The sequence below is a fragment of the Rhizobium sp. NFACC06-2 genome (assembly GCF_900101425.1).
In the GTDB taxonomy this organism is placed as follows: domain Bacteria; phylum Pseudomonadota; class Alphaproteobacteria; order Rhizobiales; family Rhizobiaceae; genus Agrobacterium; species Agrobacterium leguminum.
Genome location: NZ_FMVA01000013.1, coordinates 57111 through 114781 on the forward strand (window position 1 = coordinate 57111; position 57671 = coordinate 114781).

Annotated in this window: 46 protein-coding genes and 2 pseudogenes (2 of these 48 cut by a window edge); 19 read left to right on the top strand and 29 right to left on the bottom strand. The window is 57.1% G+C overall.

Translation table 11 applies throughout. The features are described from left to right. The 5 genes from F3H58_RS20250 to F3H58_RS20270 all read left to right on the top strand — a co-directional run. Positions 1 to 177, top strand: the end of a protein-coding gene (locus F3H58_RS20250; RefSeq protein ID WP_286169845.1) for a MarR family winged helix-turn-helix transcriptional regulator. It extends 195 nt beyond the left edge of the window; only the last 177 of its 372 coding nucleotides appear in the window; its start codon lies off the left edge, out of view; it ends in the stop codon at positions 175 to 177. A gap of 4 nt (positions 178 to 181) precedes the next feature. After that, positions 182 to 991, top strand: coding sequence for an NAD-dependent epimerase/dehydratase family protein (locus tag F3H58_RS20255; RefSeq protein WP_149743506.1), 810 nt, complete (start codon positions 182 to 184; stop codon positions 989 to 991). A 595-nt stretch (positions 992 to 1586) separates the two neighbouring features. Then, positions 1587 to 2237: a 2Fe-2S iron-sulfur cluster-binding protein gene (locus F3H58_RS20260; RefSeq protein WP_149743507.1), complete on the top strand. Its 651-nt coding sequence runs from the start codon at positions 1587 to 1589 to the stop codon at positions 2235 to 2237. Beyond that, positions 2234 to 3214: an FAD binding domain-containing protein gene (locus tag F3H58_RS20265; protein ID WP_149743508.1), complete on the top strand. Its 981-nt coding sequence runs from the start codon at positions 2234 to 2236 to the stop codon at positions 3212 to 3214. The genes F3H58_RS20260 and F3H58_RS20265 overlap by 4 nt, the downstream gene beginning before the upstream one ends. Next, the gene (locus F3H58_RS20270; protein ID WP_210246923.1) at positions 3211 to 5388 is read left to right on the top strand and encodes a xanthine dehydrogenase family protein molybdopterin-binding subunit; all 2178 of its coding nucleotides are present in this window, start codon (positions 3211 to 3213) and stop codon (positions 5386 to 5388) included. The genes F3H58_RS20265 and F3H58_RS20270 overlap by 4 nt, the downstream gene beginning before the upstream one ends. Positions 5389 to 5616: 228 nt before the next feature. Here the strand turns inward: F3H58_RS20270 and F3H58_RS20275 are convergent, their stop codons facing one another. After that, positions 5617 to 7131 carry an ATP-binding protein gene (locus F3H58_RS20275; protein WP_149743509.1) on the bottom strand — a complete coding sequence of 505 codons (1515 nt, stop codon included), beginning with the start codon at positions 7129 to 7131 and terminating at the stop codon, positions 5617 to 5619. Then, positions 7128 to 7847, bottom strand: coding sequence for a response regulator (locus F3H58_RS20280; protein WP_149743510.1), 720 nt, complete (start codon positions 7845 to 7847; stop codon positions 7128 to 7130). Before F3H58_RS20280 ends, F3H58_RS20275 begins: the two co-directional genes overlap by 4 nt. Before the next feature lie 733 nt (positions 7848 to 8580). Between F3H58_RS20280 and F3H58_RS20285 the strand changes: the two genes are divergently transcribed. From F3H58_RS20285 to F3H58_RS20310, 6 genes and pseudogenes are all read left to right on the top strand, one after another. Continuing rightward, positions 8581 to 9996 (top strand): APC family permease, encoded by a 1416-nt coding sequence (locus F3H58_RS20285; protein ID WP_149743511.1) that lies wholly within the window; start codon positions 8581 to 8583, stop codon positions 9994 to 9996. Then, complete coding sequence (locus F3H58_RS20290; protein ID WP_149743512.1) at positions 9980 to 10798, top strand: class I SAM-dependent methyltransferase; 819 nt, start codon at positions 9980 to 9982, stop codon at positions 10796 to 10798. The genes F3H58_RS20285 and F3H58_RS20290 overlap by 17 nt, the downstream gene beginning before the upstream one ends. A gap of 521 nt (positions 10799 to 11319) precedes the next feature. Next, a complete protein-coding gene (locus F3H58_RS20295; protein ID WP_149743513.1) occupies positions 11320 to 11808 on the top strand; it encodes a peptidase associated/transthyretin-like domain-containing protein in 489 nt (162 codons plus the stop codon). 9 nt (positions 11809 to 11817) lie between these two features. Continuing rightward, on the top strand, positions 11818 to 12426 hold the full coding sequence (locus tag F3H58_RS20300) for a ferric reductase-like transmembrane domain-containing protein (RefSeq protein WP_149743514.1): 609 nt from the start codon (positions 11818 to 11820) through the stop codon (positions 12424 to 12426). Positions 12427 to 12459: 33 nt separating this feature from the next. Then, positions 12460 to 12738 (top strand): annotated as a pseudogene (locus F3H58_RS27740) (LysR substrate-binding domain-containing protein); the annotation flags it as partial. Between the two features lie 312 nt (positions 12739 to 13050). Continuing rightward, the gene (locus F3H58_RS20310) at positions 13051 to 14100 is read left to right on the top strand and encodes an AraC family transcriptional regulator (protein WP_149743515.1); all 1050 of its coding nucleotides are present in this window, start codon (positions 13051 to 13053) and stop codon (positions 14098 to 14100) included. Positions 14101 to 14482: 382 nt separating this feature from the next. Here the strand turns inward: F3H58_RS20310 and F3H58_RS20315 are convergent, their stop codons facing one another. Together F3H58_RS20315 and F3H58_RS20320 are read right to left on the bottom strand one after the other, a co-directional pair. Then, on the bottom strand, positions 14483 to 15226 hold the full coding sequence (locus F3H58_RS20315) for a class II aldolase/adducin family protein (protein ID WP_149743516.1): 744 nt from the start codon (positions 15224 to 15226) through the stop codon (positions 14483 to 14485). Between the two features lie 122 nt (positions 15227 to 15348). Next, positions 15349 to 16818: an aldehyde dehydrogenase family protein gene (locus F3H58_RS20320; protein WP_353619446.1), complete on the bottom strand. Its 1470-nt coding sequence runs from the start codon at positions 16816 to 16818 to the stop codon at positions 15349 to 15351. Between the two features lie 281 nt (positions 16819 to 17099). Here F3H58_RS20320 and F3H58_RS20325 point away from each other — a divergent pair, with 281 nt between their 5' ends. Continuing rightward, positions 17100 to 18371, top strand: a complete 1272-nt coding sequence (locus tag F3H58_RS20325) for a LysR family transcriptional regulator (RefSeq protein ID WP_188128997.1) — start codon at positions 17100 to 17102, stop codon at positions 18369 to 18371. 64 nt (positions 18372 to 18435) lie between these two features. On the opposite strand, the gene F3H58_RS20330 is transcribed toward F3H58_RS20325, so the two are convergent. The 16 genes and pseudogenes from F3H58_RS20330 to F3H58_RS27565 all read right to left on the bottom strand — a co-directional run. Beyond that, on the bottom strand, positions 18436 to 19938 hold the full coding sequence (locus F3H58_RS20330; RefSeq protein ID WP_149743519.1) for a tripartite tricarboxylate transporter permease: 1503 nt from the start codon (positions 19936 to 19938) through the stop codon (positions 18436 to 18438). A gap of 9 nt (positions 19939 to 19947) precedes the next feature. After that, on the bottom strand, positions 19948 to 20400 hold the full coding sequence (locus tag F3H58_RS20335) for a tripartite tricarboxylate transporter TctB family protein (RefSeq protein WP_188128998.1): 453 nt from the start codon (positions 20398 to 20400) through the stop codon (positions 19948 to 19950). 121 nt (positions 20401 to 20521) lie between these two features. After that, entirely contained in the window at positions 20522 to 21496 is a 975-nt protein-coding gene (locus F3H58_RS20340; protein WP_149743521.1) for a Bug family tripartite tricarboxylate transporter substrate binding protein, read from the bottom strand. A gap of 182 nt (positions 21497 to 21678) precedes the next feature. Further along, on the bottom strand, positions 21679 to 22587 hold the full coding sequence (locus tag F3H58_RS20345; protein WP_149743522.1) for an NAD(P)-dependent oxidoreductase: 909 nt from the start codon (positions 22585 to 22587) through the stop codon (positions 21679 to 21681). Beyond that, on the bottom strand, positions 22580 to 23194 hold the full coding sequence (locus F3H58_RS20350) for a malonic semialdehyde reductase (RefSeq protein WP_502706420.1): 615 nt from the start codon (positions 23192 to 23194) through the stop codon (positions 22580 to 22582). Before F3H58_RS20350 ends, F3H58_RS20345 begins: the two co-directional genes overlap by 8 nt. 45 nt (positions 23195 to 23239) lie before the next feature. Continuing rightward, positions 23240 to 24310 (bottom strand): 4-oxalomesaconate tautomerase, encoded by a 1071-nt coding sequence (locus F3H58_RS20355; protein ID WP_210246924.1) that lies wholly within the window; start codon positions 24308 to 24310, stop codon positions 23240 to 23242. Beyond that, positions 24303 to 24974: a 4-carboxy-4-hydroxy-2-oxoadipate aldolase/oxaloacetate decarboxylase gene (locus F3H58_RS20360; RefSeq protein WP_149743524.1), complete on the bottom strand. Its 672-nt coding sequence runs from the start codon at positions 24972 to 24974 to the stop codon at positions 24303 to 24305. Before F3H58_RS20360 ends, F3H58_RS20355 begins: the two co-directional genes overlap by 8 nt. Continuing rightward, positions 24974 to 25705: a PIG-L deacetylase family protein gene (locus F3H58_RS20365; protein WP_149743525.1), complete on the bottom strand. Its 732-nt coding sequence runs from the start codon at positions 25703 to 25705 to the stop codon at positions 24974 to 24976. The genes F3H58_RS20360 and F3H58_RS20365 overlap by 1 nt, the downstream gene beginning before the upstream one ends. A gap of 1 nt (position 25706) precedes the next feature. Beyond that, positions 25707 to 26681 carry a VOC family protein gene (locus F3H58_RS20370; RefSeq protein WP_149743526.1) on the bottom strand — a complete coding sequence of 325 codons (975 nt, stop codon included), beginning with the start codon at positions 26679 to 26681 and terminating at the stop codon, positions 25707 to 25709. A 523-nt stretch (positions 26682 to 27204) separates the two neighbouring features. After that, complete coding sequence (locus F3H58_RS20375; RefSeq protein WP_149743527.1) at positions 27205 to 28839, bottom strand: NTP transferase domain-containing protein; 1635 nt, start codon at positions 28837 to 28839, stop codon at positions 27205 to 27207. After that, the gene (locus tag F3H58_RS20380) at positions 28836 to 29543 is read right to left on the bottom strand and encodes an XdhC family protein (protein ID WP_149743528.1); all 708 of its coding nucleotides are present in this window, start codon (positions 29541 to 29543) and stop codon (positions 28836 to 28838) included. The genes F3H58_RS20375 and F3H58_RS20380 overlap by 4 nt, the downstream gene beginning before the upstream one ends. Next, positions 29543 to 29872, bottom strand: a complete 330-nt coding sequence (locus F3H58_RS20385; protein WP_149743529.1) for an XdhC family protein — start codon at positions 29870 to 29872, stop codon at positions 29543 to 29545. The genes F3H58_RS20380 and F3H58_RS20385 overlap by 1 nt, the downstream gene beginning before the upstream one ends. A gap of 212 nt (positions 29873 to 30084) precedes the next feature. Then, positions 30085 to 33231, bottom strand: a complete 3147-nt coding sequence (locus F3H58_RS20390) for an efflux RND transporter permease subunit (RefSeq protein ID WP_149743530.1) — start codon at positions 33229 to 33231, stop codon at positions 30085 to 30087. A gap of 10 nt (positions 33232 to 33241) precedes the next feature. Beyond that, positions 33242 to 34495, bottom strand: a complete 1254-nt coding sequence (locus F3H58_RS20395) for an efflux RND transporter periplasmic adaptor subunit (protein WP_149743531.1) — start codon at positions 34493 to 34495, stop codon at positions 33242 to 33244. 167 nt (positions 34496 to 34662) lie between these two features. After that, complete coding sequence (locus F3H58_RS20400) at positions 34663 to 34869, bottom strand: hypothetical protein (protein WP_149743532.1); 207 nt, start codon at positions 34867 to 34869, stop codon at positions 34663 to 34665. A 1086-nt stretch (positions 34870 to 35955) separates the two neighbouring features. Then, positions 35956 to 36420: pseudogene (locus tag F3H58_RS27565) on the bottom strand (IS5 family transposase); the annotation flags it as partial. 187 nt (positions 36421 to 36607) lie between these two features. Between F3H58_RS27565 and F3H58_RS20410 the strand changes: the two are divergent. Both F3H58_RS20410 and F3H58_RS20415 read left to right on the top strand, forming a co-directional pair. Further along, a complete protein-coding gene (locus tag F3H58_RS20410; RefSeq protein WP_149743534.1) occupies positions 36608 to 38767 on the top strand; it encodes a TonB-dependent receptor in 2160 nt (719 codons plus the stop codon). A gap of 78 nt (positions 38768 to 38845) precedes the next feature. After that, positions 38846 to 39661, top strand: coding sequence for an AraC family transcriptional regulator (locus F3H58_RS20415; protein ID WP_149743535.1), 816 nt, complete (start codon positions 38846 to 38848; stop codon positions 39659 to 39661). Between the two features lie 112 nt (positions 39662 to 39773). On the opposite strand, the gene F3H58_RS20420 is transcribed toward F3H58_RS20415, so the two are convergent. The 8 genes from F3H58_RS20420 to ilvD form a co-directional block, all read right to left on the bottom strand. Next, positions 39774 to 40547, bottom strand: coding sequence for an iron ABC transporter ATP-binding protein (locus F3H58_RS20420; RefSeq protein ID WP_149743536.1), 774 nt, complete (start codon positions 40545 to 40547; stop codon positions 39774 to 39776). Then, positions 40544 to 41509, bottom strand: a complete 966-nt coding sequence (locus F3H58_RS20425; RefSeq protein WP_149743537.1) for an iron chelate uptake ABC transporter family permease subunit — start codon at positions 41507 to 41509, stop codon at positions 40544 to 40546. The genes F3H58_RS20420 and F3H58_RS20425 overlap by 4 nt, the downstream gene beginning before the upstream one ends. Continuing rightward, entirely contained in the window at positions 41502 to 42461 is a 960-nt protein-coding gene (locus F3H58_RS20430) for an ABC transporter permease (RefSeq protein ID WP_149743538.1), read from the bottom strand. The genes F3H58_RS20425 and F3H58_RS20430 overlap by 8 nt, the downstream gene beginning before the upstream one ends. 26 nt (positions 42462 to 42487) lie before the next feature. Continuing rightward, entirely contained in the window at positions 42488 to 43408 is a 921-nt protein-coding gene (locus F3H58_RS20435; protein ID WP_149743539.1) for a siderophore ABC transporter substrate-binding protein, read from the bottom strand. Positions 43409 to 43617: 209 nt separating this feature from the next. Beyond that, a complete protein-coding gene (locus F3H58_RS20440; protein ID WP_149743540.1) occupies positions 43618 to 44022 on the bottom strand; it encodes a hypothetical protein in 405 nt (134 codons plus the stop codon). Between the two features lie 79 nt (positions 44023 to 44101). Then, positions 44102 to 47266 carry an efflux RND transporter permease subunit gene (locus tag F3H58_RS20445; RefSeq protein WP_149743541.1) on the bottom strand — a complete coding sequence of 1055 codons (3165 nt, stop codon included), beginning with the start codon at positions 47264 to 47266 and terminating at the stop codon, positions 44102 to 44104. 152 nt (positions 47267 to 47418) lie between these two features. Then, entirely contained in the window at positions 47419 to 48582 is a 1164-nt protein-coding gene (locus F3H58_RS20450) for an efflux RND transporter periplasmic adaptor subunit (protein WP_149743542.1), read from the bottom strand. A gap of 489 nt (positions 48583 to 49071) precedes the next feature. Beyond that, positions 49072 to 50745 (bottom strand): dihydroxy-acid dehydratase, encoded by a 1674-nt coding sequence (gene ilvD / locus F3H58_RS20455; protein WP_149743543.1) that lies wholly within the window; start codon positions 50743 to 50745, stop codon positions 49072 to 49074. Between the two features lie 111 nt (positions 50746 to 50856). On the opposite strand from ilvD, the gene F3H58_RS20460 reads away from it, so the two are divergent. Beyond that, a complete protein-coding gene (locus F3H58_RS20460; protein ID WP_149743544.1) occupies positions 50857 to 51789 on the top strand; it encodes a LysR family transcriptional regulator in 933 nt (310 codons plus the stop codon). A 319-nt stretch (positions 51790 to 52108) separates the two neighbouring features. Here the strand turns inward: F3H58_RS20460 and F3H58_RS20465 are convergent, their stop codons facing one another. Further along, positions 52109 to 54199, bottom strand: coding sequence for a TonB-dependent siderophore receptor (locus tag F3H58_RS20465; RefSeq protein WP_188128999.1), 2091 nt, complete (start codon positions 54197 to 54199; stop codon positions 52109 to 52111). 174 nt (positions 54200 to 54373) lie between these two features. On the opposite strand from F3H58_RS20465, the gene F3H58_RS20470 reads away from it, so the two are divergent. The 4 genes in view from F3H58_RS20470 to F3H58_RS20485 are tightly spaced (at most 16 nt apart) and all read left to right on the top strand, a layout consistent with a single transcriptional unit that may run on beyond the window. After that, positions 54374 to 55528 (top strand): ABC transporter substrate-binding protein, encoded by a 1155-nt coding sequence (locus F3H58_RS20470; protein WP_149743546.1) that lies wholly within the window; start codon positions 54374 to 54376, stop codon positions 55526 to 55528. A gap of 16 nt (positions 55529 to 55544) precedes the next feature. Beyond that, a complete protein-coding gene (locus tag F3H58_RS20475; protein ID WP_188129000.1) occupies positions 55545 to 56498 on the top strand; it encodes an extracellular solute-binding protein in 954 nt (317 codons plus the stop codon). 5 nt (positions 56499 to 56503) lie between these two features. Then, on the top strand, positions 56504 to 57586 hold the full coding sequence (locus tag F3H58_RS20480; protein ID WP_149743548.1) for a FecCD family ABC transporter permease: 1083 nt from the start codon (positions 56504 to 56506) through the stop codon (positions 57584 to 57586). Next, positions 57583 to 57671 carry the 5' portion of an ABC transporter ATP-binding protein gene (locus F3H58_RS20485; RefSeq protein WP_149743549.1) on the top strand. The gene runs 688 nt beyond the window's last position, so only the first 89 of its 777 coding nucleotides appear in the window; it begins with the start codon at positions 57583 to 57585; its stop codon lies beyond the right edge, outside the window. Before F3H58_RS20480 ends, F3H58_RS20485 begins: the two co-directional genes overlap by 4 nt.

Sequence of the window (57671 nt, forward strand, 5' to 3'; positions counted from 1 at the left end):
CGTCACCGGCAGCTGACGCTGACAGCTGCCGGTGAGGCGCTATGGTGCACAATTCCCGATCTTTCGTTCATTCACGATGCTGCCTTCGGCGGAATCGACGAAGCCGACCTGGCCACGACCATCCGTGTCCTCCAGTCAGCGACCGAAAGACTGCAGACCCTATTGCGGAAGGATTGAGTAAATGACCGTATTGATCACCGGAGCCACGGGGCTGGTCGGCGAGCGACTCCTGCCACGACTAGCGAAGGCTGGTTTCCCCTGCCGCGTCCTGCTCCGGGCCGGCAAGAGCCGCCCAGAGGGAATAGAGGCTGTGACGGGCGATATGCTCGACCCTTCGACCCTGGCGAACGCCGTTAAAGGGGTTTCCGCTATCGTCCATCTCGCCGCCGTCTTCCGTACGCAGGATGCCGACCTTATCTGGAAGAGCAATCTTGATGGAACACGCAACGTGATCGCAGCGGTGAAGGCGCATGCTCCCGATGCACGGTTCATTATGTCGAGCACCAGCCATGTCTACAACAAGGACAATCCCCATCCAGGAAAGGAAGACGACGCGGTCGACCCTCAGCACCCCTATCCCGCAAGTAAGGTGGCCGCGGAGAAAGAGCTGCGCGAAAGTGGATTGAACTGGTCAATCCTTCGCTTCCCCTTCGTCTATGGCGATGGCGACGGGCATCTCGAAACCCTTCCCAAGCACATCAGCAGTTGGCATCCGGCGCAACGCATGAGCACGATCCACCATCTCGATATCGCGCAAGCAATCACGCTGGCGCTTAAAGGTGCTTTCGATCGGCACATCGTCAATTTGGCAGATGAGGCGCCCTCCTCCATCTACGAACTCGCTGGTGTAGTCGGATGCAGGTTGGCGCCGAACTCTGAGCCTCTCCCGAACCCTTGGTACCTGCATGTCGATACGTCTCTTGCCCGCAGCCTTGGTTTTCGCCCCCGCATACGAACCGTGTACCAAGCGTGGCAAGAGGGTTTACTCTAAACGAATTGTGAGATTTGTAGCCGAGCTTCGCTTTCATCTGCGACCGTCTATTGCTCGACCCGCCGCTAGACTGAAAGACATCTTTTCACGGTTTGTTTTTGCGGGACTGCACGTTTCCCCCATGGAGGCCGAGCAGAACGATGCCGCAGGCTCCGTCATTCGCACCATTGGCTGTCGCTGATAAGCGTGTGCAAAATCCCTTTGCGATAAAGTGCGCGCTTCGGCCCTGAAATTGACGGTAAGGTCACAATGGTGTGGCCCACTCACTTAAAGTTTACCGCGGCTACCTTATCACCCTTTCACTTGTCGCAAGCATTCTCCTGACCATGGGCATGGCGAGGGGTACAGCCCTTTATTCTGGCTTTGCATGGAGATAGCGAAACCGCCCTGATATCTGCGCGCCCTCCGACACCGTTCATTGGTTAGTTTTTCTAACCGGAGACGTTAGGAGAAGGGCGTTGTCATGCCGCCGAAACCCAACTTACCCTCAAGAGCAATTCGAAGGATTAGTTGTCAGTGTCAACGTCGTTTGGCCGGCGACATTAGTTCAGTCTTCGACAAAGCTGGCACGTCTTAGGCATAAGAGGAGAACCAGATGACGCATGACCATCGCCCCCTTGATGTTACTCGTCGGGAATTCAACAAAGGCGCAGGCCTTGGAATAGCGGCCAGCGCGAGCATAGGCTGGATGACATTTGTGCAAACACCGGCTTCGGCAGAGACACCTTCCGAAAGTACCACAAAAATAGAACTTAACGTCAACGGAGAGGCTCGCGAGCTTATGGTCGATCCGCGAACTTCCCTGCTGGACGCCTTGCGAGAGCATATCGGCTTAACCGGCACTAAAAAGGGTTGTGACCACGGCCAGTGCGGCGCATGCACCGTTATCGTGGACGGCAGAAGGATGAATTCCTGCCTAAGCCTCGCCGTCATGCTAACAGGCAGCGAAATTCTAACGATCGAAGGTCTCGGACGTCCGGAGGACTTGCACCCCATGCAAGCCGCGTTCGTCGAGAGGGACGGGTTCCAATGCGGCTACTGCACCCCAGGCCAGATCCTGTCCGCAGTTGCGACGCTCGAGGAAATCGCCGCTGGCATTCCAAGCTCTGTCGCCACGGACGTGACAGCACTCCCGGCGGCCTCTGCTGAAGAGATACGGGAGAGAATGAGTGGAAATCTCTGTCGCTGCGCAGCCTATCCCAACATCATCGCAGCCATTCTCGATGTTCAGGAGAAGCGCGGATGAAACCGTTTACCTACTATCGCGCGACCACCCTGCACGACGCCGTCACCACGTTGGCAGCACGAGCCAATGCTCGTATCATAGCAGGCGGCACCAATTTGCTCGACCTTATGAAGCTTCAGATCGAGGTGCCGCAGCAACTCGTTGACATCAACGGTTTGGGGCTCGACACGATCGCCGGTGCTGAGAACGGCGGGTTGCGTTTCGGGGCAATGGTCCGCAACACTGATCTCGCAGCACACCAAATCGTCCGGCAGCAATACGGCGTCCTCACGCGGGCGATTGTTGCAGGTGCGTCCGGACAGATCCGTAATCGTGCAACAACCGCGGGCAACCTAATGCAGCGTACACGCTGTCCCTATTTCTACGGGACTGCAATGGCCTGCAACAAGCGGGAGCCGGGTTCCGGTTGCGATGCGCTGAATGGCATTTCGGCAAACCTTGCCATACTTGGAACGAGTGACGCATGCATTGCAACACATCCCTCCGATATGGCAGTTGCCCTGCGAGCACTCGACGCCGTGGTCCATGTCCTGGGTCCCGAAGGTGAGCATAGCATTCCGATCGCTGATTTCCATCGCCTGCCTGGCGATACACCCCACATCGAGACGGCTCTTCGTCCAGGCGAGATTATCACTGCGGTCGAGGTTCCTGCTCCGATCGGCGGCACGCACGTCTATCGCAAGGTGCGCGAGCGGGCCAGCTATGCATTTGCCACGGTTGCCGTCGCCCTGGTGGCGCGCGTGGATGGAACTGGCGTAGAGATCGAGCGCGTTGCCTTCGGGGGCCTTGCCGCCAAACCATGGCGCGTAGAGGCTGCCGAACGTCGCGGATCCGGCACGCCGGAGGAGGTCGCTCGTGATGCCGCAGCGGTCATTCTGGAGGGTGCTCGGCCAACCGATCGCAACCGTTACAAGATTGCGCTAGCGCAACGCACCTTGCATGCAGCGCTGATCGACGCACAGGAGCAAAGCCGATGACCCGTATGGATAGGCCGAACGCCAAGACAAGAGTTGTTGGTCAGTCGATTAACAGGCTTGATGGACCGCAGAAGGTCACGGGCTCTGCGATCTACGCGTACGAGAGGGCAGCGATCCATCAGACGCTCGTTGGCGTTTTTGCAACAGCGACGATTGGCAAAGGTGAAATTAGCACTCTGAACACAACGATTGCCGAGGCAATGCCGGGCGTCCGTCTTGTGATCACCTACAAAAACGCACCGCAGCAGGGCAAACTCGATCCTCAGACGCCCGGCTTTGCGGTTCGTGCGCGTCCGATTCTTGCTGGAACAAGTATCGATCATTTCGGACAACCTATTGCACTCGTGGTCGCAGACACGTTCGAGAATGCGCGCGACGCTGCTCACGCCGTTGTTGTCAGCTACAGATCGATGACGGGGACCTTCGCTTATGCCGAAGGGAATCCCGTCACGGAACCTGAACTTGCCAATGCCGGATTTCCCGCCTTCACCCACCACGGGGACTTTGATGCGGGTTATGCCGACGCTGCCTTTAAAGTCGATCAAACGTACGAGACACCACCGCATTTCTCGCAGCCGCTGGAGCCGCATAGCACGCTTGCGCGATGGGAAGGCGAAACGCTTCACCTCACGACAAGCCATCAGACCCTCCGCTATATCGGTGCTTCTCTTAAGGCCGCCCTCAATATCGAGCCTGAAAACCTCGTTGTCTCGGCGCCTTTCGTTGGCGGGGGGTTTGGATCGAAACTCGCGGTCCATGCCGACCTTATGGGAGCAGCAATCGCTTCAAGGATGGTCAACGCACCGGTCAAGGTCTGCATGACTCGACAACAGATGTTCAGCCTGTTGGGCATGCGGCCCTGGCAGCGGCAGCGCGTACGACTTGGCGCGGATACCGAAGGCAAGCTGGTTGCAATCGGCCACGAGGCACTGATCTATTCGAATGACGGGGACCCGTTTCTCGAGCAGACTGGCACCGTAACACGCTCCCTTTATTCCGGCCCAAATCGCTTGACGAGTCATAGAGCGACGCATTTGGACCTGCCGAACGGTGAACCTGTCCGTGGGCCGGGGGAACTCCCGGGTTTGCTAGCAATCGAATCTGCGATGGATGAGCTTGCCGAAGCCTTGAACATGGACCCCGTCGAGCTCCGAGTGTTGAACGACACGGCAACGGACCCGGAAAGCGGGGTGCCCCTGACCGGCCGAAGTCTCACCGAGTGTTTGAGGACGGGTGCAGAAAGGTTCGGGTGGTCCAAACGCCTGACCCGGCCGCGAAGCCGTCACGAAGGACAATGGTTCGTAGGCATGGGCATGGCTTCGGCTATCCGCATCCACTTCCAGGGCGCGACTGAAGTGGAAGTGGCCGTCACCCCGGAACGTCGGGTCGCCGTACGATCGGACCTGACCGATATAGGCACAGGAAGTTACACTATCCTCGCCCAATTCGCCGCCGAAGTGCTCGGCGTGGCGGTTTCCGACATTGATGTATTTCTCGCGCACTCAAGTCTTCCCACCGGAGGAGGTTCGGGCGGCTCCTGGGGAGCATCGAATACGACAGCCGCCCTTCATAACGCCTGCCTCGGCCTGATTGAACAGGCAGGCATTTCCCCCGGCGAAGATTTCATCAGTCGGACGCTGGCGAAATATCCTGAGGGGTTATCCGCGGCCGGCAATCTGCCGGCGTCATCGCAGGTTCCTGATTGGAACGAAAGGTCACGCCACACTTACGGTGCGCATTTCGTGGAAGCCGCCGTGCATCGGTTGACCGGGGAAATCAGAGTCCGTCGAATGCTTGGCGCGTTCTCAGCAGGACGGATTCTCAACCCCAAAACCGCCCGTTCGCAGTTGCTTGGAGGCATGATCTGGGGCCTTTCCGCCGCAATGCGTGAGGCAGCAGAAATCGATCCGCGGTTTGGCAATGTCGTGAACGGTGACCTGGCGGAGTATTTGCTGCCGGTCCATGCTGACGTGCCTGATGTCGACATCGTGCTAATTGACAAGCCCGATTTGGACGCCAATCCCGTCGGGGTAAAAGGTGTTGGAGAACTCGGCGCGTGTGGAGCATCTGCGGCATTCGTAAACGCAATCTACAATGCCTGTGGCGTCCGTATCCGACATTTCCCCATAAATCTGGCAAGTATCGCTGCTGATATTCGTGAGCACCAGCAGTGACAGGCTGGGTTGAAAGCGATTTTTTCAAAAGCGCACGCATCTGGCGACGATGCGCCGCTAGGCACGTCGTCGCGCGCGGAAACTAAAGCGTCGCACGCCCTTAGTTTCAATCTCGGCTGGCCTCTTCAAACAGAGATGGAGTTCTCTGAGGTCTGGGTCTGAAATGGAGCTCTGAGCTTGCGGGACCGTTGCTACCAAGAAGTCCAGGGAGATCAGCCAATGCAACGATCAAGACGAGACCGAAGTGGCTTGTCTTCGACGACGTGTCGGGATGATCGCGGCGCTGACGTTCCAACGTTTCGCTTTTGCACTTCTACCCGCTTCCCCATCATCGTGACGCGGGAGAGAAATGATCGTGCGCATCCCATTTTCTGTGGTGACGAATACAATGTCGCCGCCATGCTGGCGAGCAACTGCACGCGCAATTGCCAGACCGAGCCCAATCCCTCCAGTTTGTTTATTGCGAGATGCTTCCAGCCTGAAAAATGGAGCAAAGACCTTTTCTTTCATGTCGTCTGGAATGCCCGGACCACGATCCTCGACGACAATGTCCACCGTTGTCGCCGTCTGAACGATTAGGACCTTGGCTTCGGAACCATATCGAACAGCGTTTTCGACGATGTTGCGAACCGCACGCCTTAGCCCGTCCGGTCGACAGCGATAGGTGATCTTGTCAGCGCAAACTAAACTAACAGGCCGTCCCAGATCCTCCTGGTCGTCGCATATGCTGCCAACCAAAGCCTCAAGCTGGATTGGCCGGGTCTCTTCCTCTGTCGACTCGCCGCGAGCGAAGGCGATCGCAGCTTCGGTCATGCTCTGCAACTCCTCGATCGTCGCGAGCATTTTCCGCTGGATCTCCTCATCCTTGACGAATTCGGTTCTCAGCCGCAGAGACGTGAGCGGTGTGCGCAGATCATGACCAATAGCGGCGAGCATTTTCGTTCTGTCATCAATAAACCGGTGCAGGCGAGCTTGCATCTGGTTGAACGCGGATGCTGTTCGCCTGACCTCTTCCGGCCCGGATTCCTCCAGTGGCGGGAGGTTCTCACCACGCCCAAGAGCTTCGGCGGCGATTGCCAGACTTCTCAGAGGCCTGGCAATACGGTTTCCCACCAGAACTCCGATGATGGCAAGCACGGCGGCCGTTAAAACAAGCGAACTCAAGGAAGTCGAGGTCCACCAGCTACCTTGTTTTGTGTAGAAGGCAGCGTTCAGATAATTGCCGTCATCCAGCCTCACAGCCATGCCATATCCGCGAGCTCCGTCGAAGTAGAGATACTTCACCGGTTGCGGAAGCGTCCACAGCTCCTGATGGGGGGCCTTCCATTCCTGGCCACGGTTCGAGGACGCCACGCTTTTTGCCGTCGGTATCTGCGGTACGGCTGTTCCACCTTCAAAAAACTGCACGAGGTCGACGTAGTTTTCGAGCGGTCGGCTGAAGTGGTCAACCGCCTGCAATCTCCATGTCGCCGCGCTCGCTGGATCTTGATCGCTTATCCAAAAACGCGAGTCCCCCGTTTCACTCGCGGTGAGCACCTGCTGCCTGGAGGTTGGAACGGCGTTGTTGACAAGACGCGTTATTGTGCGGGTGCGGCTGAAGAACTCGCTCTTGGCAGCGGCATCCACTGCCTTCCAATGCTCATTCCATGATATGACGAATGTAATAGCTTGAGCGATGAGCAAGGCCGCAAGGGTAAAGCCGATGAATTGCGCCGCGAGAGTTTTCGTCCATTTCTTTATCATTCTGGAGCCACTTCCACTGAGAGGCTGTAGCCGCCGCCCCAATGCGTCTTGATAATCGACGGGTTCTTTGGATTGTCTTCGATTTTCTTCCTCAACCGGCTGACCTGGTTATCAATTGTACGGTCAAAAACGTCGGCGGTGCGACCAACAGTCAGGTCGAGCAGCTGTTCCCGGCTTAATACAAACCCCGGCCGATCGATGAAGACCTTCAAAAGACGGAATTCCGCTGAACTTAAGGGAATTCCCACTCCGTCCTCACCGGAAATCTCCTGGCGGCCGAGATTCACGCGCCACGGTCCGACCCGAACATTCTTCAGGTTCGCCGAGGCGATCGGCGTATTGGGGTTGCCGGATCTGCGCAGAACGGCTCGAATGCGGGCCAGAAGTTCTCTGGGATTAAAGGGTTTGACAAGGTAATCGTCCGCGCCAATTTCCAGGCCGATGATCCTGTCCGTGTCATCAGCCATTGCGGTGAGAAAGATCACCGGAATCCCGGTTGACGCTCGCAGCTGACGGCATACCGAAAGCCCGTCCTCACCTGGCATCATAACATCGAGAACAATCAGGTCCGCCGCTTGTTTTTCCAACAGACGACGCAGGGCCGCACCACTTTCGACGGCTGTAACCCTGTAGCCCTGTTGTTCAAGGTATTGTTGAACGAGATCCCGGATATCACCGTGATCATCAACAACAATTATATGCGCGCCGGCGTCCATGATGGTGTCCTCGTTTAATATCAAGAATACATCAAACTAAGCCGTCTTCGCAGCTTAAAAAGTGTATCAAAGTTTCGCAGCAGCCAACGGTGAAGCTCGCAACAATGCCTGACCCCATACCCGGCTGACTGGCCCTATTTTCTGGGCTTTTGCATCATACCAGTTTAATCGAGAAGGTTCTGACCGGCATCGTCGCGCAACATGGCATGGCGATTTTCGTGATACGCAACAATGTTGGCACATATTGCTGACACTTCGCAGTTAGGGGTGGCGGGTCGTGAAGACCCAGCCCCAAGGCTATAGCGACAACAACACCGGTGGCCTTAACCGGTCATCGGTGGTTCAACAAACCGCAATAGCCAGGGAGTGACCCGCAGCCATGACTGATGCGCCAAGGTCGAGTAAGTTTTCGACCTTACAAAAACCAATCGCTGACTCGTATCAGCCGATCTGCTCTGCGGACCATTGTTCGCAGTATGCGATCGAATAGCGGCTGACCAGCGAGGCGGCCCGATTTTCGGCTGTTGAAGGCGTCGCGATGTTGCGAAGCTCGTCAGCCTCACGATCTCTTGCGACAGCTTGTTACAAATTGCCCAGTCTCTGGCAACACCATGCGACACACCCCTGATAGCTCTTCCGTCCATCGATTCTTCGGCCCGCCGAAGCAGACTTTCCAGCAATGGAAACGGCGCTCGTCTATCCGACATTCATGCCGTCCCAGGGGTAAAGGTATATGTCAAAAATCGTCCGTCCTCCGCCATCGTCCTCTCGCGCATCACTTTCCGCCTTCGATGCAATCATCATCATGGTCGGTCTCGTTATCGGGATTGGCATTTTTCGTACGCCATCGCTCGTCGCGGCAAATGTTGGCAGTGAACTGGAATTCATTCTTGTCTGGATCGTCGGCGGATTCGCGACTCTTGTTGGGGCTCTGTGTTATGCCGAACTGGCATCAGCACATCCACACTCTGGTGGAGAATATCACTTTCTTTCTAGAGCCTATGGCAAATCGGTTGCCGTCCTCTTTGGATGGGCGAGAGGCACCGTTATGCAGACAGGCGCCATAGCTGCAGTCGCCTTTGTACTCGGCGACTATCTTGCCCAGCTTTTCCCCGCAGGCGAACACGGCCCTGCCGTCTTCGCGGCACTTTCGATTGTCGTTCTGACGACAATCAATGTCATCGGAACCAGGCAAAGTAAGCATCTGCAGATTGTCGTCACAGCCCTGGAAATCGCGGCTGTCGTCGGCATTATCCTCACCGGTTTCTTTTTTTCATCGCAAGAGGAAATGCCTGTCGTCATCGATGCTGCGCCCTCATCGGCAGCGCTTAGCTTAGCTATGATATTCGTTCTGCTCACTTATGGCGGATGGACAGAGGTTGCTTACCTTACCGGGGAGATCAGGGACGCCCGAAGAAACGTCGCGAAGGTTCTAATTCTTGGAACGGGTGCGATTGCGTTGCTTTATGTCACCGCCAATCTTGCAATGCTTGCCGTTTTGGGTCTGGACGGTCTTCGTGGTTCTGATGCGGTTGCTGCTGATATGATGCGTACGACCCTCGGGCCAAGTGGTGCCGTCGTCGTCAGTATCGCAGTGGCGATTGCCGCGATCTCGACGCTCAACGCCACGATCTTCACGGGCGGGCGGGTTTACTACGCAATGGCGCGCGATCTTACGCTTTTCCCGAGGGTTGCTGAATGGAACGAGCGGGGCAAGACACCAGCCAATGCCCTGATCGTGCAGGCGGCAATCGCACTCTTGCTTGTCGGCATTGGAACCGGCACACGGGACGGGTTCCAGGCAATGGTGGATTACACCGCGCCAGTCTTTTGGGGGTTCCTTCTGCTGATCGGTCTGGCGCTGTTCATCTTGCGCTGGCGGACGCCAGACACGCCGCGGCCGTTCTCGGTTCCTCTCTATCCCGTAACACCAATCCTGTTCTGCCTGACATGCGCTTACATGCTGCACGGAAGCCTCGCTTACACGGGATTTGCAGCCTTCATCGGCGTCGCCGTTCTTCTGGCAGGAACACCGCTTCTCAGATTTCAGCGCGTCGATGGACCCGACAGGCAACAGTCGTTGCCAGTACTTCACAAACCTTTGAGCCACCCCAACGACAAGGAGATACGCCATGCAGATGCTTCGTAGACTGGCCCTTGCCAGCACTGTTGTCGCCCTTTCTCTCGCCCACGCTGAGGCGCAGACAACCACCTCCGAAACCTATACGCCATCGGTCGGACAGCGCGGTAAGGACGTGGTATGGGTTCCAACGCATCAGGAACTGGTCGACAGGATGCTCGAAATGGCGAACATCAATGAGAACGACTATGTGATCGACCTTGGATCGGGGGATGGACGCACCGTCATCAGCGTTGCCAAGCTCGGGGCTCGCGCGCACGGCATCGAGTACAATCCCGATCTGGTTGCTCTTTCTCAACGTAATGCTCAGGCAGCCGGCGTTGCTGAACGCGCCACCTTCGTTGAAGGCGATATCTTCAAGTCGGACTTTTCCGACGCTTCGGTTATCACGCTGTTTCTGCTGCCAGAGTTGAACGAGCGCCTTCGCCCGATCCTGCTGGACATGAAACCGGGTACACGCGTGGTCTCCAACAGTTTCGACATGGGAGACTGGAAGGCGGATGACCAAGTCCGTGTAGAAGGCGACTGCCAATCCTGGTGCCAGGCCTATAAGTGGGTCATCCCTGCCAAGGTCGCTGGCGAGTGGACGGTCGGAGACGGAAAACTTTCCCTCACGCAGCAGTATCAAATGCTGTCGGGTACACTCACAATCGATGGCACCGAGCACCCGATCAGCGACGCCAAAGTTGAAGGAACCGCAATCAGTTTCCTGGCTGGTGGAACACGCTACAGCGGTTCTATCAATGGCGAACAAATCAGCGGCACGACAGGCGCCGGCGAAAACTGGACGGCAAATCGAGCCGCTGGTTGAGTATAGGCATGACTTGATAACCAAAAGGCAGACTCATTCGGTGCAGGCTCGCAAATGGTTACGGCACGTCAGTCGCCAGGAGCTGCGCCGGATGACCTTGCGCAAAACGAGGGAAAGGACCAACGCCCTCAAGACATGGTCACTGCGGCCGCACATCTCCATGATGAGCTGAGGTGTCGTTCGGTTGATATGGCAAAGGGGGGAAGGCTTTTTATGATGATTGAGCCTGGCGCGACCGATTGGACGGCGAAGTTGAGGAACACGCGCCGGAGAAGCGGGCGGACGTCTTGACGCTGTGTCCTGCCGTCATGAACTAGCTGGAGACCGAAAGGCTATCTCAGCCCAAAGTTATTTGGCAAGACTTTAACGAGATCAGAAGCGCCGTTCCGTTCAGAACATTCTCCGGCCGTCTCTCATCACGAAACCGTGCCCTGACGTGTTCTCCGCCACGATTGGTCGCAAACCGAAAAGGCGGTAGTGTTTATTACAAGTTCATCACCTGGCTCGGGAAGGAGATTAACATGTCTGACGTCAACTTCGATCGCAGAGCGTTGCTTGCGGCCAGCGGCGTTTTCGCGCTGGTCGGATTTGCTGGCCTCAGAGTGCCTGCGCGGGCAGCAGGCCTCGCTGCGACGCCATCAATGCGAGGCGGCGCCAACAACTATCTACCCGGCGCGCCGATTGTGGCGCGTATCGGCGGCGGCGGCTTCGTGATGTCGGGTACCGTGCGTCGTGCCGGAGACGGCGCCCCACTCCCGGGCCAGCGCATCCAGATCTGGGCGCATACGACTGAAGGCAGTGAACGAGACGAGCGTAGCCACGGCGCAACGTTGACCGACGAGAATGGCGCGTTTCGGCTAGAAATGCCGCAGATCATTCCAGCACTCGGTCAAGCGCATGCCCACCTAGCCTACGACGGCGGTGAATACGATACCGTGTTCCTTCGCCCCTTGCTCCCGAGCCCGAAGGTCGCCAGGCTCGAGGCGCATTTCATCCTGCAGTCGGCCTGACCGCAGCCAATGGGCATGGTCGCCGCGCTGCTGATCTGGACCGGCTTGGTGCTCGCGACCCTGTTGCCACTGACCTTTGCCGCAACAAGCGAATACCTGGCGTGGCGCGACCCGATTTATATAACCGCCGGCTTGGCGGGCGTCGTTGCTCTCTGCCTCTTGCTAGTTCAGCCCCTCCTCGCACGTGGCTGGCTGCCCGGATTGCGTCTGCCGCAGGGCCGCGTTGTCCACCGCATAGTGGGTGTTTTTTTGGTCGCGGCCGTTGTCATTCACGTCGGTGGCCTGTGGATCACCAGCCCTCCCGACATAATCGACGCGCTACTGTTGCGCTCGCCGACACCCTTTTCCATCTGGGGGGTCATCGCCATGTGGGCCCTCTTTGCAGCCGCGCTACTGTCTCTGCTGGGGCGGCGCCTTTCCCCGCGTAGCTGGCGTCTCGGCCACACGAGTCTCGTCAGCATCGTCGTGCTCGGCAGCGCAATCCACGCAATATTGATCGAAGGCACGATGGACACGACCTCCAAGGCCGTGCTCTGCGGTCTCACCGTGACGGCGACGGTGGCAGCGGTCGCGAGGTCCTGGTTGCGTGCAAGATCGCGTGCTTCAGGCAAGGAATGATCATCTGGAGTTCACGAAAACGCGTCTCGCTGCCAGCGGCGGGCCTTCAACAGTCGGCTCTCTTTCAATCATAGCGATGCGCTTTGCGACGCCGTGCTGGCGGGCCGGGGGATAGCACTCCTTTCGACGTGGCTAATTGCCGATCATCTGCGCGAGGGACGATTGATTCCGATATTGCCCGAAATCAACACGCGCGGTTTTCCGATCCATGCCCTTTGGCCCCAAGCCCGGCATATGGCGCCGAAGGTCCGAGTCGTCGTTGATGAGTTGGTAAAGCGATTTTTGCCTCAGCCCCCTTGGGATCAGCACTGATCCCCGCCCTAATGATAGGCTTGTTCCCGCGGCGGTGATCGCCTGGGAATATAACGCCCGACATTCTTGTCGCTGCGGAGGTCACGGCATCAATTGTTGAGCGATTCAGGCTGTTACAATTGGTTACAAATCCATTTTGCGCTGCGAAATTCTTGCGACACCTTCACAGTACGTTCCTCAGCAAGCTTTGACCAACCGGGGAATTCCAATGCAGGGATGTGATTTGAAATCGCTCGATATGGGGCGGAGGGGACTGAAGAAACATTCTAATTGGCCATCTGATTGCCAAGTTCAAGCTGGTTGGAGTGTCGAATGAGTGGAACACAAGAACCAGCAAGAACCTTGCCTGTTCCCGCGCGCAGCGACAAGCCGTCGCTCGAAAAGCGCTCCCGACGGTGGCCGGAGAGTCGATCGGAGACTTGCCTACCCTCACCGTTGCTCGCGGCGGTCACAGCATACGTCGCGGAGCAAGGCGGCGGTGAGGGTTTGTTTCCAACGCTCATCGACGGTTTCAACATAGTCCAGTCGTTCCAGGCAATGATGCCAATGCGTGCGCTCTATCGGCCATCCCTCTGTGTTGTGCTTCAGGGAGGCAAGGAAATTCACTTCGGCGAGAGCAGGTTTGATTACGGCGCGATGGAATGCCTGGTGGTCAGCATCGAGCTTCCGGCGAAGGGTCGGATCGTTGAGGCGAGCCGCGAAGCGCCCTTTGTCGGTGTAACCATCGATTTGGACGTGGGCATGATGCGCGAGGTTTTCGCACAGATGGACACTCCGCCGGCTCCGACATTGGATCCGGGTCCTTGTGTTTTTGTCGGCAAGGTAGATGATCCGATGGCAGACTGCATCATGCGTCTCATCCGGATGGCGAAGGCGCCGAAGACCATCCCGATTCTGTACCCCTCGGTGATGCGGGAGATTTGCTATTGGCTGCTGAGTTCACCGCATGGAGGGGAAATCTGCAAACTGGCGCTACCGAAATCAAATATCGAGCGTGTCGTTAAGGCGGTTTCTGCGCTACATACGAATTTCGCCCAGCCATTGCCATTGGAACAGCTGGCAGGCATTGCCCGAATGAGCCCATCGTCCTTCCAACAGCACTTCAAGGCGTTGACCTCGATGACGCCCCTGCAGTTCCAGAAACAGTTGCGCCTTCTTGAAGCGAGGCGGCTGATGGTAGCCGAGGCCGCTAACGTGACAGAGGCCGCTTACAAGGTCGGTTACGAGAGCGTCTCCCAGTTCAGCCGTGAGTACTCTCGGATATTCGGGGTTGCGCCCAAACAGGACACCATCAATCAACAACGTCTTTACAGCAAATATGCCAGCCGCAGCGTGCAAAGCGGCCAGGCGTTATCACGATGATAGATCAATAGTTCGTGGTCAGCCTGAGGGCCCAGGGATAATGCCACTCCAATAAGCCTGCACCCCTATTGCGTTTAAAATACCGAATTCGGTTGAAAGAGCTTCATGCGGCGTAACCGCAGCGATCTCAGGGATCATGGACAGATCTCGCGTAGACGATCGCTGTTTATGCTGAAGTGCTCAGTGTCTGGGTGTCACCGCGATGGATCGTTTCTGAAGCGGCCGATTACAGCCTCCCTGCGCGCGCCGACGGCGCTGGGACGCCGCCTGTGGTTCTACTTTCGGCACGATGCTCGTGTTACCCATCGGTCGTAGCGCCGTATCTGGTCTTAGAGGCATTCGATGCGACTTAAAGCGCGAGCATGTTGCAGGTCTGTCAGCTCTAAACGGCAATCCCATTTGCCTTCCTTGCCCAAAAGGACCACGCGCGCGCCACTTGGCCGCTGTTGGCCTCGTCGGCAGCAGCGGCTTCCTCTGGCGTCATAGGGACCATAACCCCGAGAGCCATCGCATTCATCTGAATACGGGCGTTCGCTTCCGTGTACACCGCTCGGAATACCGCTTGCCGAATATCGTTGCCGACAACCGTCATGCCATGGCCGCGCATGAGTACGACTGCGTTTGAACCCAGGCATTCCGCTAAGCTTGCCCCAAGCGCGGCGTTTCGTATTAACATGTCACTTGCTTCACCAGCAAATTCCCGGATTTCGTACACAGGGGCCTCCGAGCATATGAAGCCAGCCATATGACAGACCGGGCACAATTTCACCGTTTTCGATATAGTAAAGGGCAGGACGGATGCGGCGTGGCTGTGAACTATGGCCATCACGTCCGGTCTGCGCCGATAGATTTCGGCATGGATGAAGCGTTCTAGATAGCTCTGGCGTCCAAGCTCATCCATGATCCTACCCTCAAGATCGATCGTCAGAATGTCATCGCGCGTCACTAACGGTGGAGCAAGGTTGCGCGACAGCAGGAATTTCTGGGGATCAGACGGGTGCCGTGCGCTGACGTGGCCGAAGGCGTCAAGAATTCCCTGATCGAACAGGATATGATTTGCTGTCGCAACATCCTCGAGCAGAGACGGGACAGGGCTTGACTTTAGACTGTCTCCTGCTGGCGTCATGATTTCCTCCTTAGATATCGTTAGCCCGTTGGAGGGTGCCTCTCCCGCCCGCAGCGCGTTTTGCTCCATAGCAGATGCAGCAACCACATATAGTAAGCGGCGGCCTCCCGCCGCCGCAGCGCTTACTTCAACTTGATATGGATGTTCTTCTCCTGCGTGAACGCAAGAAGCTCGGCAAGGCACTCTTCGCGCCCGATCCCCGACTGCTTAAAGCCACCAAACGGGGTTCCAAGGAAATGTTTGCTCACTTCGTTCACCCAGACGAAACCTGCCTGTGTCGCCTGCGCTGTGCGGTGCGCGGCGTTCAAATCATTGGTCCAGATCGAACACGTCAGCCCGTATTCAACGCGGTTCACCTGTTCAATCATGCTGTCGTAGTCCGACCAGGTCAGGATCGACAGTATGGGCCCGAAAACCTCTTCGGACGCAATGCGCATTTCCTGGGTAACGCCGTGGAATACGGTCGGCTCAACGAAGTAGCCTTTCGAAAGCTTGGGATCATCGGGCTGTTTGCCCCCCCACAGGAGTTTTGCGCCTTCGCCTTTGGCGATTTCGATATAGTCGAGCACCTTGCGATGCTGTGCCTCGCTGACAAGCGCTCCCATCGTCGTGCTGGGGTCCGTCGGTATTCCAGGCTGGTGGTGGGCAATATGATGCTTCACGCGATCCAGTACGGCATCATGCAGTTTTTCGTGTACGAAGGCGCGACTCGTGGAGCCACAGGACTGTCCGCACCAGATGAAATTCATTCCCGCAACGATTGCTCTGGCCACCTCGTCCGGATCGCAGTCCGGGAAAGCGATCAAGGCGTTTTTGCCGCCGAGTTCAAGCAGTACGGGTTTCAGCGTTTCGGCGGCGGCCCGCATCACGGCTCTACCCGTCGGCACACTCCCGATCAACGTGACCATGGCGATGTCGGGATGGGTCGTCAGTGCCGAGCCGACATCGCGTCCTCCCGTCAATATGTTCAAGACGCCATTCGGCAACAAGCCATCGATAATTTCCGCGAAGCGCAACGCCGAGAGCGGAGCCTGCTCCGGTGGCTTCATGATAACTGTGTTACCAGCTGCCAGCGGCGCAGCTGCTTTGGCGGCCGTAAACATGAACGGATGGTTGAAAGCGACAATGCGTGCGACCACGCCCCAGGGCTGCCGGACACTGAAGTTGATAGCGTTGTTTCCCATCGGGATTGACGCGCCCTTCATCTCAGTCACGAGACCGGCGAAGAACTCAAACTGCGACGCGGCGTTACTTACATCTCTTCCCATTTCGGCGACGGGATTGCCCCCATCAGCGGCGTCAATCAAAGCGAGTTCTTCGGCATGGTCTCGGATGCGGGCAGCGACCTCCCGAAGTATTTTCGCTCTTTCGAACGGCGCGGTGGCTGCCCACTCGGGAAACGCGGTCCTGGCACTCCTCACGGCAGCGTCGACATCTTCGGCGGTCCCGTCGGCGAACTGCCCCACGATCTCGCTCGTCGCCGGGCTTAGCGATTCCAGATAGCGTCCACCGGCCGGCGCCTGCCAGCTTCCGTTATAATAAAGATCCTTGTGCGTCGGCATCGAAATTGCCGTCTGTTTGATAGCAGTCACGTCCTGTCCTCCCATTCTGCCGGCACGCTGGACGTCGACAATGGCCGCGCCAATAAAAGCCGTAACATCTATAAAACCTCGACTAAAGCTGGCAGCGGCCGAACGGGTTGATAAGTTAATCTTCGCAATCGTCTTGCGGAGCTTGAAACAGCCTCGCGGTGCCCTGTACTGCAGCCCTTCGCTAACAATTCAACACTTATCATGCTGCCGGCAGACAAGATCATCGGTTTTCCGGCCAGGCATATAAATTTCAGCTAATGCCCTTGGCACTAGGGCCTCGTTTGACGTATCGTGTGTCTGATGGCGCGACGATCGTCTCGCACCCGATTGTGGAAGACGCGAAGATCATGAAGGCGTTACCCAACCTGCGACACCTACGTGTTTTTCATCTCACAATGGTGCATAACAGCGTCAACAGAGCGGCGCAGGAGGCTAACCTTTCTCAACCGGCCGTCACACAGGCGATCGCTAACCTCGAAGACGAGTTCGGTTGCATCTTGTTCGAGCGACGCTCCATCGGAATGTTCCCGACGCAGTCTGGTCAGTTACTGGGTGTAAGGGTCAAGCGTGCGCTCGACTTTATCGCGGAAGCAGGCCAGCGATTGGGCGGGAGTACACGTCAGCCCGCCAGTCGTGTCACCTTCGAGCGCTTTGTGTCGACGTCACAGCTGCGTGCATTGTCGGCGATTGCACATACCGGAAACTTTGCCGGAGCAGCACGCTATTTGGGGATCACGCCCCCTTCAGTGCATCGGGCAGCGACCCAGTTGGAGGAACTGGCGGGAGTGCCTCTTTTCGAGCGGGTAAGCCAGGGATTGGTGTTGACCCGGATCGGGCGGGCTTTGGCTCGTAGCGCCAATCTGGCCTTCCATGAAATCGAACTCGCGACACAGGATATCGCCGCTGCCAATGGTATTATTAGAGGCCGGATATCCATCGGTTCGCTTCCGCTCGCCCAAGCCAATATTGTCCCGACCGCATTGAAGCTGGTCTCAGAGAAGTTCCCGCACGCCTCCATCTCCGTGGTCGACGGGTCATACGAAATACTGCTGGAGGCGCTCCGTAACGGTGAGATCGACTGCCTTATCGGAGCTCTGCGCAGCCCGGCACCTGCGGTCGACGTCGAAGAGGAAGTTCTTTTTGAAGACCAGCTGGCGGTTCTGGCACGCTCAGGGCATCCGCTTCATGGAAAGTCAGCGGTCTCAATCGCCGACCTTGCACGGGCACGTTGGCTCGTACCCCGCGAAGGTTCGCCGGCACGGGAGCTTTTTGACGAACTTCTGGCGGATGCCGGTGAAGCTCCCCGAGAGGAAGGGCTGATAGAGACGGGTTCGTTCACCGTCGTTCGAGCCATGTTGCTCAACAGCGACCGTCTGGCGCTTCTTTCGGTTCGGCAGGCGAAAGACGAGATTGCGGAACAAAAGATCGCTCCGTTGCCGTATGCGATGAAGGGACTGCGCCGAGCGATCGGAGTGACGACCCGACGCGATTATCTTCCAACAGAACTTTCTTCAGCGATGTTGGAAGCGCTGCGCCGTTCGGCGGTGGAATAATAGCAATTAAAAAAGGCGGCAGCGCCTGGGCGCCGCCGCCTTATCGGGCTGGGGAAGCACGCCCTTATTCTTCGACGAAGACTTCATTCCGCCGCCGACGGATCGATGGCGACACCGCGATCACCAGCCACAGCGCCGAGAGGGCGAGAAATACGGCGCTGAGAGGACTCTCGATAAACACTAGGGGGCTACCGCGCGAGATGAGCATGGCCTGACGGAAATTCTCTTCCATCATTCCCCCGAGAACGAGCCCGAGTGCGAGTGGCGGTAGCTCGAAGCCAAGCTTGACGAGAAGATAGCCAAGGAGGCCAAAAATCGCGAGAAGCAGCACATCGGCCGGTTCGTTGTTGAGAGAATAGACGCCGACACAGCAAAGCAGCAGAATCGCGACATATAGCAAGCGATAGGGCACCCTCAAAAGTTTCACCCACAATCCGACAAGCGGCAGATTGATCACGAGGAGCATCAAGTTTCCGACCCACATCGAAACGATCAGCCCCCAGAACAGGGATGGCTCCTGGGTCATAATTTGGGGCCCGGGTACGATCCCGTGGATCATCATACCACCCACCATCATTGCCATAACCGCATTCGGCGGGATACCAAGGGTCAATAGCGGTATGAACGACGTCTGTGCGCCGGCATTGTTGGCTGATTCCGGGCCAGCAACGCCTTCGATCGCTCCCTTTCCAAACTGGTCGGGCGTTTTCGAACGGCGTTTCTCCAGGGTGTAAGAGACGTAAGATGCCAATACCGCGCCGTTTCCCGGCAGGATCCCGAGAATCGCGCCCAATCCGGTTCCTCGCACGACCGGACCGAGAGCGCGGCGGAGATCGAACCGACCCGGCAACAGCCTCCCGATTGGTCCCTCAGTGAACTGACGCTCTCCCGGATTTTCGAGGTTGCGCAAGATTTCGGCGACGCCAAACAGGCCCATGCCGATCAAACCGACGTCAATGCCGTCGGCCAGCCATGGCAATCCGAAGGTCATCCGTCCTTGCCCCGTTGTCAAATCCGGCCCAACCGTCGACAGCAACGTTCCGAATAGCACCATTGCTATGGCCTTTCCGACCGATCCGCTCGCCAGCATCACGGCCACGATCAGCCCCATGAACATGAGCGAGAAGTACTCGACCGGTCCAAAGAACAAGGCAACCTTGGTTAGAGGCGTAGCCACGGCCGCGATCAACAGCGTTGAAACGCTGCCAGCGACAAAAGATCCGAGCGCGGCAATCCCAAGCGCAATGCCTGCCTGCCCGTTCTTCGCCATCTGATGGCCATCGATGGCCGTAATCACCGAACTCGCCTCTCCCGGAATATTCAGGAGAATGGCCGTGGTCGAACCGCCATACTGGGCTCCATAGTAGATCCCGGACAGCATGATGAGGGCACTGACCGGATCGAGACCAAACGTGACTGGAAGCAGAATGGCGATAGTGGCGATCGGCCCGATTCCAGGAAGCACGCCAATCAGCGTTCCAAGCAGACATCCGCAGAAACACAGAAACAAGTTATTGACAGTAACCGCGACGGAAAAGCCGAGCGCCAGATTGGCAAAAAAGTCCATGACCGCCTCTCAAAAGTTGATGGAAACGCCTGGCAGCACAAGCATCGGAATAGGCAGGCCGAGCAGAAATCTGAAAAGAAGAGCGCAGGCGATAGCCAGTGCGATCGACAAGATGAGTGACTCGCGAATTTTCAGATGCGGATGCGCGAAGCCACTGAGAAAACCCAGCACAGGCGCTGCAATAAAAAACCCAAGGACGCGGATGCTTGCCGCAAACGCGAGAATGCCCAAGGTCACGAACACTATTCCGCGCAGTGTAAGTCGTTCACAGGAAAGCCCTTCCCGGACAAACGACGTAAGGACCATGACAGCCCCGTAGATCCCCATGGCTACAGCCACCCAGCGCGGAAACATCGCGGGCCCAACCACACGCATTGTCCCTTGGCTCAGGCCGCTGAGCGACCACAGCGCTATGGCCGCGATGGCGATCAAAAGAAGACCGCCCACAAAGTCTTTCGTCAACCGCATCCGTACAGCAACACCGGGACGAAGACCTCTTATGAGTAAAGCTCGCATGTACCCTCCCTCGGTCATGGGTGGGCGGCGGCGCTTCCCACTCACCCTTACCCATGCCTGCTCCGGCTCAGTCGATGGAAATGTTGAGGGCCTTCACTCGCTCCCCCCAGACCTTGATCTCATCCTGGAAGTACTTGGCGGTTTCAGCCGTATCACGCGCCTGAAGCACGTAGCCCTGCTTCGCCAGTTGTGCCGAAGCCTCTGGGTTGCTGATGACGGCGTTGATTTCGGCATTAAGCTTCTCAACGACATTGGCGGGGGTACCGACCGGCACAAAAAAGCCCACCCACGAAGCAGCTTCATAGTCACCGAATCCGAGCTCTGCGTATGTCGGCACGTCGGGTGCTGCCTTAACACGTGCCTTGCTCGCCACGGCTAACCCCCGAAGGAGACCTTCGTTGATTTGGGCGGTAATGCCGAAGGAGGCAGCGACCAGATCAACCTGGTCGCCAATCGCCGCCTGGACAGCAAGCGCGCCACCCCGGAACGGCACGTGGACCACCTCCGCGCCGGACTGCTGCTTGAAAAAATATTCCGCAGCCAAGTGGGAGCCGGACCCCACTCCCGCGCTTGAGAAGGTCGCACCTCCAGCGGACTTCGCCAGGGCGACATAGTCGTTCAGGGATTTAATTTTAGAGCCCGCCGGGACGGCAATAATCTCCGGCGCCGACGCCGGAATGGCAACTGGGATGAACTGATCTGATTTGTAGCCGAGATTGTGATAAGCCGTTTGGCTGATCGCGATGGACGTGGTGGTGACCAGGATGGTGTACCCGTCGGGGGCAGCCATCGAGATCGCGGTAGCAGCGATGTTTCCGCCGGCACCATCACGGTTTTCCACAGTGACCGCCTCATTGAGCTTCCGCCCGAGGCCATCAGAAACGACGCGGGCGAGAGTGTCTGCGAACCCCCCCGGGGAGTATCCAACGACCATGCTGATGCGTCTGTTTGGGTAAGTCTGTTCCTGTGCGTGGCCGGGAGCTCCGACCAGGAGCGCGCTCAAAACGATACCGGCAGTGAATAAATTCGATTGGATAGTCATTTGGATTTCCTCCTCCACTTGCTCGTACGCCAGCGCACGAATGCAATCTCCAACTGGCGTTCATTCACCAGCCGGACTTTCCTCCACCTCTCCACATTAACCTCGCGACGGTCGGCTGTCATATTCGATCGCTAAGTCAAGATATAAGATCCGGCTAATGGGCTAACGCAAAAGGCCGTTGATCAACTCCTTCGGGGATGCCGCTTCATGATCAGCTCGAGCATCCCCTCGAGCCCCAAACCGAGATCTCCGGACTCGTGAAGTTCGCCTAGCCGCTGCTGGTGCTCGACTGTGGCGAGGCTTGCTACCGGATCGAGCCCTAGCTCGGCGACCGTCTTTGCCGCCTCACGCATCTCTGCTGCCCGACGGATGCCGTGATCGAGCATGCGGCTGATATTGTAGGCTGCGGCACTACGCCATTTCATCGCTGGGAAGCTCTTGTCCAGACTGTCGAGGATTTGGGGGAGAACACCGGCGACGTGGGCGGAAGCGAGGCACTCGTAGGTCAGGCTCTCCAGGCCTTTAACCATGACACTACGGATCATCTTGATCACGGCCGCATTACCAACAATCTCATCGACCACGCTTACATTCATTCCGATCGCCGAAAGCACCGCATGGGCTTCTCCGGCGGACGGTCCGGACGCTAGGCACGGTGTGGCCAAGCCTAGAGGCTGCACCGGCGCCATGACTGCGAGATCCACATAGCTGTCGACTGACTTAAAGCAGGATGCCGATTGACGCTTTCGTCCAGGCGAGACCGAATTCAGGTCGATGAACAGCATCCCCACATGGGCGACCGGTCCGACCGCAGCCGCCACCGTCCCGCTGTTTTCAGCAGTCACCGCTGAAAAGACCAAGTCCGCTCTGGCCAGCAAACTGTCGATGTCCGGGGCGATGCGGACGCCCAGTGCGCGTGCCGCTTTAAGGCAATCACTGCCTGCCTGATCAAACTTGAGGTCAAAGGCCGCGACGCGAGCGCGGTCAACGGCCCCTAGGCCCGCGGTGAAGGTTTGCGCCAACTCGCCAAAACCGATAAAGCCGATTTCACGGAACGACTGAACGGATGCCGAATTCGCATCGTCAGACAATTGTGCACACCTCGTCAAAGTGGAAACGCTCTTGGCGCGGAAAAAGCTTCTCCGGATCACCGTAGCCTAGGTTGACGAGGAAGTTTGACCGGACCTTGCCACTGGCGAAGAAGCTTTGGTCCACGATGTCGTGATCGAAACCCGACATAGGTCCGCAGTCGAGACCCAGCGCACGGGCTGCCAGGATAAGATATGCTCCCTGCAACGTTCCATTGCGAAACGCTGCGCGGTGGGTTAGATCAGCATCAGCAATGTACATTTCCTTCCGGCCGGTGGCGAACGGAGCCAAGCGATCGAAATGGTTGTAGAACTCTAGGTCGAAACCGAGCACCGCGGTCACCGGCGCGCTCATCGTTTTATCGACGTTGCCAGGTTTGAGTGCCGGCAATAAGCGCTGCTTTGCTTCCGGCGTCTTCACGAAAACGACGCGCATGGGATTACCGTTACCGCTGGTTGGCGCCATCCGGGCGATATCGTACACTTCGCGCAACAACTCGTCGGAGACAGGCTTGTCCTGCCAAAAATAGTGCGTCCGCGCCTCGAGAAAAAGCTGCGCAACGCTCTTCGGGTCAACCCGGTCAATCCTGATGTTTAAGGTCATATCCATCTCTCCTGAAATCGTATTGTGGAGCTGCACGTCGCAGATCGAGGGCTATTCGACGAACACAAGGCCGTCGAACAGCTTGCGGGCCGTGCGCAGCATGCCGGCCCTTTGCGGCATTCCGTCATCGCCGCATGTGAGTACGACGGCCGTTTCTCCCGTGGGATGTTCGATGGACAGCGTTTTCGACCCGCCGACGGGGACCTGGGCGACCCTGGCGGCCGGAGAACCCGGCAGCAAGCAGGCGGTCGCCACGCTCACAGCGCCAAACACCCCTATGGAGGAATGGCAGCGGTGCGGGATGAAAGTGCGGGTGGAGACGGTCCCGCCATGTTGAGGTTCGGATACCATCGTCAATTTTGGTACGGACTTCTTGCTCACATCTCCGAGGTTCATCAAGGGGCCCGCCGCAAGACGGATCGACTCCAGCTTCTTCCGCAACGCGACGTTTTGCTCCAGTTCTTCTGGAGCCTCCGTGCCCATTACCCCGAGATCCCGCGCGCACATCACCACGCACGGCATACCATTATCGATGAGTGTTGCCTGAACGCCTTCGATCGTGTCAACGGTATTACCGGTCGGCAAGAGCGCGCCGCATGTCGAGCCGGCGGTGTCCTCGAACATGATCGAGACCGGTGCTGCCCTACCCGGCACCCCGTCAATTTTGGCATCACCGGCGTAGCGCACCACTCCCCCCGGCGTTTCGAAGCGAACGGCAGCCACCTGGTTCGTGTTCTCCATGAACACGCGAACCTCGCTGACACCGTCTCTGACCGCGACTAGTCCTCGCTCCACCGCGAAGGGCCCAACGCCCGCAAGGATGTTGCCACAATTTTGACTGTCCGTGACGATGGGCTCATCGACGAAGACCTGCAAAAACAGAAAGTCAACATCAATCCCGGGATGGCTGGAAGGGCGGATCACGGCGACCTTTGAAGTCAGCGGATCAGCGCCTCCCATTCCGTCGATCTGCCGGGGGTCGGGCGATCCCATGACCTTCAGCAGGAAGGCATCGCGCGCGCTCGGTTCCTGCGGTAGGTCGGATTGCAGGAAGTAGCCCCCCTTCGACGTTCCACCGCGCATCCACATGCATCGCACGCCATCTGCGCCGAAGTTAGACATAGCGCAACCCTTTCCCCGCCAGCTTCTCGCGCATGCCATAAACATCGAGGCCCAGTTCACCGGCCTCGAACCGCGCTCGATTGGCCGCTTCTTTTTCCGCGCGGCTTTGCGACGCGACTAGCACATCTTCGGCACTCTCTCGCTTCACCACGCAGACCCCGTCGTCATCGGCGACAATGACGTCACCGGGGTTGATTGCCTGTCCGGCGCAGACGATCTGCACATTTACGTCGCCAAGTGTTTCCTTGACGGTGCCCTGGGCCGAAACATTCCGAGACCATACCGGAAACCCCATCTGTTCGAGCTCGGCAACGTCGCGGCACCCTGCCTCGATAATCAAGCCGCGTACGCCGCGTCTTACTAACGACGTTGCGAGCAGTTCGCCAAAATAGCCAGCGTCACTTGGCGATGTCGGTGCCACCACCAGAACATCGCCTTCCCGGCACTGCTCGACAGCGACATGGATCATCCAATTGTCCGCCGGAGGGATTGAGACGGTAACGGCAGTTCCCGCGATCCGGCAGCCTTTGTAGATCGGGCGCATATACGGCAGCAGAAGCCCGGAACGCCCCTGGGCCTCGTGCACGGTGGCCACGCCATGCCGTGCGAGCGCATCGACAACCTGAAGCGGCGCACGCGCCGTGTTTTGAACAACAATCGCCATCAGAGCTCATCCACGGTACGGGGAAAGATCGACTGGAAGCCTTCCGCATATTTAGCCTCGCGACCGCCTGCCTGTCCGCCCGAGTTGCGGCGGAAGTGATTGGCTCGGTTTTCCGCCACGTTCTGATAGTAAGCCCACAGATGCTGCTGGCCTTCCATGCACTCGATCGCGGCCCTTTTCTTTGCCCACACTTCTGTAATGTCGAGGATCGTGTCGGGTTTCCAGGAGCACTGCTCGGTCTGATGCGGTTCGAACAGATAAAGCTGAGGCGCTCCGAGGATTTTTTCACCCGGGTTATGGCCCCAGGCCTGAGCAACCATTCGGCATTCCAGCGCCACACGGGTGGCGTATGGATGATCGGTGTTATAGGGATCTTCGAGTGAATGTGAGAGCATGAATTCCGGCTGGACACGACGGATTACATCGACAAGATCGTTGCGCGCACTTCGATCCGCCCGAAGCGGATAGTCCCCGAGGTCGAAGAATAGAATCTCGCGTACATCGAGCGCTTTCGCGGCGGCTTCGGCCTCCTTGCGCCGGGCTGCTTTCACTCCCTCGAGGGTCATACCCTCCTGCTTCCACAGCTTGGCGCTTTCCCCGCGCTCTCCGTAGGACAGGCACACGACTGATACGTCGTACCCCTTGGCTGCGTGGAGCGCGATCGCGCCGCCGCAGCGCCAGACGAAGTCAGCGGAGTGGGCGCTCACGACGAGCGCAGTCTTGTTGGTCATATCACTTCTCCTGTTTGTCGACCGCCGCCGTCGCCGGCGGCGTCCCATGACTATGAAAGCTCGGTATGGTTGGAAGACCCCAGGCCTGACCCTTTTTGCGCTCTGTCTCCGTCCAGGTTACCGTCTCCCAGGAGGGATCGAGGATGAGCCGCGCACCGGCATTTGCCACTTCGACCCGGTTTCCCGCCGGTTCGTAGACATAGAGGAAGAAAGTGCCTTGAATTGCGTGTTTATGGGGGCCGGTTTCGATGAAAACGCCGTTCTCCAGAAAGATGTCCGCAGCACGCAGTACGTCCTCACGGCAATCAACGGCATAGGTCACATGGTGAAAGCGGCCGCTCATATCCGAGTGATCTTCTGTGTAGGCGATGTCGTAAGTCTTGTTGTTGACCGTGAACCAGCATCCCCCAAGCCGCCCATTGTCGAGTTGTATTTGCTCGGTCACGCGGCTGCCGAGCGCCTGGGCCATGAAGTCGCGAATAGCGCTCACATCTTTGGCAAGCAGATTCAGGTGGTCGATGCGCCTGACGGCAGCACCCCGGCCGTGGTAACGTTGCGCGAGGTTCTTCAGCGCCGGACGTTCTGCAGGAGGAGCGACGTAGCGCTTGGTGTCGTAGTAGAGCTCAAAGACGTGTCCGTCAGGATCATGGAAACGGAAGGCCTTCCCGTGGCCCATGTCGCCGTCGACCCACCCGATCGCGCATCCCATCCGTTCGATAACGTCAACGCGCCGCTGAAGCGCCTCGGGTGACGCTGTCCGGTATGCAACATGGCCGACGCCAGTTGTCTTCGAAGCCGTCAGTTTCAGCGTGTGGAACTCATAGTCGTCCCATGCTCTGAGATAGACCGAATTATCTTCGCGACCGCTCTCCGTCAGGCCATAAACATTGACAAAGAAGTCCAGGCTCTCCACCGGTTTATCCGTAAGGAGCTCAACATGCCCGAGGTGAGCAACATCGAAACAATTTTCTGGCATCCAATCCTCCCACAATCGCGTCGCGGTTCCCTACTGCGACACGGGCTGCAAAATCACACCGTTCGAGACGCCCAGATTTAAGATTTTGCGCGGTGACTGTCGCGACCGAGTTTTGCGTGCTGACGGAAATGATATGAAGCCGAGCCAATCTTGGCCAATCGCTTTCAGCTGCGGGGTTATAAAATTTGGCTAATCCTTCCCCTCCAACCCTTATTCCAAGCAACCCGGTCGGGTCGGCGCCGCTGGAAACTTTCACCGTTAAGGTTTCCTGCGCCAGAGCAGCCAGTTTCTTCAGAAACAGCACGTTTCAGAAAATTCGTCGTGCCAAAGACCGGCAGCCGTGCCGTCACCTGCCCCCCTTCGGCGGCCTCAGCCGTTCGCACTATCGCGGTATCAGCGATGGCGAGCCATTTCGTTGTTACCTGACGTGTGGTGCGGAGATTGAAGCGCAAGGGTATTCGCTGCGCGAGCGCGTGACTTTTACCGGAAGCACTACGTTGCGGAAAACACCCGACGAGTCGCTCTAGCGCCTCAAAATGCCACCAGCCGCCACAACGGCCTCGGGAGTATCGACGTCCAGATGTGCCGCTTCGCCGATATCGACATCGATGACCGGCAGCCCCGATGTCTCGATTATATGCCGCGCCCCGACGTCGCCTTCAAGCCGCATCACAGCGTCGCCGAGCAATCGGGGAAGAATGACCGGGTTGCCACGCTTGCCAAGTGAGACTGCGCGAACGATTGCCCGGCCGGAAGCGGAGCGGAACGCTGCGATGAGGAGGTTGAGATCGGCTGTCGTCACGCCGGGCATATCGGCGAGCATGACGAGGACACCGTCCGAATAGCGGGCTGGCGCGGCCGAAAAACCCGAGACAAGCGAACTTGCCATGCCGGATGCGTAATCAGGGTTTTCGACAGCGGTCACGTCCAGTCCCGACAGTGCCGCCACAATCTCGCTCTGCCGGTGGCCAGTCACGACGACGACGGGGGCCGCGTTGGTGGCAAGAGCGGTTTTCGCAGCACGGCGCACCAGCGGCTCCCCATCGAATTCGGCCAGCAGCTTGTGGGCGCCACCCTCACCCATCCGGCTGGCTTTCCCGGCAGCCAGGATGACGACCGCAACGGTCGCGGGTCGGCGATGATCCTCTGAGCTTTCCCGCGGTCGTGGCCGACTCTCAATTTCCATCAGCAGCCCTCCGACACCCATGCTCGTCAGATCATGCGCATCCGGCTTTTCACCAGCCAGGATGCGATCGAGAATCCAATCGAAGCCATTTTCCTTAGGGCTCCGCGCACAGCCAGGCGCCCCCGCGACATAAGTTTCGCCAATCCGTCCGAGAACAATAAGATTGCCAGGATCGACGGGCATACCTACGCTCAGAATTTCACCTCCCGCTTGGCGGATAGCTGCGGGGATTACATCGTCCCCGTCGATCACAGCCGATGCTCCGAAAACAATCACGAGTTTTGGAGAATTATCTGGAGCTTCCAGCGCGCGAGCAATTTCGACCGCGAGGGAGTCTTGCCGGTGAGCCACACGTTGCTCGCGCGCCAACTGGTTCCCATATACAGCTAACCGCCGCTCCAGAACCCGAGTCGTCTTTTCCATGACCGCAGGTTTGAGCGACGGCAGTTCCGTGGCGATAAGCGACACCGCGTATTGTCTGAACGGTTTGACCTCGAAGGCCGCGGCCGCGCTCAAGGCGTCACAAGCGGCTTCCACCTTGATACCCGGCACAGCAAGCGGAATGATTTTGAACGTCGCTACCATGTCACCAGCCCGGACACGCACATGATCTGCTAGACAAGCCAGCGTGATCGCCGGATCGATCCGATTGACGCGATCAACAACACGACGATCTGCAATGAAGAGCCCGTCACTGGCGGCATAAACATTGACGCGTCCGGTTGCGGCCTCAGAGAAACGCAGGTGGTCCGGCGCAATAGCTGCGGCAAGCCTCCGGGCCGCTTCGTCTTCGTCGAGGTCGCCGGCCTCGATCCGCGCTGCGGTGATGCTCGCGATCCCGGCCTGCGTGAGCGCCTCAACATCCGCGCGAGAAACACGGTGCCCTTTGCGCAAGGTCCGCTCCGGCAGTTTGACTGCGTGCGCGAGCATTAGCCCTTCCGCACCGGCGACTGGAAATTCGCCGAATTTCATCGGGTGCCGCCCTCCCGCGTTATGATATCTCGCGTCCGCAACGCCTCAATAATCTGCGCTAGGATGGCGACCGCGATCTCAGCCGGACTGGAAGCGCCGATAGGCAACCCGACAGGCCCTTTGATGCGGCTGAGCGCTTCGTCGGCAAAGCCCTCGGCCCTTAGTCGTTCCAGACGCGACGCATGAGTTCTTCTGCTTCCGAGCGCCCCGACATAAAAGCAACCGCGACGCAAGGCCTCGGCAATCGGGAAATCGTCTATTTTCGGATCATGCGTCACTGCGACGAGCGCAGTATAAGCGTCGAGCGGATTGTCCTTCAGGGCGTCTGAGGGCCAGGCAGCCACCAGGTTGATCCCGGGAAAGCGCTCAGGCGTCGCGAAAGCCGTCCGGGGGTCAATGATACGGACATTGAAACCAGCGAGTGCTGCCATTTTTGCCAAGACCTGGCTGATATGAACGGCTCCGATAATGACGACATCGGGTGGCGGCATATAAACGTTCAGGAAATAGCGACCATCGTTAAGCTCAACAACCGTCGAGCGTCCGGAGCGGAACGCACGAGCCATCGCCTCGCCAAGGCCACCGTCAAGCTCATCGCCTTCCGCAACGACCCTGCCATCGCCACTGCCGAGATTGGTAATCAATGCAGCCGCAACCCGCGCCCGCCTACAGGCGTTCAGCCGCTCTAGCGTCGCCAACTCCATCAGCCGAGCCTTTCTACATAGACGCGAATGCGCCCGCCACAGGAAAGGCCGACGCGCCAAGCCGTCTCATCGGCGACGCCGAATTCCAGCATCCTTGCCTCGCCAGTCCCAATGACCTCCAGTGCTTCGATGATGACCGCACCTTCCACGCACCCCCCGGAAACCGAGCCCTCAAAATTGGCCTCACTATCAATTACCAGATGGCTTCCTGGTGGCCGCGGTGCCGAACCCCATGTCTCGACGACGGTGGCGATCGCGACCTCCCGGCCGCTCCTCCTCCACGTCTCCGCAGTCACCAGTGGATCCAGATTCGTCATCATCTCATTCATGCAGCACCTCTTACGGTCTCCAAGGCATTCCGTCGCGTCGCCGGCCAGATTCGAGCGCAGCTGGAGGATCTTACTGTCATAGCCGGTTTCGCCATCATCCCTTACCCTCGCCACACCGGAACGATACCGTCATTACGATTCAACGCGCCAGCCCTTCTGTGGTCGCCTTATACCGATCGCGGATCCCGGCGACCTAGCTTCAGGACTGGATCCTATTCTGCCGGTGCGTTCGCGATCGATTGGACATTCGGGGAGTTCAATCTTGTGGCGCCTGCGAGTTTACGGATCACAACGAATAGAACCGGAATTAGGAATATGCCGAAAACGGTTGCGGCAATCATCCCGCCCATCACGCCGATACCGATAGAGTTCTGACTGCCAGCCCCCGCGCCCGAGGCGGTTGCGAGGGGCAATACTCCCAAGATGAAGGCGAAGGAGGTCATGAGGATAGGTCGAAGCCGTTGACGGGACGCTTCGATTGTTGCCTCGATGAGGCCCTTGCCTTTCAATTCCTCCGCCGTAGCAAACTCAACAATGAGGATCGCGTTCTTGGCCGTGAGCCCAATGGTCGTCAGCAGCCCCACCTTGAAATAAACGTCGTTCAGCTGGCCGAACTGGCTTGCCGCGATCAGTGCTCCCAAAATGCCCACCGGAACCGACAGCATGACGGACAAGGGCACCGTCCAGCTTTCGTATAGTGCAGCCAGCGCCAGAAAGACGACGATCACAGAGATGATGTAGAGCTGGAGAGCCTGATTGCCTGCAAGACGCTCCTCCGCTGACAGGCCAGTCCACTGGTGGGAAAAGCCTGCTGGAAGATTATCAACCATACGGTCGACCTCATCCATTGCCTGCCCGGAACTTACCCCAGTTGCCGGCGAACCCTGCAACTGAACTGCGGACACGCCGTTATAACGCTCCAACCGTGGTGATCCGAACGTCCAGTTGCCGGTGGCGAAAGATGATAGCGGAACCATCTCACCGAGATTATTGCGGACATGCCATCGCTCGAAGTCCTCCGGCTGCATGCGAAACTCCGCGCCGGACTGGACATAAACACGTTTTACACGGCCGCGGTCGAGAAAATCGTTGACGTAGGTGCCTCCCCACGCCGTCGACAGCGTCGCGTCGATATCTGACAGGTTGATGCCCAGAGCGCTCGCGCGGTCGCGATCTATAGCAATCGAATATTGGGGCGTATCGTCCTGCCCGTTGGGGCGTGTGCCTGTCAGCCGGTCGTTTTGCGCGGCGGCTCCCAATAGCTGGTTGCGAGCGCCCATGAGAGCCTCATGCCCTGCGTTGCCGGTATCGCGAAGGAAGAAATCAAAACCGCTGTTGTTTCCGAAACCCGGAATGGCTGGAGGAGCAAGTGCCACGACGCGCCCATCGGATATCTTCGCAAAAGCTGCCATCGCGCGCCGCACAATCGCCGCAGCCGACGCCTCAGGCGTTTGCCTCTCATCAAAATCCTTGAGCGCGACAAATACGGTCGCGACATTCTGTCCCTGCCCGCCAAAACTGAAGCCAACCGACCCGAATATGCCTTCGACGTAGTCGCGCTCGTTCGTCAGGTAGTGTTCTATGACCTGATCGAGAACTCGCCGTGTACGATCAGCCGTTGCACCGGGTGGTAGCTGGACGGCGGTGACAAGGCGCCCCTGATCCTCTTCGGGAAGAAACGCCGAAGGCAGCCTTGAAAATAGAAAGCCCACCCCGATTGCAATTGCCACACACATCACGACCCCAATAGCAATGCGGCGAAGCAGAAGCTGAGTGGTTTTCTGGTACGCGTTTGTAAAGCGAGAAAATCCTGCATTGAACCATCGGAACGGCGCAGCCTTTTGTGCACCATGTTTGGGTCTCTTGAGGAGCGATGCGCACAGAGCAGGCGTCAGCACCAGCGCGACAAGGACAGACAAGACCATGGCCGTGACAATGGTCACCGAAAACTGCCGATAGATGATACCGACGGAGCCAGAGAAGAACGCCATCGGAATGAACACTGCGGCTAGTACAGTTGTGATGCCGACGAGAGCGCTGCTGATCTCACCCATCGACTTTATTGTCGCCTCGCGCGGATCGAGCCCTTCTTCCTCCATGACCCGCTCGACATTCTCGACGACGACGATGGCATCATCCACCAGGAGACCGATCGCCAGCACCATCGCGAACATCGTGAGCGTATTGATGGAGTAGCCGAAAAGTTCCAGGACGGCGAACGTCCCCAGAAGCACGACCGGAATGGCCAGCGTGGGGATAATGGTCGCTCGGACATTTTGCAGGAACACATACATCACGATGAAGACGAGAACGACGGCTTCGATGAGTGTCATCACCACTCCTTCGATCGACAACCGGACAAAAGGAGACGTGTCGAACGGGTAATGTACATCGACGCTGGCCGGAAAATTCGGGCGCTGCCGCTCAATCTCGGCACGTATTGCTTCAGCGGTGTCCAGTGCATTGGCACCGGACGCCAATCGGAAACCGACCCCGGCGGCAGGCGTTCCACTGTAGGTACTTGAGAGGGTGTAACTCTCTGCCCCCAGCTCGACCGTCGCAATGTCGCTCAGGCGGATGACGGAACCGTCTGCATCACTGTGGAGAATAATCGCCTCGAACTGCTCCACGGTTTGCAGGCGACTGCCTGCCGTAACCGTTGCATTGAGCTGCTGCCCACGTCGCTGCGGCAGGGCGCCAAGCTGCCCCGCTGAGACCTGCGTATTTTGCGCGCGGATCGCCTGCGTTACATCGCTTACCATCAACTCGTGTTGAGCCAGCTTATCCGGATCGATCCAGATCCGCATCGCATAGCGATCCGACCCAAGAAGCCGCGCTTCCCCGACGCCGGGTACGCGTCGTAACGTATCCATGAGCGAGGTATCGATGAAGTCGGCGATGTCGTTCCCGTTGAGGCTTCCATCAGACGATGCGAGAGCGGCAATCAAGAAAAAGCTTGCCGTCGACTTCGAGACGGTCAACCCGCTATCGAGGACGGCCTGAGGCAGACGGGCTTCGACGAGCTGAAGGTTGTTTTGAACCTGCATCTGCGCCACGTCGGGATCCGCTTCGCTGGTAAAGGTGAGTGTGATTGATGACTCGCCCGTCGCCGTGGAGTTCGACGAGATGTAGTCGACATTGTCGATCCCGGTCATGCCTTGCTCGATTACCTTCGTGACCGAGTCTTCTACGGTCTTCGCATCTGCTCCGGGATAATTGGCGGTGATCCGAACTGCAGTCGGCGCGATCTGAGGATATTGGGAAATCGACAGCGACGGGATCGAGAGGGCCCCTGCCATCATGATCGCAACTGCCAGGACAATAGCGAAGATGGGACGTTCGATAAAAAAACGCGACATGATCTGTATCCTATTGAAGTGACAGGGTGCGCGAGCCCATAAGATTGTTGGTGTCGCGACGGGGTTGGTGCGACGACACGGAGGCTTCCTCGACGCTGCGCACTTCGCCAGTGTCATCTTCAACGACGGCGAACTTGATTCGGACGTTCTGTCCCACCCGCGTTCGCTGCGAACCCTCCACCACAACGCGGTCGCCTTCAGCCACGCCGGCGGTGACGAGCCAGCTGTTTCCGACTGACCGATCAACGGTTAGAACGCGCTCTTCTATTTTCGTTTCATCGGTGACAAACCGGGCGACGGCTTGTCCGCGGGGATTGCGAGATACAGCCCGTTGCGGGACAAGAAAACTTCTTTCGACGAAGCCTTCTTCGATAAGGGCGCGCACATACATGCCCGGCATCAAAATGCCGTTTGGGTTGGGGAAGACCGCGCGCAGCGACACCATTCCTGTTGACTGCGAAACTGCTGACCCAAGGAACTGAAGCTTGCCAGGATGAGGGTAACGTGAACCGTCCTCAAGCTTCAGTTCAACTGTGACATAGTCCCCGTTTGATCTGATGCTGTTGGACGTCAGTGCCTTGTTGAGAGCCAGGAGACTGGCACTAGACCTCACGAGATCAACATTAATGATGTCGTGCTGACGGATGACAGTCAACGGCTGCGCCTGATCCCGCGTAACCAAAGCCCCTTGCGTGACGGTTGAGCCATCCACCCGTCCGCTGATCGGGGCGACTATCTTTGTGTAGTCAAGTTCGATGCGGGTAGTTTCAAGTGCCGCCGTTGCCGCTGCAACGTCTGCTTCCGCCTGGAGCAATTGAGTCCGGGCAATGTCCAGTTCCTGCTGGCTCACGGCATTGTTGGCGGTTAGCCGCTCATAACGTTCGAACCTGGCCCGGGCACTCGGCACGGCGCTCTCCGCCCGCTGTAAGTTGGCCTGAGCATTTCGATAGGCAGCTTCAAAGGCCGTCGGGTCTAGCTCGTAAAGGACGTCGCCGGCATCGACCTGGCTACCTTCTTCGAACACGCGTCTCTGGATGGTGCCCGTCACCCGCGGTCGAACCTCAGAAACCAGATGGGCGCTCGTACGCCCCGGCAGTTCACGGGTAAGGGGTACGGTTTTTTGTTCAAGTACTTGAACACTTACTTCGGGATCCGGGGTCGCGACGGGCTGTTGTGCCTCAACCTCGGAATTGCAGCCGTGCAACACGAAAGTGCACGATACGAGAAAAAGCGTCTGAAGGAGGAGCCTGGGACGTTTGATCATTTACTGCCTCGTGCTGAAGATTGCCATTGATGGAGCCGTCGCGGCGATTGCTCGCTGTGTAATGGAGGCTTGTCGCGCCGATATGCCGGGGGCGTCCGAAATTATATCAATCTGTCGGAGCTACGGCGCACGTTTCGGCGCCGTAGCCCCGACCTTAGGTAAATCCCCTATGACGCCTCTTGAAACAACTCAGCACTCGCTAAGCGCAATTGACTGAGCAACTGTTCGGACGTGGCAGATCGTTGCTGGGCGAACCGCAGCAGCTGCTGCGCGGCCATGAGAGCGTTCTGATGGTCGAGCTCCAGTTCGTTTTCTTCGCAGAAAGCAATGAGTGCTTGCTTGATCTCACGGATCTCCCAAAGTCCAAGGGTCATGTTAGGTCTCCGACGTGCTGAATTGACGTCATAGTGACAGTGCGATGTCTCCTGGTTTTGCCAAAGATGTAACAACTGATGTCGCAATACCTGCATTCGATTGTGTTGTATCTGCTACCCCAACTGGCGTGATCGAGAATCCCCTTGACGCCAATAGGATAGAGTCCAAAGTAGAGTGCCACCGGAATTTTGCGATCGCTGGGTTCGACCGTTGAATGGTCGCAAGTAGGTGTCGCTCGTTGAAGAAACTGGCTCAAAGAATTTCGCCCGTCTGCTTGCCGCGGGCTTGGCCATTTGGAGCCCGTTGTTGCTTGCGCATCAAGGCGCGTTTCGCCAATCGGCGGCTCAGCGCCGTGATCAGGTCGCACTTTGACAACACCTTCCACAAGAAGGTTATGGAGATCGGCACCGCGTTGAAGCGATTGAGTCCGCACCAACGCGGGAGCGTTACATTCGGTTACAATTTTGACCTGCCCTGCGAAATTTCCGCGACACCCTCACCGTAGTTTTGCCAAGTCGAGATGAAGCCAGCGGCAGATCGCCATCGCTTCGCCGACAGTCTGAAATCTGAGAGAAAACAGTCATGGAAAATTTCAGAGACGATTATCTTCCCGTTTGCAGCCCAAACCTCACGGCATTGCCCGGGCTTTGCTTGCCGACGTCTTCCTTTTGGTCGTGGTGGTTGGGGTGAGCTTGACACTCAACTCCGTCGTGGCCTGATCGCTCACGCGAACCGTCGGACACTGACGCTCCAGGCAAGCGTGAGCGACCGCATCAGCGCATCGCTTGTCATGGCCTGCAGGACGTTTATCCGGCGCCAGCGTTCAATGATAAAACATTCGTCTTTCGTGGGATCAATCAAGTTCTTTCGATTTTCAGTAATATCGCTTCGCCTCTGACTCTCTGGACACGTACTTCGTCCCGATACAGAAAATATCGAGGTTGTGCAGCTGAGAGGGATCGGTTCGTCTCTAGGCGAGCCAAGTTCAATGCGATCACCATCTTCATTGCCTCTGGAATGACGTCCCATGGGTCAGCCAGAGATCGAAAAGTTTTCTCCGACCCCTAGGCTCAGGACTCATTAAATCATAGCCAGAAGATGACGGTTGCAGCGATGCATATGCTTGAGAAGAAAGCGTGTGCGCAACGGTCGTAACGGGTTGCGATGCGCCGCCAGTCCCTGAGCTTGGCGAAAAGGTTCTCGACCTTGTGGCGCTTTGTAGAGCGCCTTGTCATAGGGGTATGGCACCTTCCTGCTTCGGCTCGAAGGGATGCAGGGTTCGATGCCCTTGGCCAGCAAGGCTTCCCGAAACGCGTTACTGTCATATCCACGGTCAGCAATCAGCGCTTTGGCTGGCGGCAGAGCATTCAGCACGAGACGAGCGCCCCTATGGTCGCTCATCTGACCTTCGCTGAGCAGCATGATGATCGGGCGTCCCTCCCCATCGCAAACGGTGTGCAGCTTGGAATTCAGTCCGCCTTTTGTTCGCCCGATACGACGGGGAACATCCCCTTTTTGAGCAGGCTCGCCGCCGTGCGGTGTGCTTTCAGTGGCCACGCCAAGAGCGCAAAGACCGAAAGCGGAAGCACTCTATGTAATAAAAATCCCACAGTGCTTTTCCCCCAGGGCAGTTTGGCCGAAATGAGAAATATTTTGTCCGAATGTCGAAATGCTGGTGATCAGGAAGCCGATTAGAAGACAAACGTAGTCAAGTTATCTGAATCGGGGCGATAGAGCATGAGCAGCTATTTGGGTGGCCAGCCAGGCGGACGAATTAAATTCCTAAATAAACATAGAACGACATGCCTAGTTCGCGTGTCGATGCTTGCGATAGTCGCCACGGCGGCTATCTCTGCAAACGCCCAAGAAGCGAAAGAACAGGAATCGACTATCCTCAAGCCGATCATCATAACTGCACGAAAAACGGAAGAGCAAATAAGGGATGTACCTCAAAGTATCACCGTCGTGACGCCGGATGATATTGAAAGTAATGCACTCGATTCGAGCGGAGCGATAGCGGCGGCTTCTCCAAATGTCGTATGGCAGAATGCATCCGTGGGCAGACAGTTCTTTTCAATCCGCGGCATCAGTTCGCTGGGCGTGCCGAACAACTTCTCCGATGGCACAATCGGCTTTACGGTTGATGGCATACCACAGAGCATGTTGAGTTCCCAGAACATGCTCTTCGACATCGATCATGTTGAAGTTCTTCGCGGGCCGCAGGGGACGCTTTGGGGCACGAATTCCCTTGGCGGTGCAATCAATGTGACCACCAAACAGCCGGACGGCGAACACGAGGCAAAGATCACGGCGGAATACGGAGAACATGGCTATGCCATGGGCGAAGCCACACTTGGCGGCGTGCTGATTCCCGACGCTCTGAACGGGCGAATGGCAATCCGTTTCAACCACTATGACGGGGATATCGACAGCCTGTTTACCGACGATCTTGGTGCAAGAAAAATCGGTGCCTTCCGCGGAGGGCTGCAATTCATTGGCCTCGATGACACGACCATCACACTGACCGGGAATTATCTTCGTGACAATTCAAACGCCCCCTTTTCTCTTTTGCGTGGAGCGCCGGGGTTTCCGATCAGTGGGGTCGTAACAGAACCGGACTATGTCACGACGCATGCCGATCTCGGATTGACTATCAAGCACGAGTTCGAGAACTTTTCCCTCACGTCCATCACCGGCTTTCAGAATAACAAGATGACGGCCCGGACCGAAGCAAATGACGTCCTCATTCCGTCGTTGTTCCCGTTGGTGGGGAGCAATGTCTGGCACGGCATCGACAAGGAAAAGATCTTCAGTCAGGAAATCCGGCTTAACTCACTTGAAGGGGACGATATCAGGTGGGTCGTGGGAGGGAGCATCAATTATTCGGATCTCGACCATAGCTGCACCGCTCCCCAATGTGCGCCATTCCCATATTCCGGTCTCGTCACCATGGACACGAACCTTCGAGCTTTGAATCTCGGCCTGTTCGGCGACGCTTCCATCCCGCTCGGCGACAAATGGGAAGTGTCATTCGGGGGACGCCTGAGTCATGATGACATCAAATTAAAACAGACCAACGATCTTCGTGTTGCCAGCCTCACTGGCGACAGCGAAGCCGATGGCACCTATCTCACGGGACGCACAGCGCTCGCTTACAAATGGACCAATTCTGCACAGAGCTACGTCTCCATCGCCCGAGGCCATGGGACCAGAATCTACCCGCTGTTTTCTTATCCGAACAACGGTTCCGTGGCCGATGCTTATCCGGCGGCCGAAAACTGGACTTATGAAATTGGCACCAAGGTTGCGCTTTTCGACGACCGTCTCGAACTGGACGGGAGCGTCTTTTACAACGACGTGAAGAACGGCGTCCTGAGCTATTACGATCCCGGCCTCGGAGGCTTTGCCACGACCTTCCAGAGTTACGAGACGTCTGGGTTCGAACTGCAGGCGCGTGCTGCAATTACGGACGAATTGAGCTTCAACGCGGGCATAGGCTACACACACACCCGCCTCGGCTCGGACGGAGCGAGCTCGATTTTCGAAGGCAATCGGGTTCCCAATATTCCGGAATGGAGTATTTCGGCGGGCTTGGCTTATGAAACGGATGCTGAAATGGTAGGCTTGCCCGGCTCGTTCAATGCCGCCATAGATTATCAGTACAGAAGCTCTCGCCCTGCTGATGTGCAGTCCACATTCGACCTTGACGCCTATAGCATCGTCAATGCTCGGGTCGGCTGGAAAAACGCGGGCGGTGATTTTGAAATCTACGGTTTCGGGCGCAACCTGTTCGACGAACGCTATGAAACGTTCGGCTCGGCTGGTTTCCTCGGCAGCCAGCTTGTTTCCGTGAGCCAGGGCCGCGTCCTGGGGGTGGGGATTTCAAAATCCTTCTGACCGGCTACGCTATAGCAGCGCTATGATGGCATGTGCGTCTGCGCCAATACTGATTGAAGATGATGAAGAGGTTTTCCAATGCCTATCCTGGAAGAATTCGAGACTGAATTTGATCCTGATACGGTGGATAAACCTCTCATCGTCGTTGGTGCAAAAAAAGCGGTTTCCTATTGGGAGAAGGGACAACACGCACACAACAAGGCCTCGCTTTTGCTGAACCTCAGAGGAATGGTGACTTGCGAAGCAGACGATGGTGTTTGGATCGTCCCTCCCCATGCTGCGCTGTGGATGCCCGCAGGAAAAGCTCATTCGGGGCGCTTGTCTGGTAACATCGAATGCTACGCGGTCTTCATCGAACCTGAATTGATCACCAGGCAGCCAAAGTCTTGCGCAACCCTTTCCGTTTCGCCTCTTTTGAGGGAACTGGTTCTTAAATGCGCGCAGTCGCCTGTCGATGCGCCGTTCTTCGACGCGGATTTTCGCATCCTGGCTGTCCTGTTGGATGAGTTGGATGCGGCACAGGAGGTCAAACTCTCGTTTCCGATGCCCAAGTCAGTCCCCCTTCAGCAGCTTGCAGACTTGCTTCTGAAACATCCAGGAGACAAGGCGACGCTCGCCCAATGGGCATCGAGGATAGGCTTGAGTGAACGCACCTTGAGCCGGTCACTGCTCGTTGAGACCGGGATGAGCTTTGGCCGGTGGCGACGCCAGTTGCATGTTGTCTTAGCACTTCAGCGACTGGGCGACGGCGAGATCGTTCAAAATGTCGCGATAGATCTTGGATATGAAAGTGCCAGCAGTTTCGTGACAATGTTTCGAAAGACGTTGGGAAAGCCGCCGGCCCGGTACTTGATGGACCAGACCTACAGCCTGGCCGAAGCGCGCCCGTCCTGAGATGGGCGCTTCCATCCCGTGCACCTGACACAAGGTGTTCCCCAAATCTCGAAACGAACATGGGCACTGGGTCAGGCGCGGCCCGCCAAGTGGTATCAACTCGTCCGCGCCCCTAATCCCGCGACGAAAGCCCGAAGTAATTGATGATCGTTTGTTTTTCCCAGACCTGAACACCCATTTCCATTTCAAACAGCTTTGATAGACAATCGGGAGTGAACACCTCTTCCGGGCGCCCATCGCAGAAGATGCGGCCATCCTTCATTGCGATGACACGATCTGAATGAGCCGCTGCGAAATTGATGTCGTGCAGGACTGTGACGATTGTCTTGCCGAGTTCGTCGGCGGCACGCCTCAACAGTTGCATGGTGATGGCGGCATGCTTGATATCCAGACTGTTCAAGGGCTCGTCGAGCAAGAGATAATCCGTGTCCTGGCAAAGAACCATGGCCAGAAAGACACGTTGCCTTTGACCGCCTGAGAGCTCGTCGACGAAGCGCACCTTGAGGCCGGCGATGCCGAGGTAGGCCAGGGCCTTGTCGACATGTTGGTGATCCGCTGGCGTCAGGTGTCCCCGCGAATAGGGATAGCGTCCGAAAGCCACCAAATCCGAAACCGTCAGCCGCACCGAAAAATGATTGTCCTGCCTGAGAATCGAGAGGAGCTTCGCCAGATGCCGGGCCGGTATAGAAACGATGCTCATTCCATCAATCGTGATGGCACCACTCGTTGGCGGTGTCAGCCCGCTGATGAGGGACAGGAGCGTTGATTTCCCCGCACCGTTAGGACCGATAATGGACGTCACTCCGCCACGCGGGATTCCAACGGACACGTTATCGACAACCACCGTCTCGCCGTAGCGCTTTGTGAGGCCTCGTGTCTCGATCAAGTTGCTCTCCGGGTGATGAGGAACAGAAAAACGATCCCGCCGAAAAATTCGATGAGGATGCTCAGGCTCGTTGTGAACGCAAACAGGCGTTCAAGTACGAACTGACCCGCGATCAGAGTGGTTGAAGCGATGAATACCGCCGCTGGCAAAATGAAAGCGTGGCGATGGGTGCCGGCGATCCGATAGGCGAGATGTGCGACAAGCAAGCCGAAAAACGTGACCGGCCCGACCAATGCCGTCGAGACAGACACCAGCACCGAGACCAGAAAAAGCGCTACCCTGACGGATCGGCTATACTCCATCCCAAGACTGATCGCAGTTTCACGGCCAAGGGCAAGGACGTCGAGATCGCTTCGCGTCCGCCAGCCAATCAGGGAGGCTAGACCGATCAGAATGGCCGATATTCCCAATAGATCGGCACGAACAAGATTGAAACTTGCAAACATGCGATCTTGCAGCACGGCGAACTCTCCGGGATCAATCACGCGCTGAATGAAATTGGAAACGCTGCGCAGGAGGATTCCAAACATCAGACCGGCCAGCGCGACGAATTGGAGATCCCGTTTTCCACCGCCCAACATCCATCGATAGATCAATACCGAAGCGCCGACCATGATCGCGGTCTGTAGAAGAAAGAGGATGTGCGGGTTCTTGCTGCTCATGGGCAGGTGGCCGAATCCGTAGGCCAAAACCGTCTGTATGAGTATGTAGAATGCGTCGAATCCCAGGATTGAGGGTGTCAGAATTCGATTTTCGGTTATCGTTTGAAACACGACCGTCGACGTCGCGATGGCATAGGCGACCAGTAGCAGTCCTGCCAGTTTTTGTGTTCTGAGACCTAGAGCATAGGACCAGTTCGGCCCTAGATCGACAGTGAGGAAAGCAAGGGCCGCCAGAAAGGCGATAGCCGCCAGGAAGATGAGGATCGCTATCGGTCTGCGGTTGTCGATCGATTCAGCCATATCGTGATGCCGCCCTTTTGAGGAGAAGCAGGAAGATGGCGCTTCCGAGTACACCGACGATTGATCCTAGGGGTATTTCGTAGGGCCTTACGATTGTCCGGCCCACGATGTCGCAACCGAGCACGAATACCGCGCCTAGTAACGCCGTCCAGGGGACCGCTCTCCTTACGTTATCGCCAATTATCGTGCTGACGACGTTCGGCACCACCAGTCCCACGAATGGCACCGCGCCGACCGTCGCCACGACGGATGCCGTCACAAGGGCGACAATGCCGAGGCCCACGACCAACGTCCGTTGATAGTCCACACCGAGATTGCTCGATATGTCCTGGCCAAGTCCGGCGAGAGTGAAGCGATCGGCAATCGCATAGGCAGCAACGGCAGCGACAAATGACACCCACAGCAATTCATAGCGACCGCGGAGCACCATTGAGAAATCCCCCGTCGACCATCCGACGAGTGATTGCAGAACGTCGAAGCGGTAAGCAATAAATGTGGCGCCTGCGTTGATCACACCGCCAAGCATCAAGCCAACCAATGGAACCAACAAGGGCGATCGCAAAGGCGCACGTTCCAGCACTGCAAGAAACAAAGCGGTCCCAAGTAATGCCGTCGCGACCGACACAAGCATTTTAAAGAAAACAGGCAGGCCGGGTGCAATGAGGGTTACGACGAGAAGGCCAAATATCGCCGATTCTATCGTTCCAGCCGTACCCGGTTCCACAAAGCGGTTCTGCGACAGCATCTGCATGATGGAGCCGGCGATCGCCATCGAGGCGCCGGCTAGAACAAGAGAAATCGTGCGGGGAACTCGGCTCGAGAAAAGGATCAATCTCGCCTTTTCGCTCTGCCCGAAGAACAGATCATGCGGCGACAACGTCACTGCGCCGACCGAGAGGCTGACGAGCACGAGCGCCGAGAGACCAAAGAGACCGATGACGAAATACTTCACTGCGATGCTGCCAGCGAAACTTGCCCTCACTGACCCCTGGACAGAGCTTTGGAAAGCTCGTCGGCCATCGCCTGCATCGCGATCAAACCGTCGCTAACAATGTACCAATTGACCGGATCGAGATAAACGACGTGACCCATTTTCCAGGCTTTCGTTTGCCTGATCAGTTCGTTGTCAACGACCTGCTTAGCCGAAGCACCAGCCTGCCCAATCGCGGCGTCGCGATCAATGACAAAAAGCCAATCGGGATCGGTCTCAAGTACGAATTCAGGTGAGACGATCTGGCCGTGAAAGCTGGTGTCGAGGTCCTTGACCGCCGGCTTTATGCCAAACGTATCATAGAGCATCCCAAACCATGTCCCGGGTCCCATAGCAGACATCTTGCCACCTGTCGTCATGACCAGCAGGCCGTTTCCTGTTGCGCGCGCCTTCTCTTTTACCGACTCGACGGACTGCCGTAGTTTCGTCACCCGTTCAGAAACCTCTTTCTGCTTGCCGAATATCTCTCCCAATTCTTCGGCATATTTGATTGTGCTTCCCAGCCGGTTCTTGAGGTCAGGAGTGAGATCGATCGTCGGAGCAATTCTGGATACTTCCCCGAACTTTGGGCTTGATCGACCGCCAACGATTATCAGATCGGGTGCCATCGCATTGAGGGCTTCATAGTCGGGTTCGAAGACGGATCCGACCTTAGGATACTTCTGACCATCGAATTTATGCAGATATGGAACAAAAATATCGCTCGGCACCCCCTGCACGTCAACACCGATAGCAGACAAGGTGTCGAGAGCCGAAACATCTAGTGTCGCAACGACGTTCGGTTCTTTCCTGACCTCGGTTTCACCCCTCGCATGGTGAACCATAACTCCGCCCGCATGGGCATTATCGAACGATGCACACAATGAAAACAGCGTAACGACGGCAGCGAGATAGAGAGTTCGTGACATGACTGTTCCTAGAGCCTGAGCCGAAACTGAGGACGGATGATGTCGATCGTTTGCGACCGATAAAGATGATATTGTATGTCATGTTTGCTTGATTTCTGCATATCGGCATCCGGACAAAATATATCGCGATCCGGCCAAATGGCTTTGATCGACAGGATTGCGTAATCCGGCCGTTTCCTGCTTGCGCTTCGAGCAGATGTCCCGGGTTTTTACCTATCCGGCTCTTCCGACAAGAGACGCTGAGCAAATCCCAAAGCCTCTTCTTCGGAACCGGCAATTAGCAACGGATAGCCCCAGAATTTTGCGAATGCCGCCGCAAACGCTTTCATAGCGAGACGTTTTGCGCCGCCAGGCTCAATGTGGACCATGCCTTTCACATAGGTCCGCAGACCCTGTTTGTGTTTTTTCATCCATAGAGAGACCTGCTTTTTTTCCTCCTGGGTGTGCTCGTGGTCGTCTTCCTCAGCGGTGAGACTGAGAAAAACAAACTTCTCCTTCCGTGCCAAAAGAGCTTCGAATCTTTCGAAATCTTCTTTGTGATCATGTTCTGGCTCTGCGTGATTATGTGTAAAATCGACCCAGACGTAGGGGAACTTAGAGGCGTCCATTTTCATGATTTTCTCCTTCGACCTTGCGTGATTGCTTTTTAGCCATTTGAGTTTCGGAGACGCAGGCTTGGTGACAGGTCAACGCTCACAGCTGACCGGGTCCTAATTCGGCATTGACCGAACTGTCGTGATTTTGGTGCAGCTTTTCGGCTGCGGGCTGACGCTCTCTCCAGGTGATCAGGCGATAGAACATTGGAATGAAGAACGTCGCGATGAAGGTCGCCGCAAGCATCCCACCAATGACGCCGGTTCCAATCGCGTGGCGGCTGGCGGATCCAGCCCCGCTGCTGATCGCAAGCGGCAACACACCGAGAATGAAGGCGAGCGACGTCATGACGATTGGGCGGAACCGGAGACGGGCACCCTCAAGTGCTGCTTCCGCAGCAGTGACACCCTCCCGACGCTTGAGCACCGCGAATTCAACAATCAGGATCGCGTTCTTCGCCGCCAGTCCGATCAGCGTTACCATGCCGATCTGGAAATAGATGTCATTTGTAAGGCCCCTCAGCATCGTCGCGAGAAGCGCTCCGAACAAAGCAAATGGAATTGCGGTGATGACAGCCAGGGGCAGGCTCCACCTTTCGTACTGCGCGGCCAGAATGAGAAACACCATGATGACACCGAAAATCATGGCGAGCGAGCCTGATCCGCTGGCCTCCAGTTCCTGATAAGCCGAGCCGGTCCATGCGATCTGGAATCCATCTCCGAGCGCCTCTCTGGATACCTCTTGCATGGCGCGGATCGCGTCACCGGACGTATAGCCGGGGGCCGGATCGCCCGTCACCTTGCCAGACGCGAAGGCGTTGAAGCGCTCCACCTGATCGGGGCCGATCGTCCGCGTAAGCGTTACGAGTGCGCTAAGGGGAACCATACTTCCTGAATCCGATCGCACGAAGACTTGTCTGATATCATCGGGCGACTCGCGGAAGGGAGCCTCCGACTGAAGGTTGACCTGATAGTTTCGGCCGAACAGAGTAAAGTCGTTGACGTAAAGGCTGCCGAAGGTAGCCTGCATCGCATCGAAGACTGAGTTGATCGGTACCCCGATCGCCTTGGCCTTCTCTCGATCCAATGTCGCCGTAAAGCGAGGAATATTCGTGTCGAAGCTTGTACGGACCGATGTCAGTTCCGGCCGTTTGGCAGCCAGTTCGACGATCTTTGACACTTGCTGGCCCAAAGCTTCGGTTCCCAACCCCGCCCGGTCTTGAATATAAGCCTCAAAACCACCCGTCGTTGACATGCCCATGATGGCTGGAGGGTTGAATGCCAGAACAACCGCATCCTTGATGCCGGCGTTCATCCCCATCATCGGTCCCGGCAAATTTCTCGCATCCAAGTCCGCGGTCTTACGCTCGTCCCAATCCTTCAGGTTGATGAAGGAAGTGCCGACATTAGATTTGAGGCTGCTCGAAAGAATGTCGAAGCCGGCAAACGCGAACACCTGGCTGATTGCCGGGTGCTCCGACAGGATTGTCGTCGATTGGTCCATTGCTTCTTTGGTCCGCGTCAGGGAGGCGGCGGGCGGCAGCATTGTGACAGTGAAGACTACGCCCTGATCTTCGTCCGGAACGAGTGAGCCCGGCAGGGTATAGAAAAGATAGCCGGTTGCTCCAAGCATACAACCGACGATGAGCAATCCGATCGTAAAGCGCTTGAGGAAGAACCGAACGCCAGCCGTATAGCCGCGCGTTAGTGCATCAAATCCGCGGTTGAAAATCCGGAAAGGCAAAAGCGGTTCGGTGTGGCCCGGCTTCAGCAAGAGGGCGCACAACGCGGGAGTAAGACTAAGCGCCACAATGCCAGACAGGATCACGGATATGGCAATCGTGACGGCAAACTGCTTGTACATTTCCCCGGCGAGCCCACCCATGAACGAGACCGGGATAAAAACGGCGCACAGCACCAGCACGATCGCGATGACGGGACCTGTCACCTCGCTCATGGCCTTGATGGCCGCTTCTCGCGGCGAGAGTTTTTCAACGCTCATCAGACGCTCGACATTCTCAAGCACGACGATTGCGTCGTCGACGACAATGCCGATGGCGAGTACGAGGCCGAAAAGGGTCAACAGATTGATCGAAAAGCCGAGGAGATAGATGCCCGTAAAGGTGCCGATGATCGAGATCGGCACAGCGATGACCGGAATGAGCGTCGCTCGCCAGTTTTGCAGGAACAGGAAAACAACAAACACCACCAACACGATCGCCTCGATAAACGTGTGGATCACCTCATCAATCGACACCTGGATGAAGCGTGTCGTGTCGTACGGAACGGCATATTGGATCCCGTCGGGGAAGGCGATTTTCAGTTCATCCATCCGGGCCTTGATTGCTGTCATCGTGTTCAGGGCATTGGCGCCGGGCTGCAGGTAGAGTGCGATCGGAACAGCGGGTGTACCATTCAACTGGCTATCGAGCGTGTAGCTCTTGGTACCGAGTTCCACACGCGCGACGTCCTTCAGACGCAGGGCAGCCCCGTCGTCACCGGAGCGCAGGATGATGTTCTCAAATGCCGCAGTGTCGGGAAGCCGTCCCTGGGTTGTGACGGTGTAGGTGAAGGACTGATCGTTTTGACTGGGCTGATCGCCGATTTTCCCCGCGGCAAACTGTGAGTTCTGCTCCCTGATGGCCGTGGCGACATCTGTCGGAGTAAGGTCGTATTGAGCAAGTTTATCGGGCCGCAGCCAGATACGCATGGAGTAATCGATGTCGCCAAGGATTTTTGCGTCACCGATCCCGGGAATGCGTTTAAGATCATCGACAATGTTGAGAAGCGCGTAGTTGCCAACAAACGCACGATTATATCGCGGGTTTGACGAATACATGGCGATGAAGCCAAGGATCGACGTGGACTGCTTCTCGACGGTCACTCCCAGCCGCTTAACGTCCTCCGGGAGCGAGGCGGTCGCACGCTGGACGCGATTGTTGACGTTGATCGTTGCCTGGTCTGGATCTGTCCCAAGGGCGAACGTGACGGTGAGCTGCATCGTCCCATCATCGGAATTGAACGACTGCATGTAGATCATGTTGTCGACGCCGTTGATCTGCTCCTCGATCGGAGCCGCAACTGTCTGTGCCAGCGTTTCGGCAGTTGCGCCCGGATAACTTGCCGTCACCACAACCTGTGGCGGCGTCAGTTCTGGATATTGCGCAATTGGGAGAAGACGCAGAGAAGCAAGGCCCGCAAGCACAAGCACAATGGAAATAACGGCGGCCAGAACGGGCCGGTCGATGAACAATCGCGATGTCATGATGATTCTCTCGTAGCCACCGTCCGTGTTGGATAGCGTGTTGATCCGCCGGATCCGTGGCAAAACGGCTCTTCCGGCGCATCCCGCGCACACGGGCGTTTGGCGCACTCTTTAAACTGGTCGTCGCGTCCGCCTTGGAACGCGCGACCTTCTCAATTTTTAGCCAGTTGGGTCGAGGCGTTCAGATTTTCTGTTACCTGAACAGGCGCTCCGGGCATCACCTTCATGATCCCTTCGGAAATTACCTTATCGCCGGCAGAAAGACCGGAGGTCACGAGCCACTCCTTTCCGATCTTCTGTCCAAGGGTGACTGGGCTGATTTTCGCCTTCCCTTCACCATCGATCGTATAGACGAATTGCCCCTGCGGTCCCTGCATCAGCGCCATGTCAGGAATCGTAATCGCGTTGTCCATCGAGACTCCCGTGATCCGCGCGCGGACAAACTGGCCTGGAAGCAACTTTCGGTCCGGGTTCGCCACAACTGCACGAGCCTGAAGCGTGCCGGTCATTTTATCGATCGTTGGCGAGGTGAAATCGACGATGCCCGTATGTTCATAATCGGAACCGTCGGCAAACGTGACGGCGACCTGAAGCTCAGGCTTATCCCCCTTCGCTGTCTTCGAGGATATCAGGCGTTGCACCTCGGCGGTTTCATTGTCGGAAAACGAAAAATTGACGTAGACGGGGTCGAGCTGCGTGATCTTTGTCAGCAATCCTGCATCGCCATCCGTGCCAATCAAACTTCCTTCAGATACCTGTTCCATGCTGGTCAGCCCGTCGACTGGCGCGACCACCGATGTATGATCCAGATTGAGCTGTCCGGCAGCAACCTGTGCGCGGGCGACCGCAACTGCCGCCTCTGCAAGCTCGCGCGCTGAAATAGCGTCATCACGAGACTTCTCGCTTCCGACGCTTTTCTCAAAAAGGTCGATGCTGCGCTTTTCTTCGCGCCGAGCCTGGCTAAGCTGAGCTTCCGCTTGCTTCAGTTGCGCATCGGCTTGCTCGAGTGCCACCTTGTATGGAGCGGGATCGATCGAAAACAGGGATTGCCCGGCTTTGACATAGGACCCCTCTGTGAAGTTACGCTTCAAAAGAATACCGCCCACCTGCGCGCGCACGTCAACATCACGCCTAGCCGCAATCCGTGCCGAGTATTGATAGGTCAAGGCAACGGATTTTTGCTTTAGTTCCACGATGCTCACAGCTGCAGGAGGCATCGCCGAAGCCTCCTGCGCGTCGGACGAATTGGAAAGAAGGGATGTAAGCGCAACGGCGTAAAAGAGCCTTTGCGCAAGATTAGGTACTTGAATGCTCATTCGACGGTCCAGCAGGTTTCAATGCCGCAGCGTGCGGTGGGACAAATGGGGGCTGGTGTTTGAGACTGGGGTCGGAGTCAAACACCAGCGCATCCAGATTTCCTATGGGGAAGAAAATCTGGACTTTGGTAGTCATAAATTATCGAGGATTGTTGTTGGCGTCATTACGCAATACGGTCAAAATATATCGCGATACCGCCAGCTTTTCATGCGCCAAGTGCTGCGGGTTAGGTACTCACTGCGCATTGCAGAAATGGGATCGTGGCGCATGCCGGGAGGCGCCTCAACTAAGCCGACCAGGCGCCGCGACACGCTCGTCTCTCGCGGATGCCAAAACAGTGTGGGCTCGTGAAGCGATACCTGAGAGGCCCGTCGCAATTTTCGCAATCACAATCGCGACGCAATCTCTTTTAGCTCGAAACGACTGGGATAGATGGATACTCCAGATTATCCAGGGGAACCTGGGTGTTGCGTGCCCGATGCCCCAGCTTAGCCCGTTCCGGCGCCCTCACTCGCCGGGCGGGCCAACGCGGCGAATTTCGCAAGAACCCCGCGAGTGTAACGGGGCTTTGGCTGTATCCAGTTGGCTCGGCGACGAGCGATCTCGTCCTCGCTAACGTTGAGTTGAAGAAGGCGCTGATGGGCATCAATGGTGATCTGATCACCTTCCTCGACAAAAGCAATCACGCCGCCCTCGAAAGCTTCAGGCGTCACATGTCCCACAACCATCCCCCATGTCCCACCAGAGAAGCGGCCATCAGTGATAAGTCCGACGCTTTCTCCGAGGCCGCGGCCGACAAGAGCGGAGGTGGGTGCGAGCATTTCCGGCATGCCTGGGCCTCCCTTCGGGCCCAAGTAGCGCAGGACAAGGATGTCGCCGGGGCGAATACGATCTGCCAGAATGGCCGCCATGGCAGTCTGCTCGTCCTCAAATACACGAGCCGGGCCCTCTATGACGGGCTTCTTGAGTCCGCTTATCTTTGCAACAGCACCACCTTCGGCAAGATTTCCCTTTAGGATCGCAAGATGACCTTCACTGTAGAGGGGTTTGCTGAGCGGACGGATCACTTCCTGATCGTGCCTTGGATCGTCGGGCAATTTGGCCAACTCCTCGGCCATGGTACGACCCGTGATTGTCAGACAGTCACCGTGAAGAAGGCCAGCATTCAAGAGAAGTTTGAGAACCTGCGGCACGCCTCCTGCAACGTGCAGGTCCGTCGCCATAAACCGTCCTGAGGGCTTGAGGTCGCAGATGACTGGAACTCTTTTGCGCACGCGCTCAAAGTCATCCAAGTGCCACTCGACCTCGGCAGCTTGCGCAATAGCCAGATAATGCAGCACAGCATTGGTGGAGCCACCTGTCGCCATGATCAAGGCCACCGCATTTTCAATCGACTGACGGGTGACGATGTCTCGTGGCTTCAAGCCTTTTTTGACAGCCTCGACGAGAGTGCGGGCGGACTGCGCAGCGCTGTCAAACTTCTCCTGGTCCGGATTTGCCATATTGGCCGAGTTGAGGAGAGACATGCCTAAGGCTTCGAAAGAGGAACTCATGGTGTTGGCTGTGTACATGCCGCCACATGACCCTGTCGTCGGACAGGCGTTGCGCTCAATCCCTTCGAAGTCTTCTTCTGTCATCCGTCCGGCCATGAAGGTACCGACTGCTTCAAATGCCGACACGATCGAGAGAGCTTGCCCCTTCCAGTGTCCTGGCTTGATCGTGCCGCCATAGACGTAGATGGCCGGGACATTGGCGCGCAGGATGCCAATCATGCCTCCCGGCATGTTTTTATCGCAGCCACCGAGGACAAGGACGCCGTCCATCCACTGACCTTGTACCGACGTTTCGACACAGTCCGCAATCACCTCCCGGGAGACCAGAGAATACTTCATGCCTTCCGTTCCCATCGACATACCATCGGAGATTGTCGGCGTGCCGAAGAGTTGTGGATTTGCGCCTGCCTCTTTTAGTGCCGCCGCAGCAGCGTCCGCCAAGGGTTGTAGGCCGGCATTGCAGGGCGTGATCGTGGAGTGACCATTGGCTATGCCAATCATCGGCTTCTCGAAATCTGCCTTTTCATAACCCAGCGCATAGTACATCGCTCGATTGGGTGAACGAGCTATTCCCTGAGTAATATTTCGCGACCGTTCGTTGTACGGCATCTTGGCCTCCCTTAGTGTTTTAGCTTGGTGATGATAGCGGCGACAAACTAAGGCGTGAAATATATTATTCGTTCTGCTATAGGTCGTTACACATATTAGTAGGAGCCTCGATTGGATCTCAGACAGCTCCAACAGTTTTTGGCAGTCGCCGACGAACTTCATTTCGGTCGTGCCGCAACTCGTCTCAACATGTCCCAGCCGCCCCTCAGTCAGGCGATCCAGGCCTTGGAGCGCGAGCTCGGGGCAAAACTTTTCGAACGAACCAAAAGAACGGTGAAGCTATCTTCCGTCGGGCGATTATGGCTGCCACACGCACGCCGTGCGGTGGAGCATGTTACATCTCTCCCTGCTTTGGCGGCGCGTCTTGCTCGTGGTGAAATTGGACATCTGCGGATCGCTTTCGTCAGCACGGCCGATTATAATCAATTGCCCGCTTTGATAAGCGGCTACCGAACTGCCTATCCGAATGTCGAACTTTCTCTGCGCGAGGCAACGAGCGACGTTCAGATCGAAGCAATCCTGCGGGATGAAATTGATATTGGGGTTGTGATTGGCCCGACAGACGCTGCGCTGCATCCCAGATTGCAATATGTCACGCTTTTGCGTGAAAAGCTGGTTGCGGCAGTACCTGATCAATGGATCTTGGAAGGACGCGATGGCTTCGGGAAAGAAACTGTTTGTCCCGAGGAAATTTTTGCGGCGCCACTTATACTTTTTCCACGGCGTTCAGCGCCTGCGTTTCACGATTTGATATCTGGATACTTCAATCGCCATGGTGCCAACTTCTCGGTTCATCAGGAAGCAATACAGATGCAGACCATCATCGGATTGGTCGCCGCGGGATTGGGAATTGCATTGGTCCCGGAATCCATGAGGAGCCTCGAACGGAAAGGGGCGCGTTACCTGGTCTTGGAGGGAGAAGTTCCTGAGGTAGAGACGGGCTTCCTATGGCGCAATGACAACACAAACCCGGCTCAACAGAACTTTGTAAGAATGGTGACGAACACCATCTATCATGGTTTAGATGCCCATCGTTTTGGTTGATCGCCGATTGCGGCTCTCGCAAACGAGGGAGGCCGACCTTTTAACCGAATTCCGCCAAACCACAATCACAGCCCGGCTGGGGATAGCGGTACGCGGGCCAAAGCTGGCCAGATCCATCGGTCATGCTCAAACTAGGAAGGCAACGGGTGTCCTGAAGCAATTCGAAGGTCCCGAAATCGCCTGATCCGGCAAGGTGAGCGGAAGGTACCAGACGCCGGGCGCGCAGGTTCTTAGGTTATGCTGTTGAACCCTTCGGAACCGCCGGCCCGGTGGTCGCTGGTCCTCGATTCAGGATCTACCCGTGTAAGCCTGGCCGGGATCACCACTTATAGCTCAATTGCGCGACGACGCTCCGGCGAGCGCCGTACTGGCAAAATAGCGTGCTCGCGCATTGACCGACATATGTCTTATCAAAAAGATTGGACGCATTGACGCTTAGATTCAAACCTTTGAGATCTGCATTTGCTACACCGAAATCGTATCGGATCGAAGCATCGAAAAGCGTGGTTGCTGGAAGCAGCATTTTGTTGGCGGCATCGCCGAAATGCGCATCGACGTAGCGGACGCCGGCCCCAAGGCCGAGTCCGCTCAAGGGGCCATCCTGAACGGTGTAATCGAGCCAGAGGTTAGCGATATTACGTGGAATCTGCGCGGGCTTGTTTCCCTTGTAGTCATTGCTCCTGGTCACCTCGCCATCCATGTAAGTGTAACTGGCGCGCAAGCTCAAACCATCAGTCAGGGCGGCGACCGCCTCGGCCTCAAAGCCCCTCACCCGCACCTCTCCGGTCTGAACGCTGAATGTGGGATGAAGCGGGTCTGTAGTCGCGACATTTTGTTGCGTGAGATCATAGGCGGAAAGCGTTACGGAGCTGTCATAGCCGGCCGGCTGATACTTGATCCCGACCTCGTATTGCTGACCCGTCGTCGGCTCGAACGGCGTTCCGCCGAAATCGCTCCCAGGCGTTGGCTCGAACGACGTCGAGTAGCTGACGTAAGGGGCAAGCCCGTTGTCGGCGAGATACACAGCGCCCGCCCGCCATGTGAATTTGCCGTCGTCCTGCGGAACGGTCGTGTTGGCCAGCCTGTTTTTCGTCGACGATTCCGCAAGATCGTAGCGGCCAGCCAGCGTGAATGCCCAGTTGTCGATACGCATCTGGTCTTGGACATAAAAGCCAGTCTGTTCCAGCGAAGAGTCTTCGCTGCGTGTAACCGGTGGCAGCAATGTCGGTGCGCCATAGACAGGACTCAGAATGTTAAGGCTCGTCGCCGCTGCTGTTCCGAACAGGAAATCGGACTGCACATTGCGATAATCGACCCCGATCAGGACCGTATGGTCGACCGGACCTGTCGAAAACTCCGCCTGCGCCTGATTATCGACCGAGAACGAGTCCAACTGCTGGTCGACAAAGGACCGCCGCCGCGCCATCGTGCTGCCGACAACCGCAGCGCCCGAATAGCTCACATAGCGGTAGTCAGCATCCTGCTGATCGTAGCGCAGGTTCTGTCTCACCGTCCAGACATCGCTAAAACGGTGCTCGAACTCGTATCCGATCGACTTTGAGGCGCGGATAAACCTGTCGAAGTCCGGTTCACCGGCATAGAAGCTTGTAGAAATGAAGCCATAGGATGCCCGCGTCAGTGTCCCGATCGGCGGCAGCACATTGACCTGATTGCCGAGATCCTCGCGAAGATAGCTGCCAAGGATGGTAAACCGGGTATCGGCATCAGGCTCCCACGTCAGCGAAGGCGCAAAGTATTGCCTGTTGTCCTTGCCGTAGTCGATCTGCGTGCCGCTGTCTCGTGCCAGCCCGACCAGACGATACTGAAATTCGCCGTCCTGATCGATAGGCCCACCAAGATCAAACGAGGTCTGCTTGCGATTATGGGTGCCGTAAGAGACGGTAACCTCATGAACGGGATCCTTTGTCGGCTTCTTGCTGACCAGATTGACGAGACCGCCGGGCGCGTTCTGCCCGTAGAGGACTGACGACGGCCCTTTCAGCACTTCAATCCGCTCCAAACCATAAGGTTCAGGGCGGCCGAGGCCGGCAAAGGTGCCTTCCGTCAGCTTGAGAGCGTTTAGGTACTGAGCAGCGTCAAACCCACGGATCAGCGTTTTATCGTATCGAAGATCGACGCCACCCCAATAGTCACCACGGACGCCAGACGTGTATTGGATCGCTTCGCCCACCGACTGCACATGGCGTGCTTCCATTTCCTTCTGTGTGACCACAGAAATCGCTTGAGGTGTTTCCTGCAAAGGCGTGGACGTCTTGGTGGCGGAGCGCGCGGTCTTGGCAAGGAACGTCCCGGAGTCGGAGCTTTCCCCGCGCAGGATGATCGGCGCGAGCACCGTCTCGCCCTCTTGCGCTTGTCCAGGATAGGCGGACGGCAATAGACCGGCGGTCACAATAAGAACGATCCGGGAGCCGGATGATAAAAGACGCCGATTTATCAACTTACAAATCCTAGAGCCTGCGTAATCGGAGCAAGTTGACCTGAGCGACAAGCTTGCTATACGAGCCATAGAAAAAGCAGATGTTTTGAGTCAAGTTCAGATCGCGCTGATCGTGAAAGAGCCGACATGAGTGACATTATGGCAATATCCCGGCGGGATTTTCTGGCGCAGGGCCTGATGGGCGCTACCCTGTCGCTCGCTATGCCTAGCCTTTTAAGGGCGCAGACGCCCGTTGTCGTCCGCGATTTGCTCGGCCGAGAGGTTCGCTTGGCTCAGCCGGCCCGCAGGGTCGTGCTCGGCCAAGGACGCTTTCTAAGCATGATCAGCATGGTGCATCCGGACCCGCTCGGATTGCTGGTGGGCTGGGCCGACGATCTGAACAGCACCTTCCCGAATGAGGCCAAAGCCTGGACGGATCGTTTCCCGGCCTTGAAGGCTCTCCCTATCATCGGCGCCCGTGTGGGCAGCGACTATGCGATCGAAAACCTCCTGATGCTTCAGCCGGATCTGGTGCTGATCAGCCGGTTTGCAGCCGGGCCAGTCAACGCGGATGGGAGCACTGCTTTTATCGATACATTAACGGGGTCGGGGCTGACTGTTGCCGTCATTGATTTCGCGCAGGATCCGCTAACCGACACGGTACCCAGCCTTCGGATACTGAGCCAACTCCTTGGCCAGCAGCCAAGGGGGGATGAAACGGTCGCTTTCTATCAGGAGACATTGAAGCGCATCGTGTCACCTTTCGCTGGCAGATCGGTAAACCCGGTGAATGTTCTTTTCCATAGCCACGCGGGCGTAATGCCCTGCTGCGCCAGCATTGGAAAAGGCAGCTTCGCCGATCTGGCGGAAATGGTCGGCGGTCACAGCATCGCCGGGGATGTGTTGAAGAAGGCGGTTGGGCCACTCAATCTCGAATACATTCTGACCCGCCAACCCGACGTCTATGTGGCGACGGGCGGGCTTCGTGGCGAGGGCGCCGGTGGCATCGTCATCGGTGCGAATGTCGACGAAGGCCGCGCCCGGGAGAGTTTGGCACGGATCGTGTCGGACGAAGGCCTGAGTCAGATGTCGGCGGTCCGCAACAAGCGCGTGTACGCACTTTGGCATGGCCTCAACGAGACACCATTGCACCTTGTCGCGCTGGAAGCTTTGGCAGGCTGGCTCAATCCCGACCTGAAGGGCGAATTCGATGCAGGACGAACACTGAGCGACTTCCGCAAGCGGTATCCGTTGTTGCCGCAGGATGGCGTGTACAGCGTCGCGCTGACCCCAGAGACTTAGATTTGAAAGCATTGTCGTGACATCAGCTCCCAGACTCCACATCTATTCAACCCGTCATCGGGAGTTCACGCAGCTTCTTGCAGACGGCTTCACGGAGGAAACCGGCGTCGCCGTGGATATCACCGACATCAAATCGGATGCACATCCACGTATGTTGGCGGAAGGCACAGACTGCCTTGCCGATGTCGTTGTCACACTGGATTTTCGCCGCCTGATAGTCTTGGCGGAACTCGGCCTGGTACAGCCTGTCAGATCGAACGTCCTTGAGCGGCTGGTACCGGAGCATCTGCGCGATCCGCAGGGGATGTGGTTTGCGCAGTCGATGCGCGCCCGGCTGATCTTTGCAGCGAAAACCGTTGACCGGAGCGGCTTTACTTACGACGATCTTGCAGCAGGGGAATGGAAGGACCGCCTGATCATTCGCTCGGCTGATCACATGTTCAACACGGCGCTGATCGCAGCCTGTCTTGCTGAATACGGCGATCGCGCGACCGAGACATGGATGAAGGGGATAGCCGCCAACCGTCCCCTCAAAATGGGCGGCGATCGGAACGTTGCGCGCGCGATCGCTGACAGGAATGCCGAAGTTGGGCTTGCAAATTCATATTACTACGGAGAGATGCGCTCTGGCATCTGCGGTTTGGAGCAGCAGGGGTGGATGGAAAGCCTCAGAGCCTTCGTCCCCACATTTGCCAACGGCCGCACTCCCGTCAATATCACCGGATCAGCTGTCGCTCGCCATGCTCGGCATCCGGAACTAGCCGTCGCATTCCTGGAGTTTCTCGCCGGCGAAAAGGGCCAGCGGATCTATGCCGATCAAAGCTATGAGTATCCCGCATCGCCAGACGTCCCACCCAACGTCCTGATCCGGGAAGCCGGTGAGCTTCATCCCGATACGACGCCCTTCAGTCTCGTCGCTCGCCACAGTGACCGCGCCGTTGAACTCGCTGCGACGATCCCGTGGAACTAGATGACATGGACAGCCCCGGCGCGAAACATTCCCGAGCCGTTGTTCGATCCGGCGGCAATTTGGCGCGTCGTTACGCGGCTTTCGTACGTGTGCGTGTCGCTATCCTCGCTTTGCTGGCGCTCGTTCTTGTTGTCGCTTTTCTGTTCGACGTTTTCACCGGCCCTGCGGCTCTTTCCCCGATCACCGTTTTTAATGGTCTGCTGCAGCCGGACAGCCTGCCGGGTCCGGTCCGCTACATTCTTTTCAACGTTCGTCTGCCTTATGCCGTGATGGCGGTCCTGGTGGGGGCGTCCCTGGGACTGGCCGGCGCGGAGATGCAAACCGTGCTGAACAACGCGCTTGCCAGCCCCTTTACTCTCGGTGTTTCCGCCGCCGCCACGCTTGGCGCGTCGCTCGTCTTGATATTCGGGCTCCCGTCGACCGGTCTTCCCCAGGAAGTCGTCATGCCGGCGAGTGCGTTTGTCTTCGCGGCAATGGCCGCGATGCTCATTCATGTTCTGGCTCAGACCCGCACCAACGGCGCCGATAGCGTGGTTCTGTTCGGCATAGCGCTGGTTTTTGCCATCAATTCCATCGTCGCCTTGTTACAGTTCGTGGCGGATGCAGACACGCTGCAGCAGATCGTTTTCTGGGGCATGGGCAGTTTCTCCCGCTCGACTTGGCCGAAGATTGCAATCGTTGCTGCCGTACTCCTGGTCGCATTGCCGATTTCATTGCGCAATGTGTGGAAGCTGACCGCGCTTCGCGCCGGCGATGCGCAGGCTGAAAGCCTCGGAATCGATACCAGCAGGTTGAGACGTAACGTCATGTTGCGCGCGAGCCTCCTTGCCGCCGTCGCGGTGTCGTTTGTCGGCACGATCGGCTTTGTCGGGCTGGTCGGCCCCCACATCGCACGTCTGCTTCTCGGTGAGGATCATCGCTTTTTCCTTCCGGGCGCAGCGTTGGCGGGCGCTCTCATTCTTTCCTTGGCTTCGGTTGCCTCGAAGACGATCATTCCCGGTTTGATCATCCCGGTTGGTATCGTGACGTCGATCGTGGGCGTCCCGCTGTTTCTCTCGCTGCTGATGACCAGAGACCGACGAGCATGAGTGGTTTGATAGTCAGCAATCTTTCGGCGGGATATTCCGGGCGACACGTGATCCGTGATCTATCTCTTCCTGCCATGCCCGCGGG

Excerpts from the sequence above, each read along its gene's own strand:
- F3H58_RS20255 (WP_149743506.1), top strand. The coding sequence starts at position 182 with ATGACCGTATTGATCACCGGAGCCACGGGGCTGGTCGGCGAGCGACTC.
- F3H58_RS20260 (WP_149743507.1), top strand. The coding sequence starts at position 1,587 with ATGACGCATGACCATCGCCCCCTTGATGTTACTCGTCGGGAATTCAAC.
- F3H58_RS20265 (WP_149743508.1), top strand. The coding sequence starts at position 2,234 with ATGAAACCGTTTACCTACTATCGCGCGACCACCCTGCACGACGCCGTC.
- F3H58_RS20270 (WP_210246923.1), top strand. The coding sequence starts at position 3,211 with ATGACCCGTATGGATAGGCCGAACGCCAAGACAAGAGTTGTTGGTCAG.
- F3H58_RS20275 (WP_149743509.1), bottom strand. The coding sequence starts at position 7,131 with ATGATAAAGAAATGGACGAAAACTCTCGCGGCGCAATTCATCGGCTTT.
- F3H58_RS20280 (WP_149743510.1), bottom strand. The coding sequence starts at position 7,847 with ATGGACGCCGGCGCGCATATAATTGTTGTTGATGATCACGGTGATATC.
- F3H58_RS20285 (WP_149743511.1), top strand. The coding sequence starts at position 8,581 with ATGTCAAAAATCGTCCGTCCTCCGCCATCGTCCTCTCGCGCATCACTT.
- F3H58_RS20290 (WP_149743512.1), top strand. The coding sequence starts at position 9,980 with ATGCAGATGCTTCGTAGACTGGCCCTTGCCAGCACTGTTGTCGCCCTT.
- F3H58_RS20295 (WP_149743513.1), top strand. The coding sequence starts at position 11,320 with ATGTCTGACGTCAACTTCGATCGCAGAGCGTTGCTTGCGGCCAGCGGC.
- F3H58_RS20300 (WP_149743514.1), top strand. The coding sequence starts at position 11,818 with ATGGGCATGGTCGCCGCGCTGCTGATCTGGACCGGCTTGGTGCTCGCG.
- F3H58_RS20310 (WP_149743515.1), top strand. The coding sequence starts at position 13,051 with ATGAGTGGAACACAAGAACCAGCAAGAACCTTGCCTGTTCCCGCGCGC.
- F3H58_RS20315 (WP_149743516.1), bottom strand. The coding sequence starts at position 15,226 with ATGACGCCAGCAGGAGACAGTCTAAAGTCAAGCCCTGTCCCGTCTCTG.
- F3H58_RS20330 (WP_149743519.1), bottom strand. The coding sequence starts at position 19,938 with ATGGACTTTTTTGCCAATCTGGCGCTCGGCTTTTCCGTCGCGGTTACT.
- F3H58_RS20340 (WP_149743521.1), bottom strand. The coding sequence starts at position 21,496 with ATGACTATCCAATCGAATTTATTCACTGCCGGTATCGTTTTGAGCGCG.
- F3H58_RS20350 (WP_502706420.1), bottom strand. The coding sequence starts at position 23,194 with ATGGATATGACCTTAAACATCAGGATTGACCGGGTTGACCCGAAGAGC.
- F3H58_RS20355 (WP_210246924.1), bottom strand. The coding sequence starts at position 24,310 with ATGTCTAACTTCGGCGCAGATGGCGTGCGATGCATGTGGATGCGCGGT.
- F3H58_RS20360 (WP_149743524.1), bottom strand. The coding sequence starts at position 24,974 with ATGGCGATTGTTGTTCAAAACACGGCGCGTGCGCCGCTTCAGGTTGTC.
- F3H58_RS20365 (WP_149743525.1), bottom strand. The coding sequence starts at position 25,705 with ATGACCAACAAGACTGCGCTCGTCGTGAGCGCCCACTCCGCTGACTTC.
- F3H58_RS20370 (WP_149743526.1), bottom strand. The coding sequence starts at position 26,681 with ATGCCAGAAAATTGTTTCGATGTTGCTCACCTCGGGCATGTTGAGCTC.
- F3H58_RS20375 (WP_149743527.1), bottom strand. The coding sequence starts at position 28,839 with ATGAAATTCGGCGAATTTCCAGTCGCCGGTGCGGAAGGGCTAATGCTC.
- F3H58_RS20380 (WP_149743528.1), bottom strand. The coding sequence starts at position 29,543 with ATGGAGTTGGCGACGCTAGAGCGGCTGAACGCCTGTAGGCGGGCGCGG.
- F3H58_RS20385 (WP_149743529.1), bottom strand. The coding sequence starts at position 29,872 with ATGAATGAGATGATGACGAATCTGGATCCACTGGTGACTGCGGAGACG.
- F3H58_RS20390 (WP_149743530.1), bottom strand. The coding sequence starts at position 33,231 with ATGTCGCGTTTTTTTATCGAACGTCCCATCTTCGCTATTGTCCTGGCA.
- F3H58_RS20395 (WP_149743531.1), bottom strand. The coding sequence starts at position 34,495 with ATGATCAAACGTCCCAGGCTCCTCCTTCAGACGCTTTTTCTCGTATCG.
- F3H58_RS20400 (WP_149743532.1), bottom strand. The coding sequence starts at position 34,869 with ATGACCCTTGGACTTTGGGAGATCCGTGAGATCAAGCAAGCACTCATT.
- F3H58_RS20410 (WP_149743534.1), top strand. The coding sequence starts at position 36,608 with ATGAGCAGCTATTTGGGTGGCCAGCCAGGCGGACGAATTAAATTCCTA.
- F3H58_RS20415 (WP_149743535.1), top strand. The coding sequence starts at position 38,846 with ATGCCTATCCTGGAAGAATTCGAGACTGAATTTGATCCTGATACGGTG.
- F3H58_RS20425 (WP_149743537.1), bottom strand. The coding sequence starts at position 41,509 with ATGGCTGAATCGATCGACAACCGCAGACCGATAGCGATCCTCATCTTC.
- F3H58_RS20435 (WP_149743539.1), bottom strand. The coding sequence starts at position 43,408 with ATGTCACGAACTCTCTATCTCGCTGCCGTCGTTACGCTGTTTTCATTG.
- F3H58_RS20440 (WP_149743540.1), bottom strand. The coding sequence starts at position 44,022 with ATGAAAATGGACGCCTCTAAGTTCCCCTACGTCTGGGTCGATTTTACA.
- F3H58_RS20445 (WP_149743541.1), bottom strand. The coding sequence starts at position 47,266 with ATGACATCGCGATTGTTCATCGACCGGCCCGTTCTGGCCGCCGTTATT.
- F3H58_RS20450 (WP_149743542.1), bottom strand. The coding sequence starts at position 48,582 with ATGAGCATTCAAGTACCTAATCTTGCGCAAAGGCTCTTTTACGCCGTT.
- ilvD (WP_149743543.1), bottom strand. The coding sequence starts at position 50,745 with ATGCCGTACAACGAACGGTCGCGAAATATTACTCAGGGAATAGCTCGT.
- F3H58_RS20470 (WP_149743546.1), top strand. The coding sequence starts at position 54,374 with ATGAGTGACATTATGGCAATATCCCGGCGGGATTTTCTGGCGCAGGGC.
- F3H58_RS20480 (WP_149743548.1), top strand. The coding sequence starts at position 56,504 with ATGGACAGCCCCGGCGCGAAACATTCCCGAGCCGTTGTTCGATCCGGC.